This window comes from Pseudomonas sp. EB271-G4-1 (assembly GCF_058791355.1).
Genome location: NZ_JBYTEO010000004.1, coordinates 113,545 through 169,864, shown reverse-complemented (window position 1 = coordinate 169,864; position 56,320 = coordinate 113,545). Strand labels below are relative to the sequence as shown.

The 56,320-nt window shown below is 58.5% G+C and carries 54 protein-coding genes and 1 tRNA gene (1 of these 55 cut by a window edge); 36 read left to right on the top strand and 19 right to left on the bottom strand.

The window, feature by feature from the left end; translation table 11 throughout:
- The 6 genes in view from bcsA to bcsE are tightly spaced (at most 56 nt apart) and all read right to left on the bottom strand, a layout consistent with a single transcriptional unit that may run on beyond the window.
- A protein-coding gene (gene bcsA, locus AC3WWR_RS03780; protein WP_492598469.1) for a UDP-forming cellulose synthase catalytic subunit crosses the window boundary here: on the bottom strand, window positions 1–186 show its 5' portion. Its footprint begins 2,409 nt before the window's first position; 186 of the gene's 2,595 nt are visible here — the first part of the coding sequence; it begins with the start codon at window positions 184–186; its stop codon lies off the left edge, out of view.
- Window positions 183–902, bottom strand: a complete 720-nt coding sequence (gene bcsQ / locus AC3WWR_RS03775) for a cellulose biosynthesis protein BcsQ (RefSeq protein WP_083349967.1) — start codon at window positions 900–902, stop codon at window positions 183–185. Before bcsQ ends, bcsA begins: the two co-directional genes overlap by 4 nt.
- Window positions 899–1,162: a cellulose biosynthesis protein BcsR gene (gene bcsR, locus AC3WWR_RS03770; RefSeq protein ID WP_083349968.1), complete on the bottom strand. Its 264-nt coding sequence runs from the start codon at window positions 1,160–1,162 to the stop codon at window positions 899–901. Before bcsR ends, bcsQ begins: the two co-directional genes overlap by 4 nt.
- Window positions 1,132–2,775: a cellulose biosynthesis protein BcsG gene (gene bcsG / locus AC3WWR_RS03765; protein WP_083349969.1), complete on the bottom strand. Its 1,644-nt coding sequence runs from the start codon at window positions 2,773–2,775 to the stop codon at window positions 1,132–1,134. Before bcsG ends, bcsR begins: the two co-directional genes overlap by 31 nt.
- Window positions 2,762–2,902 carry a hypothetical protein gene (locus AC3WWR_RS03760; RefSeq protein ID WP_231989932.1) on the bottom strand — a complete coding sequence of 47 codons (141 nt, stop codon included), beginning with the start codon at window positions 2,900–2,902 and terminating at the stop codon, window positions 2,762–2,764. The genes bcsG and AC3WWR_RS03760 overlap by 14 nt, the downstream gene beginning before the upstream one ends.
- 56 nt (window positions 2,903–2,958) lie before the next feature.
- Window positions 2,959–4,503: a cellulose biosynthesis protein BcsE gene (gene bcsE / locus AC3WWR_RS03755; protein ID WP_492598468.1), complete on the bottom strand. Its 1,545-nt coding sequence runs from the start codon at window positions 4,501–4,503 to the stop codon at window positions 2,959–2,961.
- 672 nt (window positions 4,504–5,175) lie between these two features.
- On the opposite strand from bcsE, the gene AC3WWR_RS03750 reads away from it, so the two are divergent.
- From AC3WWR_RS03750 to AC3WWR_RS03715, 8 genes are all read left to right on the top strand, one after another.
- Window positions 5,176–6,063: a TauD/TfdA dioxygenase family protein gene (locus AC3WWR_RS03750; protein WP_492598467.1), complete on the top strand. Its 888-nt coding sequence runs from the start codon at window positions 5,176–5,178 to the stop codon at window positions 6,061–6,063.
- A gap of 18 nt (window positions 6,064–6,081) precedes the next feature.
- The gene (locus tag AC3WWR_RS03745) at window positions 6,082–7,107 is read left to right on the top strand and encodes an ABC transporter substrate-binding protein (protein WP_033042433.1); all 1,026 of its coding nucleotides are present in this window, start codon (window positions 6,082–6,084) and stop codon (window positions 7,105–7,107) included.
- A gap of 5 nt (window positions 7,108–7,112) precedes the next feature.
- Window positions 7,113–7,973 carry an ABC transporter ATP-binding protein gene (locus tag AC3WWR_RS03740; protein WP_020795872.1) on the top strand — a complete coding sequence of 287 codons (861 nt, stop codon included), beginning with the start codon at window positions 7,113–7,115 and terminating at the stop codon, window positions 7,971–7,973.
- Between the two features lie 22 nt (window positions 7,974–7,995).
- Window positions 7,996–8,862 (top strand): ABC transporter permease, encoded by an 867-nt coding sequence (locus tag AC3WWR_RS03735; protein ID WP_492598466.1) that lies wholly within the window; start codon window positions 7,996–7,998, stop codon window positions 8,860–8,862.
- Between the two features lie 74 nt (window positions 8,863–8,936).
- Window positions 8,937–9,863 carry a LysR family transcriptional regulator gene (locus AC3WWR_RS03730; RefSeq protein ID WP_020795870.1) on the top strand — a complete coding sequence of 309 codons (927 nt, stop codon included), beginning with the start codon at window positions 8,937–8,939 and terminating at the stop codon, window positions 9,861–9,863.
- 211 nt (window positions 9,864–10,074) lie between these two features.
- Entirely contained in the window at window positions 10,075–11,610 is a 1,536-nt protein-coding gene (locus tag AC3WWR_RS03725; RefSeq protein WP_033042430.1) for an MFS transporter, read from the top strand.
- 26 nt (window positions 11,611–11,636) lie between these two features.
- Complete coding sequence (locus tag AC3WWR_RS03720) at window positions 11,637–12,701, top strand: HlyD family secretion protein (protein ID WP_033042428.1); 1,065 nt, start codon at window positions 11,637–11,639, stop codon at window positions 12,699–12,701.
- Window positions 12,698–14,197: an efflux transporter outer membrane subunit gene (locus tag AC3WWR_RS03715; protein WP_492598465.1), complete on the top strand. Its 1,500-nt coding sequence runs from the start codon at window positions 12,698–12,700 to the stop codon at window positions 14,195–14,197. The genes AC3WWR_RS03720 and AC3WWR_RS03715 overlap by 4 nt, the downstream gene beginning before the upstream one ends.
- Window position 14,198: 1 nt before the next feature.
- Here AC3WWR_RS03715 and AC3WWR_RS03710 read toward each other — a convergent pair whose 3' ends face one another.
- Window positions 14,199–14,957 (bottom strand): slipin family protein, encoded by a 759-nt coding sequence (locus AC3WWR_RS03710; protein WP_033042424.1) that lies wholly within the window; start codon window positions 14,955–14,957, stop codon window positions 14,199–14,201.
- Window positions 14,958–14,959: 2 nt separating this feature from the next.
- Window positions 14,960–15,493 (bottom strand): NfeD family protein, encoded by a 534-nt coding sequence (locus tag AC3WWR_RS03705; RefSeq protein ID WP_033042423.1) that lies wholly within the window; start codon window positions 15,491–15,493, stop codon window positions 14,960–14,962.
- 196 nt (window positions 15,494–15,689) lie between these two features.
- Between AC3WWR_RS03705 and AC3WWR_RS03700 the strand changes: the two genes are divergently transcribed.
- The 9 genes from AC3WWR_RS03700 to AC3WWR_RS03660 all read left to right on the top strand — a co-directional run bounded on the left by AC3WWR_RS03700 (window position 15,690) and on the right by AC3WWR_RS03660 (window position 24,150).
- Window positions 15,690–16,151 (top strand): aminoacyl-tRNA deacylase, encoded by a 462-nt coding sequence (locus AC3WWR_RS03700; RefSeq protein WP_033042421.1) that lies wholly within the window; start codon window positions 15,690–15,692, stop codon window positions 16,149–16,151.
- Between the two features lie 132 nt (window positions 16,152–16,283).
- The gene (locus tag AC3WWR_RS03695) at window positions 16,284–16,529 is read left to right on the top strand and encodes a DUF2789 domain-containing protein (RefSeq protein WP_020795863.1); all 246 of its coding nucleotides are present in this window, start codon (window positions 16,284–16,286) and stop codon (window positions 16,527–16,529) included.
- A gap of 114 nt (window positions 16,530–16,643) precedes the next feature.
- A complete protein-coding gene (locus AC3WWR_RS03690) occupies window positions 16,644–17,072 on the top strand; it encodes a MarR family winged helix-turn-helix transcriptional regulator (protein ID WP_020795862.1) in 429 nt (142 codons plus the stop codon).
- Window positions 17,069–19,141 carry an FUSC family protein gene (locus tag AC3WWR_RS03685; protein WP_168757051.1) on the top strand — a complete coding sequence of 691 codons (2,073 nt, stop codon included), beginning with the start codon at window positions 17,069–17,071 and terminating at the stop codon, window positions 19,139–19,141. The genes AC3WWR_RS03690 and AC3WWR_RS03685 overlap by 4 nt, the downstream gene beginning before the upstream one ends.
- A complete protein-coding gene (locus tag AC3WWR_RS03680; RefSeq protein ID WP_008059581.1) occupies window positions 19,138–19,347 on the top strand; it encodes a DUF1656 domain-containing protein in 210 nt (69 codons plus the stop codon). The genes AC3WWR_RS03685 and AC3WWR_RS03680 overlap by 4 nt, the downstream gene beginning before the upstream one ends.
- Entirely contained in the window at window positions 19,344–20,231 is an 888-nt protein-coding gene (locus tag AC3WWR_RS03675) for an efflux RND transporter periplasmic adaptor subunit (protein WP_083349976.1), read from the top strand. The genes AC3WWR_RS03680 and AC3WWR_RS03675 overlap by 4 nt, the downstream gene beginning before the upstream one ends.
- Complete coding sequence (locus tag AC3WWR_RS03670; protein WP_033042760.1) at window positions 20,228–21,676, top strand: efflux transporter outer membrane subunit; 1,449 nt, start codon at window positions 20,228–20,230, stop codon at window positions 21,674–21,676. The genes AC3WWR_RS03675 and AC3WWR_RS03670 overlap by 4 nt, the downstream gene beginning before the upstream one ends.
- Window positions 21,677–21,769: 93 nt before the next feature.
- Window positions 21,770–22,405, top strand: coding sequence for a hypothetical protein (locus AC3WWR_RS03665; RefSeq protein WP_020795858.1), 636 nt, complete (start codon window positions 21,770–21,772; stop codon window positions 22,403–22,405).
- 233 nt (window positions 22,406–22,638) lie between these two features.
- Window positions 22,639–24,150 carry a YdgA family protein gene (locus AC3WWR_RS03660; RefSeq protein WP_020795857.1) on the top strand — a complete coding sequence of 504 codons (1,512 nt, stop codon included), beginning with the start codon at window positions 22,639–22,641 and terminating at the stop codon, window positions 24,148–24,150.
- A gap of 108 nt (window positions 24,151–24,258) precedes the next feature.
- Here the strand turns inward: AC3WWR_RS03660 and AC3WWR_RS03655 are convergent, their stop codons facing one another.
- Window positions 24,259–25,782 carry an FAD-dependent oxidoreductase gene (locus AC3WWR_RS03655; RefSeq protein WP_168757054.1) on the bottom strand — a complete coding sequence of 508 codons (1,524 nt, stop codon included), beginning with the start codon at window positions 25,780–25,782 and terminating at the stop codon, window positions 24,259–24,261.
- A gap of 140 nt (window positions 25,783–25,922) precedes the next feature.
- Between AC3WWR_RS03655 and AC3WWR_RS03650 the strand changes: the two genes are divergently transcribed.
- The 5 genes from AC3WWR_RS03650 to AC3WWR_RS03630 all read left to right on the top strand — a co-directional run bounded on the left by AC3WWR_RS03650 (window position 25,923) and on the right by AC3WWR_RS03630 (window position 29,808).
- Window positions 25,923–26,483: a YbhB/YbcL family Raf kinase inhibitor-like protein gene (locus AC3WWR_RS03650; RefSeq protein ID WP_168757055.1), complete on the top strand. Its 561-nt coding sequence runs from the start codon at window positions 25,923–25,925 to the stop codon at window positions 26,481–26,483.
- 88 nt (window positions 26,484–26,571) lie between these two features.
- Window positions 26,572–28,281 (top strand): vWA domain-containing protein, encoded by a 1,710-nt coding sequence (locus AC3WWR_RS03645; RefSeq protein ID WP_492598464.1) that lies wholly within the window; start codon window positions 26,572–26,574, stop codon window positions 28,279–28,281.
- Between the two features lie 29 nt (window positions 28,282–28,310).
- Window positions 28,311–28,892, top strand: coding sequence for an RNA polymerase sigma factor (locus AC3WWR_RS03640; protein ID WP_223194248.1), 582 nt, complete (start codon window positions 28,311–28,313; stop codon window positions 28,890–28,892).
- Window positions 28,889–29,518: a hypothetical protein gene (locus AC3WWR_RS03635; RefSeq protein ID WP_168757057.1), complete on the top strand. Its 630-nt coding sequence runs from the start codon at window positions 28,889–28,891 to the stop codon at window positions 29,516–29,518. The genes AC3WWR_RS03640 and AC3WWR_RS03635 overlap by 4 nt, the downstream gene beginning before the upstream one ends.
- A 20-nt stretch (window positions 29,519–29,538) precedes the next feature.
- Window positions 29,539–29,808 carry a hypothetical protein gene (locus tag AC3WWR_RS03630; protein ID WP_177325064.1) on the top strand — a complete coding sequence of 90 codons (270 nt, stop codon included), beginning with the start codon at window positions 29,539–29,541 and terminating at the stop codon, window positions 29,806–29,808.
- 228 nt (window positions 29,809–30,036) lie between these two features.
- On the opposite strand, the gene AC3WWR_RS03625 is transcribed toward AC3WWR_RS03630, so the two are convergent.
- From AC3WWR_RS03625 to AC3WWR_RS03600, 6 genes are all read right to left on the bottom strand, one after another.
- Entirely contained in the window at window positions 30,037–32,238 is a 2,202-nt protein-coding gene (locus AC3WWR_RS03625; RefSeq protein ID WP_454865596.1) for a S8 family peptidase, read from the bottom strand.
- A complete protein-coding gene (locus tag AC3WWR_RS03620) occupies window positions 32,231–33,322 on the bottom strand; it encodes an AAA family ATPase (protein WP_454865597.1) in 1,092 nt (363 codons plus the stop codon). Before AC3WWR_RS03620 ends, AC3WWR_RS03625 begins: the two co-directional genes overlap by 8 nt.
- Before the next feature lie 352 nt (window positions 33,323–33,674).
- Window positions 33,675–33,935, bottom strand: a complete 261-nt coding sequence (locus tag AC3WWR_RS03615) for a helix-turn-helix transcriptional regulator (RefSeq protein ID WP_492598463.1) — start codon at window positions 33,933–33,935, stop codon at window positions 33,675–33,677.
- Between the two features lie 563 nt (window positions 33,936–34,498).
- Window positions 34,499–34,774: a DUF3077 domain-containing protein gene (locus AC3WWR_RS03610; protein ID WP_188265211.1), complete on the bottom strand. Its 276-nt coding sequence runs from the start codon at window positions 34,772–34,774 to the stop codon at window positions 34,499–34,501.
- Between the two features lie 417 nt (window positions 34,775–35,191).
- Window positions 35,192–36,187, bottom strand: coding sequence for a restriction endonuclease (locus AC3WWR_RS03605; protein ID WP_454866384.1), 996 nt, complete (start codon window positions 36,185–36,187; stop codon window positions 35,192–35,194).
- Between the two features lie 179 nt (window positions 36,188–36,366).
- Window positions 36,367–36,443: transfer RNA gene (locus tag AC3WWR_RS03600), tRNA-Arg, on the bottom strand.
- Between the two features lie 347 nt (window positions 36,444–36,790).
- On the opposite strand from AC3WWR_RS03600, the gene gabD reads away from it, so the two are divergent.
- The 3 genes from gabD to AC3WWR_RS03585 all read left to right on the top strand — a co-directional run bounded on the left by gabD (window position 36,791) and on the right by AC3WWR_RS03585 (window position 41,048).
- The gene (gabD, locus tag AC3WWR_RS03595; protein ID WP_020795840.1) at window positions 36,791–38,233 is read left to right on the top strand and encodes an NADP-dependent succinate-semialdehyde dehydrogenase; all 1,443 of its coding nucleotides are present in this window, start codon (window positions 36,791–36,793) and stop codon (window positions 38,231–38,233) included.
- A gap of 185 nt (window positions 38,234–38,418) precedes the next feature.
- On the top strand, window positions 38,419–39,696 hold the full coding sequence (gabT, locus tag AC3WWR_RS03590) for a 4-aminobutyrate--2-oxoglutarate transaminase (RefSeq protein ID WP_020795839.1): 1,278 nt from the start codon (window positions 38,419–38,421) through the stop codon (window positions 39,694–39,696).
- Window positions 39,697–39,833: 137 nt separating this feature from the next.
- Window positions 39,834–41,048, top strand: a complete 1,215-nt coding sequence (locus AC3WWR_RS03585; protein ID WP_020795838.1) for an HDOD domain-containing protein — start codon at window positions 39,834–39,836, stop codon at window positions 41,046–41,048.
- Window positions 41,049–41,164: 116 nt separating this feature from the next.
- Here AC3WWR_RS03585 and AC3WWR_RS03580 read toward each other — a convergent pair whose 3' ends face one another.
- The gene (locus tag AC3WWR_RS03580; protein ID WP_168757060.1) at window positions 41,165–42,151 is read right to left on the bottom strand and encodes a GGDEF domain-containing protein; all 987 of its coding nucleotides are present in this window, start codon (window positions 42,149–42,151) and stop codon (window positions 41,165–41,167) included.
- Window positions 42,152–42,299: 148 nt separating this feature from the next.
- Window positions 42,300–43,484 (bottom strand): delta-9 fatty acid desaturase DesA, encoded by a 1,185-nt coding sequence (gene desA, locus AC3WWR_RS03575; RefSeq protein ID WP_033039302.1) that lies wholly within the window; start codon window positions 43,482–43,484, stop codon window positions 42,300–42,302.
- Between the two features lie 147 nt (window positions 43,485–43,631).
- On the opposite strand from desA, the gene dibA reads away from it, so the two are divergent.
- From dibA to AC3WWR_RS03545, 6 genes are all read left to right on the top strand, one after another.
- Window positions 43,632–45,551 carry a phosphodiesterase DibA gene (gene dibA / locus AC3WWR_RS03570; protein ID WP_168757061.1) on the top strand — a complete coding sequence of 640 codons (1,920 nt, stop codon included), beginning with the start codon at window positions 43,632–43,634 and terminating at the stop codon, window positions 45,549–45,551.
- Window positions 45,552–45,762: 211 nt separating this feature from the next.
- Window positions 45,763–45,945, top strand: a complete 183-nt coding sequence (oscA, locus tag AC3WWR_RS03565) for a sulfur starvation response protein OscA (RefSeq protein ID WP_007975618.1) — start codon at window positions 45,763–45,765, stop codon at window positions 45,943–45,945.
- 153 nt (window positions 45,946–46,098) lie between these two features.
- Window positions 46,099–47,112: a sulfate ABC transporter substrate-binding protein gene (locus AC3WWR_RS03560; protein WP_168757062.1), complete on the top strand. Its 1,014-nt coding sequence runs from the start codon at window positions 46,099–46,101 to the stop codon at window positions 47,110–47,112.
- A 69-nt stretch (window positions 47,113–47,181) separates the two neighbouring features.
- A complete protein-coding gene (gene cysT, locus AC3WWR_RS03555) occupies window positions 47,182–48,000 on the top strand; it encodes a sulfate ABC transporter permease subunit CysT (protein ID WP_008055402.1) in 819 nt (272 codons plus the stop codon).
- Window positions 48,001–48,013: 13 nt separating this feature from the next.
- Window positions 48,014–48,886 (top strand): sulfate ABC transporter permease subunit CysW, encoded by an 873-nt coding sequence (gene cysW, locus AC3WWR_RS03550; protein ID WP_008055400.1) that lies wholly within the window; start codon window positions 48,014–48,016, stop codon window positions 48,884–48,886.
- Between the two features lie 4 nt (window positions 48,887–48,890).
- Window positions 48,891–49,880 (top strand): sulfate/molybdate ABC transporter ATP-binding protein, encoded by a 990-nt coding sequence (locus AC3WWR_RS03545; RefSeq protein ID WP_020795833.1) that lies wholly within the window; start codon window positions 48,891–48,893, stop codon window positions 49,878–49,880.
- Window positions 49,881–49,984: 104 nt separating this feature from the next.
- On the opposite strand, the gene AC3WWR_RS03540 is transcribed toward AC3WWR_RS03545, so the two are convergent.
- On the bottom strand, window positions 49,985–50,506 hold the full coding sequence (locus tag AC3WWR_RS03540) for an Mpo1 family 2-hydroxy fatty acid dioxygenase (protein ID WP_083349983.1): 522 nt from the start codon (window positions 50,504–50,506) through the stop codon (window positions 49,985–49,987).
- A gap of 84 nt (window positions 50,507–50,590) precedes the next feature.
- Between AC3WWR_RS03540 and AC3WWR_RS03535 the strand changes: the two genes are divergently transcribed.
- Window positions 50,591–51,277: a Crp/Fnr family transcriptional regulator gene (locus AC3WWR_RS03535; protein ID WP_020795831.1), complete on the top strand. Its 687-nt coding sequence runs from the start codon at window positions 50,591–50,593 to the stop codon at window positions 51,275–51,277.
- A gap of 57 nt (window positions 51,278–51,334) precedes the next feature.
- On the top strand, window positions 51,335–51,700 hold the full coding sequence (locus AC3WWR_RS03530) for a response regulator (RefSeq protein WP_020795830.1): 366 nt from the start codon (window positions 51,335–51,337) through the stop codon (window positions 51,698–51,700).
- 144 nt (window positions 51,701–51,844) lie between these two features.
- On the opposite strand, the gene AC3WWR_RS03525 is transcribed toward AC3WWR_RS03530, so the two are convergent.
- Window positions 51,845–52,849: an AraC family transcriptional regulator gene (locus AC3WWR_RS03525; RefSeq protein ID WP_020795829.1), complete on the bottom strand. Its 1,005-nt coding sequence runs from the start codon at window positions 52,847–52,849 to the stop codon at window positions 51,845–51,847.
- Between the two features lie 100 nt (window positions 52,850–52,949).
- Here AC3WWR_RS03525 and AC3WWR_RS03520 point away from each other — a divergent pair, with 100 nt between their 5' ends.
- The 3 genes from AC3WWR_RS03520 to AC3WWR_RS03510 all read left to right on the top strand — a co-directional run bounded on the left by AC3WWR_RS03520 (window position 52,950) and on the right by AC3WWR_RS03510 (window position 56,188).
- Window positions 52,950–54,023, top strand: coding sequence for a fatty acid desaturase (locus tag AC3WWR_RS03520; protein WP_020795828.1), 1,074 nt, complete (start codon window positions 52,950–52,952; stop codon window positions 54,021–54,023).
- 603 nt (window positions 54,024–54,626) lie between these two features.
- Entirely contained in the window at window positions 54,627–55,208 is a 582-nt protein-coding gene (locus tag AC3WWR_RS03515) for an alpha/beta hydrolase (RefSeq protein ID WP_007972928.1), read from the top strand.
- Between the two features lie 56 nt (window positions 55,209–55,264).
- Window positions 55,265–56,188, top strand: coding sequence for a sigma 54-interacting transcriptional regulator (locus AC3WWR_RS03510; RefSeq protein WP_168757066.1), 924 nt, complete (start codon window positions 55,265–55,267; stop codon window positions 56,186–56,188).
- Window positions 56,189–56,320 lie beyond the last annotated feature (132 nt).

Sequence of the window (56,320 nt, the reverse complement as noted above, 5' to 3'; positions counted from 1 at the left end):
TGGCACCTTGCCGGCCAAATGCGGATACCATCGTTGGCGTTGCGCGATGAGGCGCTGCCAGACCGGCGACTCCAGTCGCAAGAACAACCAGGCCATGGCGGTGAATGAGGCTAGCCATAAAGCTGTCAGTGGGTGGCAGTCGTAACGACGATGCAGTTGCAGGTAAGGAAACCAGTGCTCGATCATGCCATCTCTCGGCGTCGTGCCAGGCACCATGTCGCCAGGCTCAATGCATCTTGCGCCGCAAGGCTTTCCGGCGCGTATTGTCCTACTGGCTGCTTGAATGCAAATGCTTCGCGCATAGCCTCATCGGCGTGCACCGTCAGCGGTAAGAGACGAGTTGCATAGTATTGTCGCCAGATGAGCAACAAATCGCGCTGTAACTGGCTGCCCGGATCGAAGCGGTTTACCAGCACTGGATTGCTGCCCGCCTGCTGCAACAGCAGCACATGACAAGCCGCATCTGCCTCGGCCACCTGGATCGGGAGCAAGCAAGGACCAATGGTCCCGTGCCCCGGCAAGCGTTGTGGTACATCAAACAGCAGCCAGTCATAGTTGGCCGCCAGACTCGCCTGACGCCGTACCCACATCTGGGAGTCATGGATCAGTTGCTGCTCGATGCTCATGGACTCCTGTGTACTCAGGCGACCATAAGGCAGTATGTGGAGCGTCGGCGTCAGGCCCCACGCCTGCTTGTACCAGTCCTGGCCATCGAGCATCGCTCGCGCCCAGCCCGATTTCCCGCAATCCTGCAGATTGAAATGAAGGGACAGTAGATTTTCCGGGGACATGTCGATCAGCAATACGCGCTCACCGAGGCTTTCCAGGGCATAGCCGAGCGCCGCTATCAACGAAGTGGTGCCGACTCCCCCACGAACCCCGCGCATACTCAGCGATGTCACTTAAGCGCTCCGAACTTACCTTGTTGCACTGGCTGGACCACTGGCAAAGGCACCTGGTCACCCTGCTCGTCAGTGATAGGGAAATCAGCCAGCAACGGCCAGCGCTTGAGCGCCCTGCTTAATTCAAGCTGTGCCGAAACATCGACGTATTCCAGGCTCGGCAGGCGCAGTTCGACTTTAAGCCGTGCAATATCATCGGTCCGTTCGTTGCGCGAAGGCGCTGGGTGCTTCAGTTGAATTTTTGCGGGTAAGGAAGCCATGCTCCATTCTCCTTGATCCGAACATAAGGCTTGCCGGCGTAGTCGAGGACAACAGTTCCAGCGTTTTCCGAGACCGCCGGGGTTTGGGGCAGATTGGTCAGCAGTGCCTGCCAGTCCGGGCCCAACCCTTCACCTTGCGCAGGCGCGGTGTACAAGCGAGAAATGATTTCCGACAGGGCCAGATAACTACTTGGCTCTTTGACGAGGATCGGCTCCGATCGCGGGTTCCTGCCCATACCCACTAACTTGATGCCGACCGGCACATGGGTAATCGACGGACTCGGGATTTCCCGCATTCCGGAAATCTGCATGCGGTCACCGTGCAAGGCCGCGCCATGCTCGGGCACGATCACCACCGCCACCCGACGTCCGCTCTTCGCCAGTGCTTTGAGGAACGCGTCCAAATCATCTATCAAGGTTTGAGCGCGCACTTTGTAATCGGCGCTCTTCGTGCCGCCATCGAGAGTCAGGGCGCGGTTGCCGTCATGCAGCGTCGTGGTGTTGTAGAACAGCGCCACCCTCGAATCGCTCTGCCCCTCGCGATGCTGCCACCATTTGTCCAGAACCTCACGATCACGCCAGATCGAGGAACCGTCGAAAGCTACCAGGGTGCGCGGCAGATTGGTGATATTGACCTGCGGCCCCGGCAACGATCCCTGGGCACGAACTTCGTCGATAAATCCTTCGAACTGACCCGTATGGTTGAGCATGACTTCACTGCTGAAGCCCAATTTGCGCAGATCATCCATGAGCAGGCATTGTTCGGGTGCCACGTCGTAAAGCTTGCTATGAGATTGCTGACCGCAGCTGGCGCGCAGCAACCTGATAGCAGCTGGCCCGCTGTAAGATGTAGCCGAATTGAAGTTCTCGAACACCACATCCATCTGCTGCAACAAGCTGTTGTCATGTAAACCAACTGCATCCAGATCGTCCCATGCCATTGAACAGATATTGATGAGCAGCAGGTCAAACGGTTGAGCAGCCGATTGCGACGGTTGGAATGCCACTTGCCGACCGGCCTCGGTGTTGTAGAAATTTTGCAGATAAGCATCGAGCGTCGGGCTATCCGGCTCTGCGCTGACGATCGGCGTACCTGCGGAGACGGGCGCCTGCGCGGTGCTTTGTGGGACAGGGGCATGCATTGCCATAAGCCCTGCTCCGCCTAGCCAGGCGAAACCGGCCAGCGTCAAGGTTGTCAGGCGCAACCACTGGTGCACGAAGAAATACGCCACCACCAACAATAGCAATGCGCCGCAAAGGTTTGGATCAATGAAACGACCGGCCAGATCAAGCAGATAATCCCCAGTGAAATTCAGCACGCCAGGCTGGTCCAGCAACCGGCTAAAAGGTGGCAGCCAAGTGTCTTGATAGAACAACGCCACACTCAACGGTATAGCGATCAACGTGCGTAGCAGCGACACGTAACGATTGTGCAGCGGCACCAATAATACGGCGGCAAACACCAGGTTCGGCAGGAGCTGCAAGTTCAGGTGACCGCTCCAAAGAAGCGCCAGCTTGATGAGGAAATAAAGGTTCCACAGTCCCAGGCCTGGCCAGGTCCACGCGGTTTTCATTGATGTCGGCTTTACCTCGAATCGCTCAGGGCTGTTCATGTACATCACTCGCAACGGGTGCTACAGGCTTGCGCCGACGCACACCCCTCGTCTGCAGGTAGCGGGGTGATAAATATCGTTGAAGTTCGCGATTGATACGCTTTGAGAGACTGCGCAGCACAAGCATTAACGCTACGGTCATGAGGCAACTTCCCGCGATGACCTGTAGCAATTGGGTGTAATTCATGGGCAAGGCTCCGACAGCGGCAACGTAATGCGTTGCGGTGCGTAGCCGCTTTGGCTGATGGCGCGCGTCAAATCAGCGGTGACTTGACCGGTGGCCATACGTGAAACCTCAAGATTGTGGGGGGCATCGATGAAATCCCGACGCGGCAGGACGTCCGCACTGGAAAGCACCTCGCAATCGCTGAAAATATCCCGCCACGGCAAACGGCAGATGTTTCCCAGCGCAGGCTCCAGTCCGTCGGCACGGCATGCGAACAGGAAGAGATAAAACACACCATCAAGAACGCAGGCGACATCGCCAAAGCGGCGCAAGGTGATCTGGCTCAAGTATTGGTCGATGTTCAGGTCGCCCCGCGGGCGTAGTCGCAATAATTGATGGGCCAGCTCGCCTGAAGCACCGCTGTAGACCTCATCAAGCAGGTCGATAAAGTCACTTGGCGGCAATATCCCGCGCCGCGCTGGAGGACGCAGTCGTGCAAACAGCGACTGGATGTCAGGAGTCTGACGATGGCGCCAGATCTGGCCTTGGGCGCTTTCTACCATGCTGAGAAAGTTCGCCAGCGTGGTTTTGGCAGGCACGATCAAGTTGGCTCCGCACGTCAGTAACAGACGCTCGTCGCGATAGCGCAGGCAGGCTTCTATTTCCCGCACAATAATCTTCAAGGCGGCACCGCATTGCTCGCGCAACTTGTGTAATTGCCGAGCCAGGGGTTCTACATCCTGGTTACTTTCCAACGTGACGATCACGCAAGCGGCACGCGCGTGGGAAGCCTGCTGCAGTAGATCGACGCGGTGTTCGAAAACGCGCCATTGCTCTGATAACGGTGCCGTCCCCTCCAGAGCTGAACGCTCGGTCAAGTAAATGCGTTGGTCGTCGGTACGGGTTTGTGAGGGACCGGAAAGCTGCGAATCACTCAGGGAAAAACCGCTGTCGCTCGCTTGCAGGTCAAATGCCTGAGCGGCGCAAACACCCAATTGGCTGTGCCAGAAGTTCAGTTGGTAATGAATAGCGCCATCTTGGCGATACAGTTGTGCCAAACCGGAAAGTTGCTCGTTGAGACTGGACAGGCGTTGATGTAAAAGGGGCGCTTGACCGCTGCACAGTACTAGCAGCGTGCAATCAATGCTCAACAGCCATTGACGGGTACTTTCGCACCAGCGTTGTAACTGATTAGTGCTGAGTGCTTCCAGATGGACCGAGTTCAACATCAATACGAGATGGCTGCCGCGCGCGATTTTGGTTCGCTGTAAATCCAAGGCCAGGGACGTAAAGGCAAGACGAGCAGGCGCATCGTGAGGCATGCAAAACAGGCGCAACTCCGATGGGCCGCAATCCTCAGCCATGGAGTCGACGACAGTTTGAGGTTCGATGCCGCTGCATACCAACGCGGCAATATGTTCTTGCGACAGGCCCGATAAAAATTGACGAGCCAAAATTTCTGCATCAGTTGCAAGGTCCAGGGTGACCCAATATAACCGCCCCTGGCGCAGCAACATTTGCTCATCCTGCAGATGCCGGATGGCTAACGTGACATGACCCAACGCCTTCTACTCCAACTGTCCGAATGCACCAAAACTCAGCCAGAACGGTTAGGTATCGGCAAAATTTGAAGGCCGCTCACTAAGAGACAAAGGTACCTGGCGCTGCATTCGCCTAGACACCGGTCTCATTAAGATGATGAAAATCACTCTCGGGCGAGTAACCCGGAAAGAGCTGTCATGGGGCCAGTCAAAATATGGGCCATTTGCAGCGCGCAGATGATGGGATATCAAGCTGTCTGTGTCAATATTTTGTAACTAACAACATGTGTAGCGAATGGCCAGTAAAAATATGACATGTTTTTGGCGTATTAGGCCCTTGTCCTGATCAGCGCTCCTAGATGATTGAATCCTGTGTCAGCCAATTGGCGAACTGGGAAGGATGATGCTAAATCTGGTCATAAATGGACTGTGAAAGCAAAAAAGCACTCAAGTAGACCTACGTCTATCTGACAGAAGGAGTTTCCAACGATCAAAGGGCTGAAGAAGCAGACAATAAAAGCCATATATATATTCTATAAAGATATTTAAATTTACTTTCTTATATCTATAAAGTCACATCCATGCGTACCTGCCGACCAATCGGCGCGCCGCACGACACGAACCAACACGGGACCTCCGTGAGTTTCTGATCGACGCGCGCGCCTTTGAGCGTGCCGTGCGTGGGAGTGATTTATGTCTGCAGCTTCACCATCGCCAAGCATCGCGCCACAATCTTTCGACATCCGCCCGTTCAGCGGTGCGGTGGGCGCCGAAATCATCGGCCTCGATTTGTCCCGCCCGGTCAATGACCAGGACTTCGCGCGCATTCACCGCGCGCACCTGGATCATCACGTGGTGGTGTTCCGCGACCAACGCATTACCCCCGAGCAGCAAATCGATTTCAGCCGCCGTTTCGGTGTGCTGCAGATCCATGTGCTCAAGCAATTCCTGCTGGCCGGGCACCCGGAAATCCTCATCGTTTCCAACATCATCGAAAACGGCCAATCCATCGGCCTGGGTGACGCCGGCAAGTTCTGGCACTCCGACCTTTCCTATAAGGAACTGCCAAGCCTGGGCTCAATGCTGCATGCCCAGGAACTGCCGTCCGAAGGCGGCGACACGCTATTTGCCGACATGCACAAAGCCTGGGACAGCCTGCCCGAGGCATTACGCAAAGCCGTTGAAGGTCGCTCGGCGGCGCACTCCTATACGGCGCGCTACAGCGAGACAAAATTCGAAGGCAATTGGCGCCCGACCCTGACCCCGGAACAACTGGCCCAGGTTGCCGAAGTCATTCACCCGGTGGTGCGTACCCACCCGGAAAACGGCCGCAAGGCGCTGTTCGTCAGCGAGGGTTTTACTACCCGTATCGTTGGCTTGCCGGAAGACGAGAGCAAGCAATTGCTCGACGAGCTCTACGCCCACAGCGTGTTGCCGCAAAACATCTACCGCCACCCGTGGCAGCCCCATGACCTGGTGTTCTGGGACAACCGATCGCTGATCCACCTCGCCGCCGGATGCCCCAGCCATCTGCGCCGCAAGCTGTATCGCACCACCATCCAGGGCGACGCGCCTTTCTGATTTGTCGGAGATTTGACCATGTCCAAACGTCTACCCTTTGCACCGCTGGCCGCGGCAATCGGCCTGGGGTTCAGCCTGATCGCCGGCAGCCTGGTCGCACCGACCGTGGCCCAGGCCGAAGGTGAAATACGCATCGCCGAACAGTTCGGCATCGTTTACCTGCTGCTCAACGTGGTGCGCGATCAGAACCTGATCGAGAAGTACGGCAAGCAGGAAGGCATCGACATCAAGGTCGACTGGACGCAGCTCTCCGGTGGTGCCGCGGTCAACGATGCGCTGCTCTCCGGCTCCATCGATATCGCGGGTGCCGGCGTCGGCCCGCTGCTGACCATCTGGGACCGCACCCACGGCAAGCAGAACGTCAAGGCCGTGGCCTCCCTGGGCAACTTCCCGTACTACCTGGTCAGCAACAATCCCAAGGTCAAGACCATTGCCGACTTCACCGAAAAGGACCGTATCGCGGTACCGGCGGTGGGCGTGTCGGTGCAGTCGCGCTTCCTGCAATATGCCGCCGCCAAGCAGTGGGGCGACAAGGAATTCAATCGCCTCGACAAATACACCATCGCCGTGCCGCACCCGGATGCCACGGCAGCGTTGATCGCCGGCGGTACCGAGCTGAGCGGGCACTTCTCCAACCCGCCATTCCAGGATCAGGCGCTGGCCAATCCAAACGTGCATGTGGTGCTCAACACCTATGATTTGCTGGGCCCGAACTCGCCGACTGTGTTGTTCGCCACCGAAAAATTCCGCAATGAAAACCCGAAAACCTACAAAGCCTTCATCGACGCGCTGACTGAAGCGGCGACCTTTGCCCAGAACGATAAGGGCGCGGCAGCGGACACCTACATTCGCGTCACCAAGGCCAAGATCGACCGCGCCGAGCTGCTGAAAATCATCGACAACCCGCAGTTCGAATTCAGCGTCACGCCGAAAAATACCTACCCCCTGGCCGAGTTCCTCTACCGCGTGGGCGCGATCAAAAACAAACCGGATTCGTGGAAGGACTACTTCTTCCAGGACGCCAAACCGCTGCAAGGGAGCTGACCGACATGAACGCCCCTTTGCAAGGCCACACGGTCAGCAAACCGAACGCCTGCGCCCAAGCGCTGCTGTCGGTCGATAACGTCAGCCTGGAATACCGCACGCCCCAGCGGGTGGTGCGTGCCACGCACCAGGTCAGCTTCGAGGTCGACCCTGCGGATCGCTTTGTGCTTCTTGGGCCGTCCGGGTGCGGCAAGTCGACATTGCTCAAGGCTGCCGCGGGATTCATCCAGCCAGTCGAAGGCGAGATCCGTCTGCAAGGCCAGCGCGTCCATGCGCCAGGGCCTGACCGGATCGTGGTGTTCCAGGAATTCGATCAACTACCACCGTGGAAAACCGTCAAGCAGAACGTGATGTTCCCGCTGCTGGCTTCTAAAACCCTCAAGCGCAATGAGGCCGAAGAACGGGCGTTGCACTACCTGGACAAGGTCGGTCTGGCGGCGTTTGCCGATGCCTATCCGCACACCCTGTCAGGCGGCATGAAGGCGCGGGTTGCCATCGCCCGGGCCTTGGCGATGCAGCCGAAAATCCTCTTGATGGACGAACCCTTCGCCGCGCTCGACGCCCTGACCCGACGCAAAATGCAGGAAGAATTGCTGCTGCTCTGGGAGGAGGTGCGCTTCACACTGCTGTTCGTCACGCACTCCATCGAGGAGGCGTTGGTGGTGGGCAATCGCATCCTGCTGCTGTCGCCGCATCCGGGGCGCGTGCGTGCCGAAGTCCACAGCCATCAGTACGACTTGCACAGCCTGGGCGGCGTGGCATTCCAGGAGTCGGCGCGGCGCATCCATCGCTTGTTATTCGATGAAGGCCAGTCGCCGGGAACCGAGCGCGAGCTGGATTTCGCCGACATCCGCATTGCTTATTGAGCCAGTTTGAGAGGAGGGCCCGATGAGCCATTTATCATCCCCGCGTGAAGAGTTCGAAACGGTTTTGCAGCCACTCACCAGCGTACCGCTGGAACGCGAACTGCCGCTTGGCCAACGCCTGTGGCAACAGGGTTGGCTGCGCAAAAGCCTGATCCTGATTTTGCTCGCCGTACTCTGGGAAGCCGTTGCCCGTTATCAGAACAACGATCTGCTGCTGCCAAGTTTTGTGCAGACCACGCATGCGCTGTACGACGGCCTGCTCAGCGGCGAATTGCTGGGTAAAGTGTGGATTTCCCTGGTGGTGCTGCTCAAGGGCTACCTGATCGGCATCGTCCTGGCCTTCGCCCTGACCACCTTGGCGGTGTCGACGCAATTGGGCCGCGACCTGCTCAGCACCCTGACCTCGATGTTCAACCCGTTGCCGGCGATTGCCCTGCTGCCGTTGGCGTTGCTGTGGTTCGGACTGGGGCAGAACAGCCTGATCTCCGTACTGGTGCATTCGGTGCTCTGGGCCCTGGCGCTCAATACCTACGCAGGCTTTCTCGGCGTCTCGGAAACCCTGCGCATGGCCGGGCGCAACTACGGCCTCAAGGGCCTGCGCCTGGTGCTGTTCATCCTGATCCCGGCGGCGCTGCCATCGATCCTCGCCGGCTTGAAAATCGGCTGGGCCTTTGCCTGGCGCACGTTGATCGCTGCCGAACTGGTGTTTGGCGCGACCAGTGGCAAGGGTGGGTTGGGTTGGTACATCTTCCAGAACCGTAATGAGCTGTACACGGACAAGGTGTTTGCCGGGTTGGCGGTGGTGATTCTGATTGGGTTGCTGGTTGAGAATCTGGTGTTTGATACGTTGGAGCGGGTGACGGTGAAGCGGTGGGGGATGCAGCGCTGATCCGTTGAGTCTGCCTGTCAATGATTTGCTAGCATTGCGCCTGAATCAATCCTGATAAGGCATACGTGCTCTCCATGCAACTACCAGATATGAACCTGTTGGTCGCCCTCGACGCCTTGCTCGACGAGGGCAGTGTGGTGGGCGCCGCGCGGCGAATGAATCTCAGCCCGGCGGCCATGAGCCGCACCCTGACGCGTATCCGCGAAGCCATCGGTGATCCGATCCTGGTGCGAGCCGGCCGTGGTCTGGTGCCGACGCCAAAGGCACTTGAATTACGCGAGCAGGTACGCGACGTAGTAGAGCAGGCCGCGCACTTGTTCCACTCGGCCAGGGTTGTGGACCTGGGCAGCCTGCGTCGGCGCTTCAGTATCCGGGCCAATGATTTTTTCATCGGTATCTATGGCGGCAAGCTGTTCGACACCATGGAGCGTCAGGCCCCGCACTGCGAATTACGTTTTGCGCCAGAGGGCGATGGCGATGATGAGGCCTTGCGTGAGGGTCGCATCGATCTGAGCGTCAGCAACAACCGGCCGCTGATGCCTGAAGTGAAGGTGCAGAATCTGTTTTCCACACAGTTTGTCGGCCTGGTGCGCGAGGATCACCCCTTGCTCGATCAAGAAATCACCGCAGAGCGTTTTGCTGGCTATTCCCATATCAGCATGTCCCGTCGCGGGATCGCTCGCGGGCCGATCGATGCGGCGCTCAACGCCCTGGGCCTGGAGCGGCGAGTGGCGGTGATTGCGCCAAGTTTCCACGCGGCGATGTTTGCCTTGCCCGATTCCGACCTGATTCTGCCGGTGCCCAGGGAGACGCTGTTGAGCGTGCGTCGACTGGGGCTGAAATTACGCTCGTTCACCTTGCCCATTCCATTGCCGACCATCGTGCTTAACCAGGCCTGGCACCCGCGCTTCGACAATGACCCCGCTCACCGCTGGCTGCGTGAAACGCTGAAAGCTTGCTGTGACGAGACGTGGTTGGCAGCGCAACCGGTGGTGAGTTGAACGAATGAACCTGTGGGAGCGAGCCTGCTCGCGATAGCGGGGTGTCAGTCAACGGTGATGGTGAATGTTACAACCCTTTCGCGAGCAGGCTCGCTCCCACAGGTTCTGCAGCATTGCGTGTAACGCACTTATAACCTGTCGATAAGTCAGTTTTCGTCAGGTCACACGCTTCATAGAATGTTTCGGACTTCAAATCCCGGAGCTCGCAACAATGACTTCCCTCACGGTCACGGCAACTCTCGCCGCGACCATCCCGACGGCCGCCACACCACCGGTTTTCGGCCCGCGGATCATCATCGGCCTGGTTGGCGTGTTGCTGGCAGTGCTGGTGTCGGGCCTGAACGAGATGGTGACCAAGGTTGCCCTGGCCGATATCCGTGGCGGGTTGGCCATCGGTTACGACGAAGGCACCTGGCTGGTCGCTTGCTATGCCGCGACCTCGGTGGCTGCCATGGCGTTTGCGCCTTGGTGTGCCGTCACGTTCTCGCTGCGGCGCTTCACCCTTTACGCCATCAGTGCCTTCACGCTGTTGGGGGTTTTGTGCCCGCTGGCGCCGAACTACGAAAGCCTGCTGGTCCTGCGCACGTTGCAGGGGCTGGCCGGTGGCGCGCTGCCGCCGATGCTGATGACCGTTGCCCTGCGTTTTCTGCCAGCCAACGTAAAGCTCTACGGATTGGCTGGTTATGCCCTGACGGCCACTTTCGGCCCGGGCCTGGGCACGCCACTGGCAGGCCTCTGGACCGAGTATGTGGGCTGGCAGTGGACCTTCTGGCAAGTGGTCGTACCCTGCTTGATTGCCCTGGTCGCGGTTGCCTACGGCATACCCCAGGACCCGCTGCGGCTGGAGCGTTTCAAACAGTTCAACTGGCGTGGTTTGCTGTTGGGTTTTCCGGCGATCTGCATGCTGGTGATTGGCATCTTGCAGGGCAATCGGCTGGATTGGTTCGAGTCGAGCCTGATTGTTGGATTGCTGGTGGGCGGTACGCTGTTGCTGGTGCTGTTTTTGATCAACGAGTGGTCGCAGCCGATTCCGTTTTTCAAGATGCAGATGCTCGGCATCCGCAATCTGTCGTTCGCGCTGGTCACCCTGGCCGGCGTGCTGGTGGTGTTGCTGGCGGTGGTAGTAATTCCTTCCAGCTATCTGGCGCAGGTTCAGGGGTATCGCCCGGTACAAACTGCACCCATCACCCTGCTGGCGGCGCTCCCGCAATTGATAGCGCTGCCGTTGGTGGCAGCGCTGTGCAACCTGCGCTGGGTCGATTGCCGCTGGGTATTGGGGATCGGCCTGAGCATGCTGGTGTTGTCCTGCATCGGCGGTTCGCAGTTGACCTCGGCGTGGATTCGCGACGAGTTCTATGTCCTGCAACTGCTGCAGATCTTCGGTCAACCCATGGCGGTCCTGCCGCTGCTGATGCTCTCGACTGGCAGCATCAACCCCATGGACGGGCCGTTTGCGTCGTCCTGGTTCAACACCGTGAAAGGCCTGGCAGCAGTGGTCGCCACCGGCGTGCTGGAAACCCTGACCACGCAGCGCCTGCATTTTCACTCGACCATGCTGGTGGACCGTCTCGGAAACTCTCCCCTGGTCGACAGCGACGCCCCGGGCCTTGCCCACCGGCTGCATGAGCAGGCCGTGGTGCTGGCCGCCTCAGACCTTTACCTGTGCATGGCCGGCGTCGCATTGGCGCTGATCCTGCTGATTTTCTGGCTGCCGACGCGGATCTATCCGCCCCGTGCGCCGACTTGAACGCATCACTGAAACAGAAGGTTTTCATGACGACTCAATCCAAGCAAAAAGTAGCTGTTGGCGTCGCCGTCGTGATCGCGACGGGCGTACTGATTTATCTGCTGGCGCCCGGCCTGTTTGGCCAGCGCACAGAGCAGAGCACCAATGATGCCTATGTCTCGGCTGACTACACACTGGTGGTGCCGCGCGTTGCCGGGTTCATCAAGCAAGTGCTGGTGGAAGACAACCAGCAGGTCAAGGCCGGGCAACTGCTGGCGCTGATCGATGATCGCGACCTGCGCGCCGCCGCCGAAGCGGCCGCCGCCGAAGCCGTGGTGGCTCAGGCGCAACTGCAAAATGCCCGGGCGACGCTTGAGCGTCAGGCCTCGGTGATCGCCCAGGCACAGGCACAGGTAGTGTCCGCCAAGGCTGAAATAGCCTTCGCTCAACATGAACTGAACCGATACGACCACCTGGCCGGGGTCGGTGCCGGCACGGTGCAGAATGCTCAGCAAGCGCGCACGCGCATCGATCAGGCTACTGCCAGGTTGGCCAATGTCACGGCGGTGCTGGCGGCGGAGCGCAAGCAGGTGGATATCCTTACGGCCCAGCGTGACGGAGCAGAAGGTGGGTTGAAACGGGCGCAGGCAAAGCTGGAAATCGCCAGTTACGAACTGTCTTACACACGTATTACCGCGCCGCAGGATGGCATGGTCGGTGAGCGCGCGTTGCGTGTCGGGGCCTATGTCACGCCGGGCAGCAAACTGCTCGCCGTGGTACCGCTGGCGCAAGCCTATGTGGTGGCCAACTTCCAGGAAACCCAACTGACGAATGTGCAACCAGGGCAGGGCGTGCAGGTGCGTGTCGACACCTTTGGCGGCGCAGCGCTGAACGGCCGGGTCGAGAGCATCGCACCGGCCACCGGCGTGACCTTTGCGTCAATCAAGCCGGATAACGCGACGGGCAACTTCACCAAGGTGGTGCAGCGGATTCCGGTGAAGATCGTGCTGGAACCGGGTCAGCCGTTAGCCGAACGGTTGCGGGTGGGGATGTCGGTGGAGGCGAGTATCGATACGGCTGGTGCGAAGGCCAATGAGGTTGCGCAGCGATGAGTATCTTCGTTGATTGCGATCCCCTGTGGGAGCGAGCCTGCTCGCGAAGAGGCCATCCGTCTCGACTCACCCTTTGTGCCTTGCTCGTGATGAGCCTGTCAGCCTGCACCGTAGGCCCGGACTTCCAAAAACCTCAGGCACAGCAAGTCACCGAGTGGGCGAAACCATCCAAGGCCGCCGCCAGCCAGGCCAGTGAGGAGACGATGAACGAACGCTGGTGGCAAGTGTTCAACGATCCGCAACTCTCGGCCCTCACTCAACGTGCCCTGAGCGACAACCTTGACCTGAAACTCGCCAGCAGCCGCTTGCAACAAAGCCGTGCTTTACGCCAGGTGATCACCGCCGACCGCTATCCGAATACCGCCGCCACGGGTAGTTACGCCCGTAAACGCAACAGCGGCGAAGGCCTGAGCGATCCATCGGGGCACAACGGCAATTCTGCATTCAGTCTCTGGGATGCCGGCTTCTCCGCCTCTTGGGAGCTGGATTTCTGGGGTCGCGTGCGCCGCGAAACCGAGGCCGCCAATGCCACCGTGGAAGTCGCCGAAAACGACCGTCGCGGTGTGCTGTTGTCGGTGCTGGCGGAAACCGCTCAGGACTACATTCAACTGCGCGGAGTGCAGAACACCCGTGCCGTTACCGAACAGAACCTCGAGGTCGCTCGGCACAGCCTGAAACTTTCGCAGCTGCGCCTGGCTGATGGTGTCGCAACGGACCTTGATGTCGCCGAAGCCGCCGCCCAGGTCGCGGCCATCGAGTCGCGCCTGCCAGCACTGGAGCAGCGCCAGGCCCAACTGATCAACGCCTTGAGCCTGTTGATGGGGGAACCTCCCCAGGCGCTGGCGGCCGAGTTATCCACTGACGCGCCGGTGCCGCAAACGCCGCGCCAGGTTGCCATCGGCCTGCCTTCGCAACTGGCCGAGCGCCGCCCGGACATTCGCCAGGCCGAAGCCCACCTGCATGCCGCGACCGCGAGCATCGGCGTGGCCAAGGGGGATTTTTATCCACGGATTACCCTGTCAGGCAGCGTCGGTTCGCAAGCCATGCAACTGAGCGATTTCGGTTCCTGGGGTTCACGCACGTTCGGCATCGGCCCGCAATTCAGCCTGCCGCTGTTCGACGGCGGCCGCCTGCGCGGCGTGCTGAACCTGCGCGAAGCCCAGCAACAGGAAGCGGCCATCGCCTATCAGCAAACCGTCTTGCGCGCCTGGCATGAAATCGACGACCAATTGAGCGCTTACAACGCCAGCCAACTGCGCCGCGACAGCCTCGCCGAAGCGGTACGCCAGAACCGTATCGCCCTGCAAACCGCGCAACAGCAATATGTCGAGGGCGTGGTGGACTTCGTCAACGTCCTTACCGTGCAAGGCGCATTGCTGGCGACCCAGGAGCAATGGGTGGAGAGTTCCACCGGCGTGTCGCTGGCAGCAGTCGGGTTGTACAAGGCACTGGGTGGCGGATGGGAGTCGGTTTATCCGCTGGCGGCGCAACGCTGACTCAAGGTTTAGCCGACAGATCCGCCATGCCCTTGAGCAATTCGATCGGCAACGGGAAGACAATGGTCGAACTCTTGTCTCCGGCGATCGAGCTCAGTGTCTGCATATAACGCAGCTGCATGGCGCCGGGTTGGCGGCCGAGCATTTCGGCGGCTTGCATGAGTTTTTCCGACGCCTGCAATTCGCCTTCCGCGTGGATCACCTTGGCCCGGCGTTCGCGTTCCGCTTCTGCTTGTCTGGCGATGGCGCGGATCATCGATTCGTTGAGGTCCACGTGTTTGATTTCGACATTGGCAACCTTGATGCCCCAGGCGTCGGTCTGGGCGTCGAGTACTTGCTGGATGTCGATGTTCAGCCGTTCTCGCTCAGCCAACAGTTCATCAAGTTCGTGTTTACCGAGCACCGCACGCAAGGTGGTTTGCGCCAGCTGGCTGGTGGCCATGAGAAAATCTTCGACCTGAATGATTGCCTTCTGTGGATCAAGTACTCGGAAGTACAGGACTGCATTGACTTTGACCGAGACGTTATCGCGGGTGATCACATCTTGCGGCGGGACGTCGAGGACGATGGTGCGCAAGTCGACCCGGACCATTTGCTGGATCACCGGAATCAGCAGGATCAGGCCGGGGCCCTTGACCTGCCAGAAGCGTCCGAGCTGGAACACCACCCCACGCTCGTACTCGCGCAGGATGCGGAACGTCGCCCCCGCCAGTGCGATCAGCAGTAGCAGCAGCGCGACAAAACCGATTTGCAGACCCATGGCTAACCTCCAACCGTTACCGCGTCAGCCGCGGCCACTTCCAGCAACAATCCCTTGCGTGCCACCACCCGGACCTTTTGCCCGACCTGCAATGGCTGGGCGCTCGATACCTGCCAGCGTTCGCCCTGTAGATGCACCCAGCCCAGACACGCATCGCCGGCCTGCAAAGACAGCACCGGGGTCACGCTGCCCAACAGGCCGGCGTCACCGCTGACGGTGTGGCGCGGTCGGGTCTTGAGGGCGCGGATCAACAGGAATATCAAGAGCAGCGCGCTGAGCAGTCCCAGGCCGATCATCAACGGCACGGGCAGTTCGGCATTGGTCAGGATCACTGCGCCGATCACGAACATCACGATTCCGCCCAGACCGATCACGCCATAGTTGGGCAGCGCCGCCTCGGCGATTAAAAAAGCGATACCGAAAGTGATCAGCCAGATCCCCGCGGGATTGGAACCGGGCAGTTCGGCGGTGTCCGCAGCGATGGCGACTCCGCTCAATGCCAACAGCAACGCAAGCGCACAACAACGAGTGTTCACGTGACCCTCCAGGAGAGTCGCAGGTGGTTCTGTATACAGTCTAGTTGAGGCGCTGGTTGTATGAATTTTGCTCAGTTGTCGACCTGTCCGATGGGCGGAATTCCCGCTGGTTTGCCCCAGCGGGCCTAGACTTTTACTACGTACAAAAGTGTTAACCATCGTCCGCCAGGCGTTTCTGCGGACACCGAGGTGCATCATGCGTATGGCAAGAACCGTGCAGAAAAGCCTGGAGCAGGCTCAATGCGAATATGACATCGTCACCCATCCCCATTCGGCCAGCAGCCTCGAAACCGCACGGGTGGCGGGTATACCTGCAGAACGGGTGGCCAAGTCGGTCATTCTTGACGACCACCACGGGCATTACCTGATGGCCGTGCTTCCCGCCAGCCGTCACCTGGACTTGAGCAAAGTGCGCAGCACCGGTGAATGGCAGGTTTCCCGCGAGAGCAACCTTCCGCATCTGTTTGAAGACTGCGAACGCGGGGCCGTGCCGGCCCTGGGCGAAGCCTATGGACTTGACGTTGTCATCGACCCGCTGCTGACTCGACAGAAAGACATCTATCTGGAAGCCGGCAATCACATCAACCTGCTGCACATGGACATGCCGCAATTCCTGAAAATGGTGCCCCATGCAGAGGTGCGGGAGTTGAGTCATTGAGGATCGTTTCGTCAATGCTGTCGTCTTCACGAGCGGGCTCGCTCCCACAAGGTGAACGCCTTCCCTGTGGGAGCGAGCCTGCTCGCGATTGACCGCGCAGCGGTCCCTTTATCAGTTTTACTGGAGCCCGACATGGAAAACCCAACCCACAATCTTCCCTCCCTGTTCAAGCAACTCGGCCTGCCTGACGACGCCGAGAGCATCGACAAATTCATCACCACCCACTCACCGCTCAAACCGGACCTGCACCTGGCGGATGCTTTTTTCTGGAACCCGAGCCAGGCGGATCTGTTGCGCAATGAAATTCTGGAAGACGCCGATTGGGCCGAGGTGGTGGATCAGCTGGATGTGATGTTGAGGAAGGGGAGGGGAATGTAAAAAGCCGAAGATTTGTTTCAAAACTTGACTGAAAATCCCTTCCAATGCCATATTGATAGTTAGCAAACTAACAGTGTGTTTTCCCTCGTGCCGAATAACCTCGACGCTCTGCAAATGAACATCAGCAGCACCATGGTGGTGGCCGCCCGGCACTGGCGCAAAATCTGCCAGTCCACCCTGGCCAACTATGGAATTTCCGAAGCTTGTGCCGTCCCGTTACTGATGATCGGGCGTCTAGGCGAGGGCGTGCGGCAGGTGACGGTGGCGCAGGCGGCGGGGATGGAAAGCCCGTCCCTGGTACGTTTGCTCGATCAGTTGTGCCATGGCGGTTACGTCTGCCGCACCGCAGACGCCCAGGACAGGCGCGCCAAATGCCTGAGCCTGACCGCTACCGGTCGGACCCTGGTGCAAGCCGTCGAGGTTGAGTTGGTGCGTTTGCGTCATGAAGTCCTCGAAGGCATCGATCCGGCAGATCTTGAAGCGACGCTGCGCGTATTGAAGGCCTTCGAGTCGGCCAGTCATTTGCCGGTAACCAGCCCTTGAACGGTTTCTTTTCCGGTATGCCCCCGGCCCGGGACTGGTTCTACGGAGTACGCACCTTCGCGGCCTCGATGATCGCGCTGTATATCGCCTTGCTCATGCAAATGCCGCGTCCTTATTGGGCGATGGCCACGGTGTATATCGTTTCCAGCCCGTTTGTCGGCCCCACCAGTTCCAAGGCGTTGTACCGCGCAGTCGGCACTTTTCTGGGCGCCGCTGCGGCGGTCCTGTTCGTGCCGATGTTCGTGCAGAGTCCTTATGTGCTGGTGCTGGTCATCGCACTGTGGACCGGGATTTTGTTGTTCCTGTCCATGCATTTGCGCACCGCGAACAATTACGCCCTGATGCTGGCCGGCTACACCTTGCCTTTGATCGCCCTGCCGGTAGTGAATAACCCGTTGGCAGTGTGGGACGTGGCCGAAGCGCGCACAGAAGAAATTTTCCTCGGCATCGCCGTCGCTGCGGTGGTCGGTGCGATGTTCTGGCCGCGACGGCTGGCGCCGGTGTTCAACGATTCGGTGAGCAAGTGGTTTGCCGACGCGTCGAATTACAGCACGCGCTTTCTCGCCCGCAACGTGCAGCCCGAGGAGGTCAGCGCCTTGCGCGCCTCAATGGTCGCCACGTTCAATACCCTGGAACTGATGATCGGTCAGTTGCCCCACGAAGGCGCGCGTCCGCAAACAGTGCGCAACACCAAGGAGTTGCGCGGACGGATGATTCACCTGTTGCCAGTGATCGATGCCCTCGACGATGCGCTCTACGCGCTGGAAAGGCGCACCCCTGAGCTGGTGGACAAGTTCGCGCCATTGCTGGCCGCTGCCACTGAATGGCTCGATCACAAGAATGCTGATCCCGAGCGTTGGCAAGCGCTCAAAGACCAACTCGAAGCGCTGCAGCCCAGCACCGCAGTGCTGGATGATCGCAAGCAACTGCTGTTCTCCAACGCCATTTATCGCCTCGGCGAGTGGGTCGATTTGTGGCAGGACTGTCGCAGCCTGCAACACGCGATCCAGTGCGAAAGCCAGGACAGTTGGCGTGCGGTCTATCGGCATTGGCGCCTGGGGCGCCTGACCCCCTTTCTGGATCGTGGGCTGATGCTCTATTCCGCCGCTTCCACCGTCGCGGCGATCATTGTCGCCTCGGTGCTGTGGATTCTGCTGGGCTGGACCGATGGCGGCAGTGCAGTGATCCTGGCGGCCGTGGCGTGCAGCTTCTTTGCCTCGATGGATGACCCGGCACCGCAGATCTACCGATTCTTTTTCTGGACGGCGATGTCGGTGGTATTCGCCAGCCTTTACCTGTTTCTCGTCCTGCCCAATCTGCATGATTTCCCGATGCTGGTGCTGGCCTTCGCCGTACCGTTCATCTGCATCGGCACACTGACGGTCAAGCCGCAGTTTTACCTGGGCATGTTGCTGACGCTGGTCAATACCTCGTCGTTCATCAGTATTCAGGGCGCCTACGACGCGGACTTCCTCAGTTTCGCCAACTCCAACCTGGCTGGACCGGTGGGCTTGCTGTTCGCGTTCGTCTGGACCCTGATCGCCCGGCCGTTCGGTGCGGAGCTTGCGGCCAAACGCCTGACCCGTTTCGCCTGGCGCGACATTGTCAGCCTCACCGAGCCGGCCACGCTGGCCGACCATCGACGCCTGGGCGTGCAGGTCCTGGATCGACTGATGCAGCATTTGCCGCGGCTGGCCGTGACCGGCCAGGACACCGGCATCGCCTTGCGTGAAGTTCGTGTGGCGCTGAACCTGCTTGACCTGCTGGCTTATACGCCGCGGGTTCACGGCGTTCCGCAGGCATTGCTGCGTCAGGTAGTGGCCGAGGTCGGCGAATACTTCAAGGCCTGCCTCAAGGCCGGCGAACGCCTGCCGGCGCCGAGTCCGTTGCTGATGACCCTCGACCGCACGCGCCGAGCGTTGGGCGGCGCGGGTGATGAAGAAACCCGCTTGCACCTGCTGCACGCCTTGAGCGGCTTGCGCCTGGCGTTGTTGCCCGGCGTCGAATTCGTCGGATCTGCCGAGCCCGAAGAACCGCTTCCCCATGGCATCGATGGAGCGCCTTTATGATCGGTGATCTGGATATCAGCGGGGTGTTTTTGCCTACGCTGCTGGTGCTGATGGGCATTACCTATGTGTTGTACCTGTTGGTGCACGGGGTGCTGACGCGCCTGCACTTTTACCGTCTGGTCTGGCACCGGGCATTGTTTAACGTGGCTCTCTACGCCTTGCTGCTTGGCGCCGTGGATTCACTCAGTCGATACCTGATGACATGAAAAAGCCGTTTCTAACCCTTGGTCGCGTGGTCCTGACCCTGTTGATCGTAACTTTCGCCGTGGTCGTGGTCTGGCGCATGGTGATGTACTACATGTTCGCGCCCTGGACCCGTGACGGGCACATCCGGGCCGACATCGTGCAGATCGCGCCGGACGTATCCGGGCTGATCCAGCAAGTGCAAGTGCGCGACAACCAGTTGGTAAAGCGCGGCCAAGTACTGTTCAGCATCGACCAGGACCGTTTCAAACTGGCCTTGCGCCAGGCGAAAGCGGCGGTCGCAGACCGCGAGGAAACCTTGGCCCAGGCCCAGCGTGAAGCCAAGCGTAACAAGGGTCTTGGCAATCTGGTGCCGGGCGAACAGCTGGAAGAAAGCCAGTCCCGGGTGGCCCGCGCACAAGTGGCGTTGATGGAAGCCCAGGTGGCGGTAGACAGCGCGCAACTGAACCTCGATCGCTCGGTTGTCCGCAGCCCGGTGGACGGCTACGTCAACGACCGCGCGCCGCGAACCCAGGAGTTCGTCAGTGCCGGGCGGCCAGTGTTGTCTGTCGTAGACAGCAATTCTTTCCATATCGACGGCTATTTCGAAGAAACCAAACTCAACGGCATCCACATCGGCCAAAGCGTCGACATCCGGGTCATTGGCGACAATGCGCGCCTGCGCGGCCATGTGGAAAGCATCGTGGCCGGTATCGAAGACCGCGACCGCACCAGTGGCAACAACTTGCTGCCCAACGTCAATCCGGCCTTCAGCTGGGTGCGGTTGGCCCAGCGGATTCCCGTGCGTATCGCGTTCGATGAGGTCCCTGAGGATTTCCGCATGATCGCCGGGCGCACCGCCACGGTATCGATCATCGACGACCAGAACCGGGAGCCCGTGCAATGAGCAAGGCCTCGGGTTTGGCGATCGCCGGATTAGGCTTGCTGCTGTCGGCGTGTCAGATGGTCGGTCCGGATTATCACCTGCCGGACGAAGCCGCGATCCACCGTGAAGACCTGCAGGGCGAACTGGCGGTGGACGGCAAGCCGGTGGTTTCGGCACCGGTGCCTGCCGATTGGTGGCGCTTGTATCAGGACCCGCGGCTCGACCAACTGGTGCAGCAGGCCATGGCGTCCAACACTGATTTGCGTGTAGCGGCCGCCAGCCTGCTGCGCGCTCGCGCTCAGGTGGACGAGGCCGAGGCGGCGGGCGGCTGGAGCGGTGGGGTGAAGATGGGCGCCCAGCGCTTGCAGGAATCCGGTGAAGCGTTCTTGCTGCCGGAAAAGGTGCCGGTGGCCAACATCGGCGATATCGGCATCAGCGCGTCCTACCAATTTGACCTGTTCGGCACCTTGCAGCGCGGCATCGAAGCGGCCAAGGCCAATGCCGATGCGACCCAGGCTGCCGCCGATACGGCGCGCATCACTCTGGTGGCCGATGTGGTCCGGGCTTACACCCAGGTGTGCGCAGCCAACGAGGAACGGGAAATCGCCCAGCATTCCCTCGACCTGCAAGCCCAGAGCACCACGCTGATCCAGCGTTTGCGCGATGCCGGGCGTGGCGACGAAACCCAGGTCACCCGTTCGCAAACCCAATTCAAATCCTTGCGCGCCGACATGCCGCGCTATGAGGCGGCACGTCAGGCCGGGCTTTTCCGCTTGTCGATGCTGCTGGCCAAGCCTGTGGATCAACTACCGGCCGGCACCGCCAGCTGCGACGAACTGCCAAAAATCACGCAATTGGTACCGGTGGGCGACGGTGCATCGCTGCTTAAGCGCCGCCCCGACATCCGCCAGGCCGAACGTCGACTGGCGGCCGCGACCGCGGGTATCGGCATTGCTACCGGTGAGCTTTACCCGGACATTCGCATCGGCGCGACCATCGGCACGGTCGGTCTCCTGGAAAACCTCGGCGAACCCTCTGCCAACCGTTGGGGCTTTGGCCCATCGCTGACCTGGAATGTGCCGACCAACGGCGCCAGGGCACGAATTCGCGAAGCTGAAGCGGTGACCCAGGCGACGCTGGCGCATTTCGATGGAGTGGTACTCAACGCTATTCGTGAAACCCAGACCGGCCTGGCCCAGTACTCCGCCTTGCTGCAACGCCGTGAGGCGCTGGCGGACGCCGAGCAGTCGGCGAAGCTGGCCGCCGACCAGACCCATCGTTTCTTCCAGGCCGGTCGTGCATCGTTCCTGGCGGACTTGCAGGCGACCCGCACCTACATCGACGTCACCGCGCAACTGGCCGCTGCCAACACCCAGGTTGCCATCAGCCAGATCGATTTGTTCCTCGCCTTGGGCGGTGGTTGGGAAAGCGGACGAACGCAAGCATCGAACTCCGGCAAACCCTGAGGCCGTTGCTATGCTTTGAAGTGTTGAAAGGGCGTTCGTGCAAAAGCGCCCTGGATTCGTACAAGGCATGCGCAGGTCATGGGGAAACCAATAATGAAAAACCCTTATGCTCTCGGCTTCTGGTGCGCCGTTGTGGCGCTGGTGCTGCTCACAGGCACCTATTTCTACGGCATCATGCTGGCTAACCAGATCGACAAAGCGCTGACGTTCCTCGACAGCGCCGCCCTCTTGATTGCCGTGATGTCCATTGCGGTGGTGGCCTGGGCGTCGGTCCAAGGGCAACGAATCAAAAAAAGACAGCTTGAACAAGGCAAGACCCTGGTGATGATCTGGAACACCAAGGTGGCGCTACGGCGTGTCGAATCGGTCTTCGACCGGTATTTCTGGGGCAGCTACTGGCAGCCGGGCAGGACCTTCCAGGAAGTCATGGGCGAGCTCACGGGCACACCCCTGGAAAAAAGCCTCGAAACCTTGAAAAAACAATGCCTTGAGTTGGACAAACAAGTGGCCGACGACGGTCGGCACTGGCTCAACAATGCTCGCGAGCTGGCTGACGTCGCCACCGCCATGGCCCGGGAGCGCTATCAGCTCGACTACTGCGACCCGCGCAGTGAAGTGACGGGCGGGGCGGTGATCAACCGGGATTTCGAAGTGTTGATCTACACCTGGACGGCGCGGCTGAAAACCTTTGATCACCAGCTCGATGAGATTGAAGTGCAGTATTCCTGATTGCTAAAAGATGCAGCCTGCGGCAGCTCCTACAGGAGATTCGTATCACCCTGTCGGAGCTGCCGCAGGCTGCGATCTTTTTTCAGGCGACACTTTTTCACCGTTAACCATTGGGCTGCCTTGCACGCCTGATGCTAACCTGCACCCCACTTTCAGCGCAGTCGTGACCGCAACCCCTCATGGGTTCAGGGAAGACGACCACACCTCAACAACGGACATTGAACGGGTCATTCATGAATAAATCAGCAGGCGTGCTCCTGGGAATCGTTGTCGCCATTGGTGCAATCAGCGCCGGCGGAGCCTGGTTCACCGGCACCAAAATCGAAGGTGTGCTCAACAGCTCCCTGGCGGATGCCAACAAGCAATTGCAGGCTGCAATGGTCGGTTACAAAGGCACGGCCTCGCTGGAACTGGTGTCCTTGGAACGTCATGTATTCAGTAGCACTGCGCATTACCGCCTCAAGGGTGAAGGCGAAATGTTCGGCGAGGTACCGGTCGAATTGCTGTTTACCGACCACATCGAGCACGGCCCGCTTCCGTTCTCGCGCCTGGTATCGCTGAAATGGTTGCCGGTCATGGCCACCAGTCACTATGAACTGGAAAAGACCCCGCTCACGGAAAAATGGTTCGCCGCCACCAAGGACGCGTCGCCGCTCAAGGGCGTGGTCAACATCGGCTACGACAATTCCACCAACGGCACGCTTGAATTGCTGCCGCTGGAAACTGCACTGGATGACAAGTCCAGCCTGAAATTTTCCGGTCTGAAGGTTGATGTCGCGGCCAGCGCCCAGGCGCAGAAGGTCAAGGCCGATGGCTACATGGACAGCCTCAAGCTGACCACTGTTTCCGAAGACCAGGCACCCGTGCTGGTCGAGTTGAGTGGTCTTACCCTGGCCAGCAACCTGACCAAAAGCACCTACGGTTATTACACCGGCGATAACACCGTCGAATTGAGCAACAGTAAAACCACCTTTGGCCCCAAGCAGTCGGTGCTGGGCTTGAAGAGTTTCGAAATGAAGAACCACACCGAGGAGTCAGGCACCAACGCTTCCGGGCATGCCGACTACAAGATCGGTGAAGTGTCCCTGAACGGCAAGGCTGTGGGTTCTGCCCAGCTTGCCATGAGCCTGAAGAACCTCGACATCCCGGCGACGTTGTCGCTGATGCAGATCTACCAGACTAAATTGCAGCCTTATGAGCAGGCCGCCGCCGAGGCTGCCGAGGCCGGTCAACCGGTCCCCGAGCTGAACTTGACCCCTGCAGAAGAAGCGCAGCTTAAAACCGGCCTGGAAAAATTGCTGGCGGCCGGCCCGCAGGTGGCTCTGGAGAACCTGTCGTTCAACACCGCCAATGGTGAAAGCCGCGCCAACCTGGTGCTTAACCTGACCAAGCCGCAATCGATCGACCTGCCGGCTGACCAGTTGATCCGCCAGATGATCGCGTTACTGGACGTCAACCTGAAAGTGTCGAAGCCGATGCTCGTCGACATACTCAGCGTGCAGTCGCAAATCGACGGCCAGACCGACGCCAAGCTCATCGCCGACCAGGCGACTGCCACCACCGATATGTTCAGCAGCATGGCGGTCGGCTCGCAGTTGGCGAAACTGGATGGCAGCAACGTCGTCACCCAACTGCACTTCGCCAATAACCAGGTGGAATTCAACGGCCAGAAAATGACCGTCGAGGAGTTTGTCGGTTTCCTTATGAGCAAGTTCAGCGCTCCTGCCGTCGTCCAGGAGCCGTAACCCCCAGCAGGCTGGCTGGCGAACTTCGGTGTCCGGTTTGCCTGTAGGAGCCAGGCTTGCCGGCGAAGAACGATAACGCGGTGTAAAAGGTACACCGCAGCGTCCCTTTCAACCGCGGATCAGCCGCCATGCCTCATCCACAGACAACGGCTGCTTCATCCGTTCGGCAAGCATCGCCATCGTGCGCTCTTCATCACAGGCGACCGCCGCCGTCACCACGCCATTTTTGCCAAACAGCCCGATAAAAGGCGGGTTGCCAGGATCACCCTTGAACTCGACTTCGTCCCAGGCTTGCGCGCAACCAAGGTAGTCGTAGTTTTTGCCAAAGTGCCAAGTCCAGAAGTACGGCACGTCGAGGTAATGTTCATCGCCACCGAGCATGTTCGCCGCCGCGATCCGCGCCTGTTGTTGCGCCAGGCGCCAATGTTCGATGCGCTGGGGCTGGCCGTTAAGTGTGAACGTCGCGATATCGCCAGCCGCCCAGAGCCCATCGGCTACGCGCATCCCGCCGTCGACCAGCAGCGACTGGTCATTTTCCTTCGGCAGATCGGTAAAAGGCGCAGTGGCGGGGGTGACGCCAATCCCGACCAGCACCAGGTCCGCTGGCAGACGCTGGCCATTATCCAGTTGCACCGCTTCGACTCGCGTCGCTCCTTCAATCTGCGCTGCCTGCCCCTCGGTTCGGTACACCACGCCGTTGGCCTGATGCAGCGCCAGAATCGCCTTGCCGACGCTGTCACCGAACTGTTTGGCGAAAGGCACCGGATGGCGGGCCAGCACCGTGACCTCCAGGCCGTATTGGCGCAGGGAGGAAGCGGATTCCATGGCGATGAAACTGTCGCCGATGATCACCGCCCGCTGACCGGCCTTGGCGCTGTGCAGAATCTGTTGCGCATCCGCCTTGGAGCGCAAGACGAACACTTGCGGCAGGTCCGCGCCGGGCAATTGCGGTCGAACGGGGATACCGCCTGTCGCCAGCAAGGCGGCGTCGTACTTCAGCGATTGGCCGTTGACCAGTTGTAGCGTTTTGTTGGCGGCATCCAGGCTCGCCACTTCAGCGTTCATTCGCTCGATTCTTTGCTCCCGGTAGAAGTCTTCGTCGCGCAGGGGCGGGATTTCTTCCAGTGGTGTCTGTCCGGCAATCACGAATTTGCTCAGTACCGTGCGGTCGTACCCGGCGTTGGCTTCGCGGTCGATCAGTAGCACCCGACCGCCAAAGCCTTTTTCGCGCAGGGCCGAAGCCGCCGCCGTGCCCGCGGCTCCCGCACCGACTATTACAAAAGTGCGCTCGTCATCGGCCGGTGGCGTGTGAGCGTCTTGCAGTGGCTGATCGTCGACCCAGATTTCGTCCCCGCGCACTTCAAGCGGGTAGCGCTTGAGGCTGTCCAGGGCTGGCGGTTCACACAATCCGCCGTCCTCGATCCGAAACTGTCCCTTGTGCCATGGGCACGTCAGCCGCCCATGGCAGAGCGCGCCTTCGACTAGAGGCGCTCCGGCATGCGGGCATTCGCCTTGATAGGCGCGCACGTGATCGCCGACTTTAAGCAGGAGGATCTTGCTGTCCTGGACGCTGACTTCCAGGCCACGGTCTTCGGGTATATCGGCGAGATGGGCAACGCGATGCAGGGTCATGATCGCTCTCCGGACAGGCGTTTAAATTAAGAGTCTGGCGCTTAACTCGAGGTTCATCCAATTGCCACTGCCACCGCGCAAACGGTCCAGTTATAGTTTGCTCGCCGACCTCGGCCCCACCCGCACCAGGTACTCCCGGTATGACCCGATTGACCTCTCTGACCCCTTGGCTAGCGGCTGTCACAGTCGCCCTTTGCGTGCAATTTCCGGCGCAGGCCCAGGAGCGTTTTACCCTGAACATCCCAGGCGTCTCGGATGATCGACTGTTCACGTCGGCTGCCGCCAGCGACGCCCCGGGTTGCAGCGGACACAACGTTTCGCCAGCGCTGAACTGGAACGCCGGCCCTGCAGGCACGCTCAGCTACGCCATCGTCATGCACGACCCGGATGGCCAGAAAGGCCAGGGCATCGATCATTGGGTGCATTACGGCATCAAGGCCGGCACTCACCAGATCCCGGCGGGCGTCGGCGCAAAATCCGCGCTCGAGGGCGTCGGCGGTACCAACAGCAAAGGCACTACGGGGTACGTCGGGCCTTGCCCACCGGTTGGCGACAGCGCACATCACTACATCATCCAGCTCTTTGCCCTGGACCTGGCCCCGGATGCCCTGCCAGCCGGCCTGACGCGCACCCAGCTGCTGGAAAAAATCAAAGGTCATGTGCTGAAAAACAGTAGTGTGGTGCGGCGCTACCACCGCTGAAGATTTTTTTAGCACGGGTTAACCCGAACCGTCCGGGCTGTCCGTCTCACGGGATGAATGGATCAATTTCCTCCTGAGGTCAGCCCCCATGTCTCTCCCTCTGCATGTTCTACGTCCGGTCGCCCAGGGTTTTACCGCCGGGCTGTTGCTGGCGATTGCCGGTTGCGGTGTTTCTTCGAAACCTGAGTCCGCAGCGGTACCGCCACCGGCTCAGGCGGAGCTGAAAACCGAAGCGGTGCAGCATGAAACTGTCATGGCTGATGCAGCGGTGGCCAAACGCAGCGTAGGCGCGGCGCCCATGACCCGTTTCGCGCCGATGCCGGGCGCAGAAACTTATCCACAGGGCTATCGCGATGAACAGCGAGAGCAATACCAGGCCTTGGCAGACAACCCGATCCACAGTGTCGCCGAAACACCGGTATCGACCTTCAGTGCCGACGTCGACACCGGCGCTTACGCCAACGTCCGCCGCTTGCTCAATCAGGGACGACTGCCACCGCAAGGGGCGGTGCGGCTGGAAGAGATGGTCAATTACTTTCCTTACGACTACGCCTTGCCCACCGACGGCTCGCCCTTCGGCGTGACCACGGAACTGGCAGCTTCACCCTGGAACCCGCATACGCGTTTGTTGCGCATCGGCATCAAGGCCTCGGACCGCACGGTCTCGGACCTGGCCCCGGCGAACCTGGTGTTCCTGGTGGACGTGTCCGGCTCGATGGATCGCCGCGAGGGCCTGCCGCTGGTCAAAAGCACCCTGAAATTGCTGGTCGATCAACTACGCGACCAGGATCGGGTGTCGTTGGTGGCCTACGCCGGGGAATCGCGCGTGGTGCTGGAGCCCACTTCCGGACGGGAAAAAACCAGGATCCGCACAGCCATCGACCAATTGACCGCAGGGGGTTCCACTGCCGGAGCCTCGGGTATCGAGCTGGCTTATCAACAGGCGCAACAGGCATTTATCCCCAAGGGCATCAACCGCGTTCTACTGGCCACCGACGGTGACTTCAACGTCGGCGTCAGCGACTTCGACAGCCTCAAGCAAATGGCTGTGGATAAACGCAAGACAGGCGTATCCCTGACCACCCTGGGTTTCGGTGTGGATAACTACAATGAACACCTGATGGAACAACTGGCCGATGCCGGCGACGGCAATTACGCCTACATCGACAACCTGCGTGAAGCGCGCAAGGTGCTGGTGGATCAACTCGGCTCGACCCTTGCCGTCGTGGCAAAAAACGTCAAGCTGCAAGTGGAGTTCAACCCCGCGCAAGTCAGCGAATATCGCCTGCTGGGTTATGAAAACCGTGGATTGAAACGTGAGGATTTCAGCAATGACAAGGTCGATGCCGGTGAAATCGGTGCAGGACACACGGTGACGGCGTTGTACGAAATTGTCCCCACGGGCGAGAAGGGCTGGTTGGAGCCGCTGCGCTACGCTCGAACGGCCGCCGCTGCTTCCGAAAAGAATGGCGAATTGGCGATGCTGCGTGTGCGTTATCAGTTACCGGAAGGCGGGAACAGTCGCTTGATCGAACGCCCGATCGCTAACGAACCGGCCGGCAAGCCCAGCGATGACTTGCGTTTTGCAGCGGCGGTGGCGGCGTTTTCCCAACAGCTCAAGGACGGACGCTACACCGGCGAGTTCAGCCTCAAGGACACCGAAGCGCTGGCCCGTGGCGCCCGGGGCGATGACCGCTTCGGCCTGCGCAGTGAGTTCGTACAATTAGTGGAACTGGCGCAGAGCTTGCGCACCACCACGGCGTCCAATCCAACTGCCACTGAACGACGGATTGAATAGTGAGCCGATTGAAGGGGTTCATCAGCCAGTTGTTTGCACCCGCAAGCAGCCTGGATGCCAGCAGTGACGAAGCGCTGCTGGCCCGTTATCGCGAGGGCGATGGAGCGGCGTTCGAGATTCTGTACGCGCGCCATCGCCAGGGCTTGTACCGGTTTCTGCTGGGGTTGAGCGGCAGGGCTGAACTCGCCGAGGAGGTCTATCAGGAAACCTGGTTGAGCCTGATCCGCAGCGGCAGCCAGCCACAAGGTCGGGCGACTTTTCGTACCTGGCTCTACCAGATTGCCCGCAACCGCTTGATCGATCACTGGCGCAAGCACGGCGTTCATCAACCGCTGCACGACAGCTACGACGAGCAGGCCCATGCGCTGGCCGATGAGACGGCTGATCCTGAGCAGTTGCTGAGCCTGAGCCGCGACAGCCAGCGCCTTGACGCCGCCCTGCAAGCCTTGCCCGCCGACCAGCGCGAAGTGTTCCTGCTGCGCGCCTACAGCGATCTCGATTTGCCACAGATCGCCACCCTCACCGAAACACCGCTGGAAACCGTCAAGAGCCGCTTGCGTTACGCCCAGCAAAAACTGCGTCGGCTGCTGGCCGAGGAGGTACTGACATGACTGACGCCAAGCACACCACGGATCACCAGGCGCTCGAACATTACCGCGAGCAGGCCACTGGCGAACCCCCGGCGCATCTCGACGCGTTGATCCTGGCCGCCGCGCGCAACGCCGTGCCCGCGCCAAAGCCAGGCCTGTGGCAGCGCTGGATTCGCGCCTGCCAGCAACCCCGTTGGCAAGTGGCATTCGCCAGCCTCGTCGGCATCGCGCTGATGCTCTCGCTGGTGCAGCGCACGCCTGAGCAAGTGCCTGGTTACGACTTCGCGCCTGCACCCAAAGCCTCGGCACCGGTTGCCAAACAGGAAAGCGAAGCAGCGCCGCCAGCTCTGGCCCGTTCCCTGAAGGCCCCGGTTGGTGCGCTCTCCGCACCTGCACCCGCCGCACCCATGGCGGAATCGGCAGCCCCGGCGCAAGAAGAATCCTTCAGTGCCGGCATGGCAGACGAAGCCAAAACCAGCAAACGCACCGCAGCCCCGGTTAAATCCCTGGATGAGCAACTTCGCGAAGTGCTTCGCTTGCAAAAAGCCGGGCACAAGCAAGCCGCCGATAAACTGCTAGCCGATTTGCACGCACGCTTCCCCGACGAAAACCTCAGCGCCCGACTCAAGGATCTGCAGAAAAACTGACCGGCACAGCGCTCGTCGATTTGGCATCAAGGCCCGAAAGCGCGCACTATCGGGCCATAGTCGATGCGTTGGAGGATGCCGTGACAAAAAAAATCGACCGCATCGCCCAAATGCTCAACTGCCCGGAAAAGGGCGAGGAATTACGACGGGCAATTACCGAGAGTCGTAAGGATTTTCTGCTGAACCAGCAAGAAGAGGGTGATGCTGAGGAAGAAGACGTTCTTGAAGAGGAAGAATTCGAGGACGATGAGGATGATGAGTACGACGAGTTTGATTGGACGACAGAATGAAAAAACCGCTTCGGCGGTTTTTTTGATGACCCACAAAAAAGCCCCAGACCCAACGGACTGAGGCTTTCTCGTTTTCTACGTACGATGCCCAGGCGAGCTTAAAACCATTTTCCTAAGCATTTGTTTTGAAGGGAAAATATTTTTAGCTGTGCTTATAGGGATACATGCGGGGATACATGGAGGCTGATCGACTGAGTCGCCAGCCCCCATGGTTCTGCAGGTGCCTTTTTAAGTCGTAATCGTGGTCTCAATACTGATATCGACTGGTTGGAGAATTGTGTACTTCTGTCGAATCAAGTTATAGATGTCGGGAATGTCGTCGGCTTGAACACTTACGATTAACGCGTAATTCACATCCGGCGCAGAACTTGGTGAAACGCCCCTGCTACTTTCTCTGGCGTGATATTCGATATCGAATACCGGGCCTACCAATGAGTCTTCGCCATCAAAGTTTCTTATGCGGTGAAGGCACGTTTCCCACTTGTGTGCGTCGTCTCTAAATTGGCGCTCTGTCATTTTGTACTGTGAGTTTCTACCGAAAAAGTCTTTACTAGACTCTATTCCTGCCCCAACTTTTGGGCGAAACACCACGCCCATTCCTGATCGAGTATAATTAATGGCGTGCTCTGGATCGGTATGCGCTTGGATGCAAAAAGTTGCCGTTATGCGAGCTTTTCCAGTAATAGGAATGTCTGGGAAAGGAATAGGGCACCGTAAATACTGACCCTTCTCCAATTGCCCTTGAAATATGATAGTGGCTACCCCATTCTCGCACTCAAGCATTGCAAACGCGTCTTCTTGGAAGCGGCCCCAGCCAATTTCGTCGCGACTAATCTTGCTCTTGTATTCCGCGTGGTGTACCAGCAAAGCTTTTAGTGCAATTGCCGTCATTTCGTAAGACGTAGAGCATGCGACTCCTGCAGCCGTCCTTAGAGTTAGCGGGGCAGCATAACTAGTGCCCTGTACACCTACTGTGTTGCCCAATAGTGGGTTGTAAACTTTAAACGGCTCTGTATCACTCCCGCCAAATGCTACACCGTCTGGTTTCACATATCCCGGACTTCTGCCTGGACCAATGCAGCTATAGTCCGCCCTTTTCCATTTGGGTGAGCTTAAATCCGCCGCACCGATTGCTAGGGCGTTTACCATATCCCCAGGAGGCTGAATTCTATTCGCACCCTCAACGTCTCCGTCATTACCAACGGCAACTGTGGCTAGTATGCCGTATCTAGAGCAGAGTTGATCAAGCGTTGCCGTCCATGCGTGTACCTCTTCGTCATTAATCGGCATTCTAGGCCCAAGACTTAGATTCGCAAATTTGTACTCGCCGGACTCTAAGGCATCCTTGATTTTTAGCAATACATCAAAAAGATCTGGGTCTTTTCCGGATACGGGCGATAGTACTCTGTAATGGTGAACATTCATGTACGGTCGTTTCAAATTGTCGTCTTCAGAATTTAATCTGCCGAAGAGGAATGTTGAAGTGACTTCGTTGCCATGCATTAATAGCTGGCCATTAGTTTCGTTTGTGTCTTCATAGTAGTATTCCGTTGCCCAAGGGCTAAGGTCGGAAGTGCCGAGACCACCATCAAAAATTGCCGCATATCTTTCAGGCATATATGCACCTTGGCTAGGTAAGCTGGTTGCATAGGTGCTCATGGTCGTACGTGCCATCGTGGGATGCGCAATACGTAGTTCTGGCATTGGCCTCGCAACCCTCAGAAATGAGTGGCTTGCGATTTCTATCATTGCTGCGGAGGTTGCGTAGACTGGTATAAATGTTAATCCGCCTACCTTGATCTTCCTTTTGAGGTCAGCTTTTCCTGAATGGTTTCGCACAAATTCAGCAAATGAGGCAACCACATCCTCTTCATCAGCTCCAGCATGCAATGCTACTTCAAAGGAGTGCTGCTCATTATCGTCTGGCAGTTCACCTCTTATTTTGTTCTCATTGTCAATCCAGCGGATTGATTCAATTTCTTTGAGCTCCTTCTCAATTTGCTTGGGGTGAGTTGTAGCGTTCAGGATGCCTCTTAACGCCGCTACGGCACTCTCATTTCCTGCGATAAACAGAGTTGCAGTCGCTTGGACTTTTCCTGCGTCACGTGCGTCGGTTACATGTCGGGGGACGATAGAAGTCTCTTTACTGCCGACATCGCGCAAGCCGCTTTTTTTGAGAATGCTTTTTGGGAAGTACGATCGTCCAAGAAATGCTGGGTGTAGTGTGAGCTCAAATACGCCCTCACCCCTCGGCTTAGCTCCCTTCGGAAGATTTGATAAAGACTGTTGTACGTGCTCTAGCGAAGAAGAAATGGAGTCTCTTACCTCATCTAGCGTATAAGGGAATTTTTTGGGGCCTGAGTTTCTTTTGATTTCTCTGGCAGTTGTTAAGGCTTCACCTTTGCCAAGTAATAAGTTACGGTCAGCCATTAATATTCTCCTTGAATTCCTTTATGATCTTTCCGACTGTAGGGTGAGATACATTGAGCTCGGTTGCGATTTTCCGTTGTGACAATCCTTGTAGTGATAGCTGTATTATTCTTATATCTCTTGTGGTTTGGGCCGATGCGTCAAGATTTAAAATTCCCAAACTTGATTCTATTATCGTTTCGTTAAAATCTTTTCGATTGAGTACAGCTCTCTTTTTTGCGGCTGTTATGATTCTATTAATGTCGGCAAAAGAGTTCCCTGTTAAGCAAGCGGACAGCTCTTTTGCGACTTTTGCAGAAGTATCAGCATCTAGTAATAGCTTTTCAATTAGTGGTGCTGGGGGGTTGTTGAAGTTAATTATGACTTCAAAACGGCGCCATACTGCAGGGTCAAGCATATCTGGGTGATTTGTGGCGGCGATTAGAATAGAAGAAGATGGCCACTCGTCTATTGCCTGCAATAAAACGTTCACTAGCCGCTTTAATTCGCCTACATCTTTATCATCATCACGCCGCTTGGCAATTGCATCAAACTCATCAAGGAGAAGTATGCACGGAATGCTCTTTGCGTGATCTATTACGGCTTTAATATTTGTACCTGTCTTCCCCAAGAGGCTTGACATAACGGAAGCAAGATCAAGAGTGAACATCGGAAGATCTAACTTGCTGGCGAGCCAGCCAGCCGCGAGGGTTTTACCCACGCCAGGGGGGCCAGTAAATATCATCGATCTAACTGGTTCAAGGCCCGCAGTAATTAGCTCTTGATAGCTTTTCCGCTCCAAGATGATTTCAAGGAGTTGATTCTCGATGGAGCTTTCCCACTTCGGCTCCGAATCAAAAAATATGGGAGGACCCTCTCGTAACAGACTTCGACGACTGTCCGCATCGACTGGTGTCGCCATTCGAGGCGCACCACGCATGCCTGCGTCGGATGCCAGTAGCTCCGCTAGTTTTGTCGCGAGCTCGGGCTGCGTCTTTTTGAGCTTACTAGCTATCTGACGGCCTATCAGAGCAAAGCCAGCGGCGTTGCCGCGTACTCCCTGCTGGTAAAGATTTTCAAGGTCTTTCTCGGCTATGGTTACCATTTTAGTCGTGTAATCCCTTGTGTTCTGTCTATGTGGTAAATGATTTGATCGAAAATTACCATGCAATTACCAATTTTTCCATAGTGGCACACGATGTTTGTCTAGGTTTGCAAGGCACTGAGAGTCGGTGCGTCATTGGCAAGTCCAATGAAGCTTGGCGAAGCTTTCCGAAGACCTGTTAAAAGTCGTTCCTCATCGTAGCGTTGGGAAATTGCTTCTATCAGGGGGGGGCGCTAGTTGTTTGTGCCTAGTTGGCGTAGGGATTCGCAGGGAAATTTTGTAGGTACAGGAGCCAACGCAGGCCCGATTCGCTTGGGACGGTGCTAGGTGCAGGGGGTGCAGAAAAAATAACCTATTTAGACCGCAGGTGTGGCGGGGGGACGACTGCGCGCGCCAGGATGAAATGAATCCCGGCGAGCGCGGGGTTTTTCCAATGTTCGGGGTCTTCTTGCCATGTCGCCGGCTCTGATGTTCGCCAAGCCTTTCGACTAGCACTTATGTGGACTGACTTCGGGAAACGCCCGGCTTTCATTTCTCGCCAAAGGGTCGTTCGCGAAAATGAGGTAAACAGCAGCACCTCAGATACTCGTATGAATCGATCCAGCTCATTCATGATAGGTACTCCTCGGCAACAAAAAAGCCGCGCAAACGGCGGCTTGAAGGAGGTATTCAGTGCGCATGGCTCTCGCCCGGGACAGAGCAGGGAAGTCGGCACGTCTGATGGACGAACTCGATATTCTCGACCAGGGCTACCAGACCATAGTCCTTTATCACGTAGGCTTCATTCAGCGACTTCTAGTCGCCGACCTGGTTGATCATCGGCTCATCCTTGATGAAGCGTCGCAGTGTGGCCTTCTGGACCCTCTCCCCATCTGATGATCCTTGCACTGCTGGTGACGCAGGTGGTGGGGGGTGCCTGTCTGGCGATGGTTCCGAGATAGATCGCACTGCGCGTGACGTGGCTTCAGGCAGGACGCAGGCAAGGTAAATTGCTGGCAGCAGAACCGCCCCCCCCATCGAAAGTACGCTTTCCCTGCGTGCTTTGATTTCTCGTACCGCTCATGGCCATGAGCATTGGGGGAGGTTCCGCGCACTTCTCGACCAGCACTGTTCTGGGGGCCCCGAAAATTCGAGGCCCATTTCATGGGTGAGCCGCTACTGTTTTGCAGCTTGTTGCTAACGCGTCTGTGTCGGTCGCGTCAGCACTTTCACCACATCATCAATAACAGCCTTGCTCATCGCAGTCAGATAGTGCGCCGCCCATGCGTGGCGGTCAGTGTCTTTTGTGTAGGCCGCATCCTCGGCGAACGACTTGGCCAGGAACAGCAGGTCGGATGCCTGTGCGAGTGCTTTGCTAATAGGCACACCACCGCTGACATGGAACAGCGGTTCATCTGGGCAATAGATGCAGGGAGTCAAACCGATGGTCTTTGCTTCTTGTTGTTCAGTCATTTGCCACCTCCATTGACGGAGATGCATAGAGGGCGCGAGTTGAAGACGCATTGAGGCAAAAACGGAGTTTCGTACGGATTTGTATTGCGCATGGTCTAGCTCCTTGACGTGGAACTGCCACTTTTCGTTACCAAGCGAATGGGTGGCAGCTGTGCGCAGGTTGGTAAACCGGGAGTCAAGGAATCCGGCACGCCCGAAGACGTCCCACGCACAGCCGCCATAACTCAAAATTGCGGGCGAAAAAAAACGCCTGCGATTCTAAAGGGGGCGCTGTTGCGCTTAACTCGACGGGTTACCAAGCCCGGTCGCTGAATTGGCAGCGACGGCGGAAGGGTATCGTGCAGGTTGATCTCCTGCAACCTCGAATATTGGGACGAAATGCGGCGATTGTAAGAAGCCTCAGCTACTACCTGTCAGCTAAAGAGGCAAGTACATAAGCTTTAACGGTACCAGTCGTTTGGTTTCTGAATCCGTCTGCCCATAGTGCTCAATCAACGCACGAACGAGGTTATCCAAGGTCCAGAGCGTTAGAGGGACGCTGGCCCGTTCTGCCTCGTAGTAGGCGTCTTTGCTGAAACCGCCAGTACTGACGTAAAGCCCGCGATCATCCTTGTGGCGTCCTCCCAGAAAACTACGGATTTGTTGACTGCCCATCTGGTCTTTGCGGTGTTTGACCTCAACGATGATTCGCGGATTCTCAAAGCCGAAACCGTCCGGTGAAGCGATGATGTCTTTTCCACGATCAGGGCCCGCCGGCGAGACCTGAGTCTTGTAACCCATCGCGCGCAGGATGCCTGCGACCAAATCCTGCATATCATCCCAAGGGAGAGCGTTGATCAGGTCCTTGATGCGTTCAAGGGCCAGGCTTTCCATTCCAGCGAGTAGATCGCTATCGGGATATTCCTCTTCAGCTGGCGGTAATGTGGGTGGTTTGTCGCCGGCCACCATCGCCTTTAGCTCCTGGAGTGCGAAGTCGGGGACGACAAAGACTGTGAGTGTCGATCCCAGGCTGTTCTTGCTGGCAGTACTCAGGCTATCGCGATCAACTTCCTGAGCTTGCCATTGAACCGCGCGGGTCAATGACATCCCAAGGTCTGCCAGTTCAGGATTGTGTTTGAAGTTGCCAGTGATTTTTCCCACTAAGTAGGTACGGTTAGCGGGTGAGTAGGTCACAACCCAGTCACCGGGCTGAATTTCATTTATGAAGCGCCACACTTGCGAGGCGCCTGAAATCGCCGTGCCTGGTTTGATATTGGGTTCAATATCTTGGTAGAGGCTAGTGATTTCCTTGCGTGTCATACCTGGTTTGGCCAGCGGTGCGAGTTGTGACCAGCCAATTGCGACGACCCCGCGCTCACGGAAATCGTCGTATAGACGACCAGACTCGCCACGAATCATCCACATTTTGTCCATTTCACATCCTTGGTTGTTGTAGGTCGCACCGAATACATTCGCTATCTGGCGTTGTTCGACAAATTGAATGTATTGAAGAAAATGCAGGGTAGGTCTTTCAGGAATCGACAGCAATTGCCGAATCCAAGACACAAAAAAGCCCCAGACCCTAAGATCTGAGGCTTTCTCGTTTCTACGTATGGTGCACCAGGCGGGATTCGAACCCACGACCCCTGCCTTCGGAGGGCAGTACTCTATCCAGCTGAGCTACTGGTGCAGCGGGCGCCATGATACTCATATGCAATGCGGGCGTCCATGCTGCTGAATCGCATGCGTTTTTTCAAAGCGTAACCTGCGGTTGCTACGTTGATCAGAAAATAGCAGCAAATGCGCCGTTTTCGTTCTTTTTTTCGAACAGGCTATTGTCCTTTACCCCCTTTGATCCTAGGATTCGTTTGAGATTTCAAACGCTCTTGTCTGGGTGCTGAACCGCACGATCTGAATCAGTGCGCTATTTATGTGCTTCAGCCCGGTGAATGATTTCCCTGACGGCAGCCTACTGAGGCGCCTTTCTACAATCATAATTTGCTCCGCGCGTGCGCGGTGCTGTTAAGGAAAGCCGACATGCAGCTTAAAGACACCCAGTTGTTCCGCCAGCAAGCCTTCATCGATGGCGCTTGGGTAGACGCGGACAATGGTCAGACGATCAAGGTCAACAACCCGGCAACGGGCGAAATTCTGGGCACCGTGCCGAAAATGGGCGCTGCCGAAACCCGCCGTGCCATCGAAGCCGCTGACAAAGCGCTGCCGGCCTGGCGTGCACTGACCGCCAAAGAACGTGCGAACAAACTGCGTCGCTGGTTCGAGCTGATCATCGAGAACCAGGACGACCTGGCTCGCCTGATGACCCTGGAACAAGGCAAGCCACTGGCCGAAGCCAAGGGTGAAATCGTTTATGCCGCTTCCTTCATCGAGTGGTTCGCCGAAGAAGCCAAGCGCATCTACGGTGACGTGATTCCGGGCCACCAGCCAGACAAGCGCCTGATCGTGATCAAGCAGCCAATCGGCGTGACCGCGGCCATTACCCCGTGGAACTTCCCGGCAGCCATGATCACCCGTAAAGCCGGCCCGGCCCTGGCCGCCGGTTGCACCATGGTGCTCAAGCCTGCTTCGCAAACTCCGTTCTCCGCCTTCGCCCTGGCTGAATTGGCCCAGCGTGCCGGTATCCCTAACGGTGTGTTCAGCGTTGTTTCCGGCAGCGCCGGCGACATCGGCAGCGAGCTGACCAGCAACCCGATCGTGCGCAAACTGTCCTTCACCGGTTCGACCGAAATCGGTCGTCAACTGATGTCGGAATGCGCCAAGGACATCAAGAAAGTGTCCCTGGAACTGGGCGGCAACGCGCCGTTCATCGTGTTCGACGATGCTGACCTGGATAAGGCTGTCGAAGGCGCGATCATTTCCAAATACCGCAACAACGGCCAGACCTGCGTCTGTGCCAACCGCCTGTACATTCAAGACGGTGTCTACGACGCCTTCGCCGAGAAGCTGAAAGTGGCCGTGGCCAAGCTGAAGATCGGTAACGGTCTGGAAGCAGGCACCACCACTGGCCCGCTGATCGACGAAAAAGCCGTGGCCAAGGTGCAAGAGCACATCGCCGACGCACTGAGCAAAGGCGCGACCGTACTGGCCGGTGGCAAGCCGATGGAAGGCAACTTCTTCGAGCCAACCATCCTGACCAACGTTCCGAACAACGCTGCAGTGGCCAAGGAAGAAACCTTCGGTCCGTTGGCTCCGCTGTTCCGCTTCAAAGACGAAGCCGACGTGATCGCGATGTCCAACGACACCGAGTTCGGATTGGCCTCGTACTTCTATGCTCGCGACTTGGGTCGTGTGTTCCGTGTGGCTGAAGCCCTGGAGTACGGCATGGTCGGCGTCAACACCGGTCTGATCTCTAACGAAGTCGCGCCGTTCGGCGGCATCAAGGCTTCCGGCCTGGGCCGTGAAGGCTCCAAGTACGGCATCGAAGATTACCTGGAAATCAAATACCTCTGCCTGGGCATCTAATCCCGGGAACAGGCATCGCTTCAAACGCAAAGGGCACGAGAGCGCTGCCCCTTTGCGTGCAATAAACGGAATTTTCTCGGTGGCCGGGAACGCTGTGGCAGTCGATCATCGCATGCTGCCGCCGTTGTTCCCCGCCGCTTAATCCTTGAACCACGCCGACCGATGAGCGGCGAATGAGGAATGTAATGAGCAAGACTAACGCTGATTTGATGGCCCGCCGTACCAATGCAGTTCCACGTGGTGTTGGCCAGATTCACCCGATCTTCGCCGAGTCCGCGAAGAACGCGACCGTGACCGACGTTGAAGGTCGCGAGTTCATCGACTTCGCTGGTGGTATCGCGGTGCTGAACACCGGCCACGTGCACCCGAAAATCATCGCCGCCGTGACCGAACAGCTGAACAAGCTGACCCACACCTGCTTCCAGGTACTGGCCTACGAGCCGTACGTAGAAGTGTGCGAAAAAATCAACGCCAAGGTGCCAGGTGATTTCGCCAAGAAAACCCTGCTGGTGACCACCGGTTCCGAAGCCGTTGAAAACTCCATCAAGATCGCCCGTGCCGCCACTGGCCGTGCCGGCGTGATCGCGTTCACCGGCGCTTACCACGGTCGCACCATGATGACCCTGGGCCTGACCGGTAAAGTCGTGCCTTACTCGGCCGGCATGGGCCTGATGCCAGGCGGCATCTTCCGCGCGCTGTACCCGAACGAACTGCACGGCGTGAGCATCGACGATTCGATCGCTTCCATCGAGCGCATTTTCAAGAACGACGCTGAGCCGCGTGACATCGCAGCCATCATCATCGAGCCGGTTCAGGGCGAAGGTGGTTTCTACGTCGCTCCTAAAGAGTTCATGAAGCGTCTGCGTGCCTTGTGCGACCAGCACGGCATCCTGCTGATCGCTGACGAAGTACAAACCGGCGCAGGCCGTACCGGTACTTTCTTCGCCATGGAACAGATGGGCGTTGCTGCCGACCTGACCACCTTCGCCAAATCCATCGCTGGCGGCTTCCCGTTGGCCGGTGTGTGTGGCAAGGCCGAATACATGGACGCCATCGCTCCAGGCGGCCTGGGCGGCACCTACGCCGGTAGCCCGATCGCTTGCGCCGCGGCCCTGGCCGTGATGGAAGTCTTCGAAGAAGAGCACCTGCTGGATCGTTGCAAGGCTGTTGGCGAACGTCTGGTGACTGGCCTGAAAGCTATCCAGGCCAAGTATCCGGTGATCGGCGAAGTTCGTGCCCTGGGCGCAATGATCGCGGTCGAACTGTTCGAAGGTGGCGACAGCCACAAGCCGAACCCGACCGCCGTGGCAGCTGTTGTGGCCAAGGCTCGCGACAAGGGTCTGATCCTGCTGTCCTGCGGCACCTACGGTAACGTTCTGCGCGTCCTGGTACCGCTGACTTCGCCGGACGAGCAACTGGACAAAGGCCTGGCGATCATCGAAGAGTGCTTCTCCGAGCTCTGATCTGCGAGTGTGACCTGTTTCACAAAAAACCCGCTTCGGCGGGTTTTTTCATGACCTCTAAACCGCAAAACCGCGTATTAGCGCTGTAACCGATGACCGGCTTTGGCTAAGGTTCACGCATTGCCAGGGAGAGCTGTATGACAGTTGTCATTTTACCCGCGATTCCGAGAGTATTGATTGCCGAGGCCGACCCGTGGGCCCGCGATCTGCTCAAGGAAGTATTGTTGAACGTTCGCTGCGATGCGCGACTGGATTTATGTGCCGATGGTCAGCAGGCGTTGGAGTTGCTGGCGTCAAACCCATACGACCTGGTCATCGCCGACTGGGAGTTGCCAGGCGTCGATGGTCTGAATGTGTTGCGCAGCGTGCGTCAGCGCAAGCGCAACCCACCGTTGCCCTTCATTCTCATGAGCAGCCGTAACGACAGTGCGAGCGTACGTGAGGCCCTGCCGCTGGCCCCCGCCGCCTACCTGACCAAGCCCCTGAACATGGCAAGCCTGACCCAGCGCCTGCAGGCTTTGCTGCTGAACGCTGGGGAAGAGATATCGTGCGAGGTGCCAGCGCTGGCGCCGGGCATGACGCTGTCCGTGTTTCTTGAGCGCCGTCGCGAACTGGCGGAAGGCGCGCCGCTGATGACTGACGTGCAAGTGGCGGTCAAGCGAAGCCTCAATCCTGATGGTCTGGATTTGGCGGTGCTGGAAGGTGAGATCCGCACCGATCCACAGGTCACCGCCGTGCTGATTGCCGCCGCCAACAGCGCCGCCCAGCACCATGGCACCGCCGTGCAGACGCTGTCCCAGGCATTGCACCGATTGGGCACCGGACAGAGCATGAACCTGATCCTGGGCCTGACACTCAAGCGCAGTGCGCGGCTCAGCGATCCGCAGCTGGCGGACTATGCCGAGCGTTACTGGGATTTGTCGCTACACACGGCCGAGTACGCGCGAACGTTGGCGCGCTTGCTGGATCTGGATCAGGCCCGTTGTTACTGCGCCGGCATGCTGCATCGCCTGGGCGACCTGGCGTTGCTGCGTTGTCTGCAGGAATGGAAACAGGCCGGTGGCGAACTGGACGAGCAGGAGCAAGTGGGCGAGGCGTTGGCCGAGTTCGGTGCCGCCTATGGTTCGGCGTTGCGCACCCGCTGGCGTTTGCCACTGGAGCTGCGGCAGCTGATTGCGGCGGCTTACCAGCTTGGTGGCGGGGTTTACTCCCGTGAGGCGCTGGTGATGAATATGGCGGCGCAACTGGCGCGCCTGAACGAGCATGAGGGCATTGAGGTGTTGGCCAATAGTCGAGCGGCGCGATTACTGAAGATCGGCTTGCCGGAGTTGGTGCGGATCCGCAAGAAATAAGGCTGTCGCAGATCCCTGTAGGAGCTGGCTTGCCAGCGATGGCGGTGTATCTGACCCACCGAGTCGTCTGGATTCGCCAGCAAGCCGGCTCCTACAGGAGTTATGTGTTGGACGGGTCAGGCCGTGATGATCCGGTTCTTGCCCTGGCGCTTGGCCTCGTACATCGCCGCATCCGCGCGGGCAAACAGGCTTTCCACGCTTTCATCCTCGGCAGTAAGGCTGGTCAGCCCCTGGCTGACGGTGATACCGAAAGTCTGGCCGTCGTGGTTGAAGGTCAAGGCCTGAATTTCCCGTTGCACGCGCTCGGCTACTTGCAGGGCCATGTCCGGCGTGCAGCCGGGGAAGACGGCGGCAAATTCCTCGCCACCAATGCGTCCGAACAGGTCACCGCGACGCAATGCGGCTCGGCCACAGTCGGCGATACGTTGCAGCACGTTATCGCCCTCCTGGTGGCCGTAGGTGTCGTTGATGGCCTTGAAATCATCGATATCCAGCATGAGAAACGATAGCGGCGTGCCCTGTTGTCGCGCCTGTTCGAATTCGTGCTCAGCGCCTTCGAAGAAATGCCGGCGGTTGCTGCTGCTGGTCAGGGCGTCGGTGGTCGCCAGTCGTTGCAGTTCGGACTCCAGTTGCTTTTTGTCGGTGATGTCTTCGGCGATGCCGACAATGATCACCGGCTGCCCAGGCTCGGCCTGCCGGTTGATGAAGCACTTGTCGCTGAGCCAGCGCAGTTGGCCGTCAGCGGTGATGATTCGGTACTCGCGGTCTTCAACGGCACCTTTGACCAGCACGTCTGCCAGGCTGCGCTCGGCGTACTCCAGATCGTCAGGGTAAATGCTGTCGCGCCACTGGTTGTAGTCGGCCAGCAGCAGGTCGGCGCTGCGGCCGAAAATCCGTTCATAGGCGGGGCTGACATACAGCACCTGGCGGGTTTCCCAATTGAATGCCCACAGCACCGCGTTGACGCTCACCAGCAAGGTGCTCAGCAGCTGTTCACGTTCGCTCAGGCGCGCCACCTCGCCTTGGGCGTGCATCAGCGCCATAAGGGTTTGCGCGGCCTCGGGCCATTGCGCAAGGGATGAGTCTTGTTGGTTATTGACCATCGTCACAAATCTCAAGGGGCGTGCACCGCTCAAGGTTCTAGGCGACCACAGCGAAGCCCGCCTGGATGGCGAAGTGTCTTTGAGATAAGGGATTTGCAGCGAAGTTCCGAAGGGTGCGCCCCGGCAATGGGCGCACCGATCAACGGCGTCAGGCAGCGCTTGGGCGCAGGGAGTAGGTTTTCAACTGATCGGCGAAGTCACGCAGCGATTGAATCCCGCTGGCTTCGGCTTCGTGTACCCAGTCCTTGATGGCAGCCAGCATGTCGTGACCATTTGAGCTGGTCTTGACCCAGATCTGCTGCAAGGCCAGGCGTTTCTCGTAGATTACCTTCAGCGCCTGGCTGTGTTCGAGCATGTTCTGGATGCGTACGTGGTGCTTGTCGTCGAGCAAGCTGGTTTCCCGCGAGAGCAGACGCTTGGCGCGGTGGAACTGGTGGCGGACCGAGTGATCGACCTTTTCCAGCTCTTGCTTGACCAGCGGCCCGATCACCAGCTTGCGGTACTGGGCCATGATCTGGAAGCGGTTGTTGAGGATCGCCATGGCGGTGTCCATGTCCAGGTTGCCCTTGCCTTCGACGCGGTGGGCAATGGGCGCGACCCGCTGGACCTTGGCCAGGCGCAGGAAGCTGAACACTTGAATCCAGGCCCAACCCAGATCGAACTCCCACTTCTTCACCGACAGTTTTGCCGAGTTAGGGTAGGTGTGATGGTTGTTATGCAGTTCTTCACCACCGATGAGAATGCCCCAAGGCACCAGGTTGGTCGCCGCATCGCGGCACTCGAAGTTGCGGTAACCAACGGCATGGCCAAGGCCATTGACCACGCCGGCGGCCCACACCGGGATCCACATCATCTGGACGGCCCAGATGGTGATGCCGATGGTGCCGAACAGCAGCAGGTCGATAACGGCCATGATCGCCACGCCCAACAGTGGGAAACGGGTGTAGACGTTACGTTCGATCCAGTCATCGGGGCAGTTCTTGCCATAGATGCGCAAGGTCTCGGGGTTTTCCGCTTCGGCGCGATACAGTTCGGCGCCTTTGCGCAGAACGGTGGAGAGGCCCTTGATCACCGGGCTGTGCGGGTCATCGACGGTTTCGCACTTGGCGTGATGCTTGCGATGGATAGCGGTCCACTCGCGGGTGTTCTGCGCCGTGGTCAACCACAGCCAGAAACGGAAGAAATGTTTCAGGCCAGCATTCAACTCAAGCGAGCGATGGGCCGAGTAGCGGTGCAGATAGACCGTGACGCCGATGATTGTGACATGGGTCATCAGCAGGGTGACTGCCACCAGTGACCAGGGCGACAAGCCGAGAAAACCTTCGTACCACATAGGCTATAGGGCCCTCGAAAAAGAAAAAAACAGCCGATGCATTATCACTAAGCGGACAGATAAAACCAGTCGCCCTTTCAGATATGAGTGGCAGGATGTGTCTTTAATCTATAATCCCGACTTTTCCGTAGGGACATGGACAGCCTTATGTCTGCCAGCTATCGCGATGCCGTGCGTGCAGCACTGCTCTACCTGCTGATTTCGGTGATCTGGATGCAGCTCAGTGGCTATTTATTGAGCAGCTTATTCGATAACTCGGCCGAGCGTCTTCGCTGGCAACTGATCAACGGTCACGTTTGGGTGGTGTTGAGCGCAGGCGTGATCTTCCTCGCCCGGTCGCGGCTGATGCGTTGCCTGGGCGGCGGCGCGACATGGCAGGGACGAAGCGAAGACCGCGAGCGCCTGCGCCAGGCGGCCGCCGTGTTCGATTGCACCCGAGAAGGCGTGTTGGTCACCGATCATCAAGGGCTGATCGTGCATGTGAACCGCGCCTTTATGGCTATCACCGGCTATCAGCGTGAAGAAGTGCTGGGGCGCCAGCCCAGTCTGTTCAAGTCGGGGCATCATCCCCCCGCGTTCTATCAGGCGATGTTCGCCACGCTCAACAGCGTCGGAGAATGGAGCGGGGAAATCTGGAACCGCCGCAAAAGCGGCGAAATCTATCCGCAATGGCAGACCATCCGCCTCATTCACGATGATCATGGGCGCTGCAGTCATTTCGTGGCGGTGTTTTCCGATATCAGCGCGATCAAGGACTCGGAACATGAGTTGAGGCACCTGGCTCATCACGATCCGCTCACCGGCCTGCCCAATCGCCTGCTGTTCACCGACCGCGCCACGCAAGCCCTGGCATCGGCGCAAATCCACAAACGTGGCTGTGCATTGCTGATGATCGACCTGGATCACTTCGTGATGATCAACGATAGCCTTGGGCACACGATGGGTGACCAATTGCTCAAGGCGGTGGCCAATCGCTTGAGTGCCATGTTCGACCCTGGAATCACGTTGGCGCGCCTGGGTGGCGATGAGTTCGCCGTGCTGGCCGAAAGCTGCCCGCAACTGATGCAGGCGGCAGCGCTGGCCGAGCGGATCATCGAGGGTCTCAAGGAGCCATTCGACATTCACGGGCATCGATTGTTCATCAACGTCAGCATCGGTATCAGCCTCTTCCCCAGCGACGCCTTGAGTGCCGAACAGTTGTTGCGCAATGCCGACTCGGCGCTGTTCAAGGCCAAGAGTGGCGGGCGAGATGGCTATGCCCTGTACACCGAAGAGTTGACCGCCCATGCCCAGCAGCGGGTCGAGACGGCCTCCGAGCTGCGCAGGGCCCTTGAGCAAAATGAACTGCGTGTGTATTACCAGCCTGTTCACGATCTCAAGACTTGTCGCCTGATCGGCGTCGAGGCACTGGTGCGCTGGGAGCATCCACAACGCGGCCTGGTGTCGCCTGCGCAATTCATTCCGATTGCCGAGCGCACCGGCCTGATCGCCCGGATCGACGCCTGGGTGATGCGCCAGGCTTGTGAGCAGATGTGCCAGTGGCTGCGGGCGGGCGTGGCGTTGTCGTTTGTCGCGGTGAATGTTTCATCGCGTCTGTTCGCCGGCCGTGAGTTGTACCAACAGGTTGCGCAGGTACTGCGCGAAACCGGCCTGGACCCGGCCTGCCTGGAGTTGGAAGTCACCGAGAGTGCGGTGATGGAAGATCCAGAAGTTGCGCTTGAGCAAATGCACCGCCTACGGGAATTGGGTGTGCAACTGGCCATCGATGATTTCGGCACCGGTTATTCGTCGCTGCTGCGGCTCAAGCGCCTGCCGGTGCAGAAACTCAAGATCGATCAGGGCTTTGTCGCCGGTTTGCCATGCGATGAAGATGACGCGGCCATTGTGCGGGTCATCATCGCCCTGGCGCAGAGCATGGGCATGCAGGTGCAAGCCGAAGGCATCGAGCAGGTCGAACAAGCGGCGTTCCTGTTGGAACACGGCAGTCATCTGGGGCAGGGGTACTGGTTTGGGCGGCCAGTGCCGGCCGGGCAATTGGATTGGACTCGAATCCCAGTCATTCGTTGATCGTTAAAGATCGTCCGATCGCGGCCCGAGCCTTCGGACGATCTTTTGATCTTCAGCGCTGCAAACCGTTGTCCCGTCGAATAATCTCTTCTGGTTATATAAACATTCTTAAATAGTCTTTTTAAGAATATCAGCGCCTCTCTACTATTGGTCTCACGCCGTAAGCAGTGCCGCCACTGCCAGGCAACCTCTCAGTCGAAGGAGCAGCACCATGAGCGCATCTCTACGTAGCGTTGACGGCCAGGACGAAGCAACCATCCTGCGCGAAATCCAGAGCGCCCTGCGCGACCTGCGGTTTGGTGCGGTGGAAATCACCGTGCACAACGCCCAGGTGGTCCAGATCGAACGCAAGGAAAAATTCCGCTTGCAGCAACCGGGCAATAAACCGGGCTGAAGCGAAAGATCAAAAGATCGCAGCCTGCGGCAGCTCCTACAGGGGCACGCAATTCCCTGTAGGAGCTGCCGAAGGCTGCGATCTTTGAGCAGGCAACCCGATTCCAGATCATAAGAAAAGCCAACACATTTAAGAATTCCAGGAGCTTTCACCATGTCGTCGATTCGCCATTTCGCCTTGGCCGCCCTGGCCAGCGCCTTGTTTGCCGGTTCCGCCGTTGCCAAGGATTACGAACTGCTTAACGTGTCATACGACCCGACCCGTGAGCTGTACCAGGATTACAACGCTGAATTCGTCAGCTTCTGGAAGAAAAGTAATCCCGGTGACAGCGTTAAAATCCAGCAGTCTCACGGTGGCTCGGGCAAGCAGGGCCGGGCGGTGATCGACGGCCTGCGCGCTGATGTGGTGACCTTGGCCCTGGCCGGTGACATCGACGAAATCGCCAAGCTCGGCAAGACCCTGCCGGTTGACTGGCAGAAGCGTCTGCCGGAAGCCAGCACGCCGTACACTTCGACCATCGTGTTCCTGGTGCGCAAGGGCAACCCTAAAGGCATCAAGGACTGGGGCGACCTGGTCAAGAACGACGTCTCGGTGATCACCCCGAACCCGAAAACCTCCGGTGGAGCACGCTGGAACTTCCTCGCTGCCTGGGCCTATGGCCTGAAAGCCAACGGCGGTGACGAAGCCAAGGCCAAGGAATATGTGCAAACCCTGTTCAAACACGTGCCGGTGCTGGACACCGGTGCTCGCGGTTCGACCATTACCTTCGTCAACAACGGTCAGGGTGACGTGTTGCTGGCCTGGGAAAACGAAGCCTTCCTGGCCTTGAAAGAAGATGGCGGCGCCGACAAGTTCGAGATCGTCGTGCCTTCGCTATCGATCCTTGCCGAGCCGCCAGTGGCCGTGATCGACAAGAACGCCGAGAAAAAGGGCAACGAGCAGATCGCCGAAGCCTACCTCAAGCATCTGTACAGCCCTGCCGGCCAGGAAATTGCCGCGAAAAACTTCTATCGTCCACGTGACAAGGATGTGGCCGCCAAATACGTCCAGCAGTTCCCGAAACTGGACCTGGTGACCATCGACAAAGACTTCGGCGGCTGGAAAACCGCGCAGCCGAAATTCTTCAACGACGGCGGCGTATTCGACCAGATTTACCAGGCGCAGTAATCTTAAATAGCCATCAAGGAGCCTCGAATCGCGATTCGAGGCTTTGTGCATTCTCAACCAAGGACTCTTATGTCGCGTCGTATCTCCCCCGTCATACCCGGCTTCGGGCTGACGCTGGGCTACACCTTGGTGTACCTCAGCCTGATTGTGCTCATACCACTGGCGGCGATGTTCGTGCACGCCGCTCAACTCACCTGGGATCAGTTCTGGGCAATTATCTCGGCGCCACGGGTATTGGCGGCGTTGAAACTGAGTTTCGGCACCGCCCTTTATGCCGCCATCATCAACGGCATCATTGGCACACTGCTGGCCTGGGTGCTGGTGCGCTATACCTTCCCTGGGCGCAAAGTCATCGATGCAATGATCGACTTGCCTTTCGCATTGCCTACCGCCGTGGCCGGTATTGCACTGACCGCGCTGTACACCCCCACCGGTCTGGTAGGTCAATTTGCAGCGGATCTGGGTTTCAAGATTGCCTACACCCCCCTGGGCATCACCCTGGCCCTCACTTTTGTGACACTTCCATTCGTAGTACGTACGGTACAGCCGGTGTTGGCCGATATTCCCCGCGAAGTGGAAGAAGCGGCGGCGTGCCTGGGTGCCAAACCCTGGCAGGTTGCCCGTCATATCCTGCTGCCCGCATTGCTGCCGGCCTGGCTAACCGGTTTCGCCTTGGCCTTTGCCCGTGGGGTTGGCGAGTACGGTTCGGTGATTTTCATCGCCGGCAACATGCCGATGAAAACCGAGATCCTGCCGCTGCTGATCATGGTCAAGCTCGACCAATACGATTACACCGGCGCTACCTCCATTGGTGTACTGATGTTGGTGGTTTCCTTCATTCTGTTGCTGCTGATCAACTTGCTGCAGCGGCGTATCGAAACCCCATAAGGAGGCGCGAACAATGTCCCAATCGTCTATTGCTGCCGCCTCTTCGGCCAACGCTGCCCGCCGTGGCAGTGCAACGTCGCGGCGAATCCTGATCGGCCTTGGCTGGCTGATTTTTGCGCTGTTCCTGTTACTGCCGCTGTTTATCGTGGTGTCCCAGGGTTTGAAAAATGGCCTGGGTGCGTTCTTCACCGCGATCTTCGAACCCGACGCACTGTCGGCGCTGAAACTCACGGTGATTGCCGTATTGATATCGGTGCCGTTGAACCTGGTGTTCGGCGTCAGCGCCGCATGGTGCGTGAGCAAGTACTCGTTCCGCGGCAAAAGCATGCTGGTGACCCTGATCGACCTGCCATTCTCGGTATCGCCCGTTATCGCCGGTCTGGTCTATGTGCTGATGTTCGGCGCCCAGGGGCTATTCGGCCCGTGGCTGCAGGATCACGACATCCAGATCGTCTTCGCCTTGCCGGGCATCGTGCTGGCGACGATTTTCGTCACAGTGCCGTTCGTGGCCCGTGAGCTGATCCCGCTGATGCAGGAACAAGGCACTCAGGAAGAGGAGGCCGCGCGTTTGCTCGGGGCCAATGGCTGGCAGATGTTCTGGCACGTCACCGTGCCCAACATCAAATGGGGCCTGATCTACGGCGTGGTGCTCTGTACCGCGCGGGCCATGGGTGAATTCGGTGCGGTGTCGGTGGTTTCCGGGCACATTCGCGGGGTGACCAACACCTTGCCGCTGCACGTCGAGATCCTCTACAACGAATACAACCACGTGGCCGCGTTCGCCGTGGCGAGCCTGTTGCTGATCCTGGCGCTCTTCATCCTGCTGCTCAAGCAGTGGAGCGAAAACCGTATTAACCGCCTGCGCGCCAGCGCCGCGGAGGAATGATTTCATGTCGATCGAAGTGCGTAATGTCAGCAAGAATTTCAATGCGTTCAAGGCGCTGAATGACATCAGCCTGGACATCCAGAGCGGTGAGCTGGTGGCGTTGCTTGGCCCGTCCGGCTGCGGCAAGACCACGTTGCTGCGGATCATCGCCGGCCTGGAAACCCCGGACCAGGGCAATATCGTGTTCCACGGCGAAGACGTCTCCGGCCACGACGTGCGTGATCGCAACGTCGGTTTCGTGTTCCAGCACTACGCCTTGTTCCGCCACATGACGGTGTTCGACAACGTCGCGTTTGGCCTGCGCATGAAGCCGAAAAACCAGCGCCCGAGCGAAAGCCAGATCGCAACCAAGGTTCACGAACTGCTGAACATGGTGCAGTTGGATTGGTTGGCTGATCGCTACCCGGAACAACTCTCCGGTGGTCAGCGTCAGCGTATCGCCCTGGCCCGCGCCTTGGCGGTGGAGCCGAAAGTGCTGCTGCTCGACGAACCCTTCGGCGCTCTCGACGCCAAGGTCCGCAAGGAGCTGCGGCGTTGGTTGGCGCGCCTGCATGAAGACATCAACCTGACGTCCGTTTTCGTGACCCACGACCAGGAAGAGGCGATGGAAGTCGCTGATCGCATCGTAGTGATGAACAAGGGCGTGATCGAACAGATCGGCTCGCCGGGTGATGTCTACGAAAATCCGGCCAGCGATTTCGTCTATCACTTCCTCGGCGATTCGAACCGCCTGCATCTGGGAGAAGACAATCACGTGCTGTTCCGTCCGCACGAAGTGTCGCTGTCGCGGCATGAACTGGAAGATCACCATGCGGCCGAAGTGCGGGATATCCGTCCGCTGGGCGCGACCACTCGCGTGACGCTGAAGGTCGAAGGGCAGAGTGATTTGATCGAGGCCGAAGTGGTGAAGGATCACGACAGCCTGATCGGCCTGGCGAAGGGCGAGACGCTGTTCTTCAAGCCGAAGGTCTGGCAGAAAGTCGCCAACCTCTAAAAGCTTCGCGAGCAGGCTCGCTCCCACATTTTGATCATCAGTGAACACAAAATCTGTGAACAACCGAGATCCACTGTGGGAGCGAGCCTGCTCGCGATTGCGATCTAGATAGCAGCACGCTTTGGATTAACCCGCACACCCCCCGCCCGCGCCTCGATCTGCTCTTTGAGTTCATGGCGCATCCCCAGCAAAAACGCCAGTTCAACCACCACAAACAACGGCCCGACAATCAACCCCGTCACATCATCGACAAACGCCGGCTTGCGACCTTCGTAGTGATGCCCGACAAACTGAATCGCCCAGCCAATCACGAACATCCCGATGCCGCTCGCCAGCCAGACCAGCGTGCTTTGCTGCGCGAGTGCCTGGCCGGCCCAAACGCACAGCCCCAGCAACACCGTCATCAGCACGCCGAGGCGCAACTCCAGGCGCAGGTAGAACCACGCCGACGCCAGTGACACCAGCACCGCAGGCGAAAGCCAGCCCCCGGCCCATTGCGGACGGGACAACAAGACCGCCACTGCCACGACGATCAATGGAATGCCGACGAAGTGGGTGGCGATGTTGCGCGGGTCGCGGTGGTAGGCGGCGTATTGACTGAGATGGTCAACGAGGCTTTTTTTCATTGTTATTCCTCCTGTAGGGTGACTGATCATGCCTTGGGGCCATTTCGCGCTCTGTCAGCCAGACGACAATCTCTAGGAGTTTTGATGGATAAGCAGGTCTGGCGTGCGCGCCTGATGCGTGGTCAGTGGTTCAGCCATCTGCCTGTGTCCCTACAGGATAGTCTGCTGGGTGCTGCGCGGGTACGGCACCTGTCAGCGGGTCAGCGCCTGTTCCAGCGTGGCGATCCGCCCTGTGGGCTGTACGCGGTGCTTGAAGGTGCGGTTCGCGTCGGCGCCGTCAACGAGCAGGGCAAGGAGGCATTGCTGGGCCTGGTGGAATCGCCTAACTGGTTCGGCGAGATCTGCCTGTTCGACGGTCAGCCACGTACCCATGATGCGTTCGGCGTGGGGCAGAGCACGCTGCTGCACCTCCCGCAAACCGTGCTGCTCAAGATGCTCGACGAACAGCCAGGGCATTGGCGGCAACTGGCATTGCTGATGAGCCAGAAACTGCGCATGACCTTCATCAATCTCGAACAGTTGAGCCTGTTGCCGGCCCCGGCCCGGCTGGCGCATCGCTTGCTGATGATCGCCGAAGGCTACGGCCAGCTCGACGAACCGCGTCGCGTCCTGCAACTGCCGCAAGAACAGCTTGCTGCCATGTTGTCGCTGTCACGCCAGACCACCAACCAGATCCTCAAGGATCTGCAGGGGCAGGGGATATTGCGTCTCGGGTATGGCGAGATCGAAATCCTCGATGTGCAACGGTTGCGGGCGTTGGTTGTTGTTTAATGGTGGGCTTTATCCGTGAACGCGCTTAGCCTGTCAGAACGACAGTCGAGGTGTGCCATGCGTGTACTGCTAGTAGAAGACAAACCAGGACTCGCCAAACTTCTGGCCAATGGCTTGAGTGAGGCAAGCTTTGTGGTGGATGTAGCGGTCAATGGCATGGACGGCCGGCGCTTTATCGAGAATGGCGAATATGAGCTGATTATCCTCGACGTCATGCTGCCAGGGCTCAACGGTTGGCAGTTGCTGCAACAGATCCGCAAGCTCGGCGAAACCCCTGTGCTGTTCCTCACCACCAAGGACGGCATCGAGGATCGCCTGCGTGGGTTGGAGTTGCACGAGGATGATTACCTGATCAAGCCGTTTGCCGTGAGTGAGCTGGTGGCGCGGGTGCGCAAGTTGTTGCGGCGGGATCGGGGGCGCTGAGTGGTTTCTGTGGTGCCTGTCCGGGCCTCTTCGCGAGCAGGCTCGCTCCCACATTAGACCGGGTCAGTCTGAACAACTCGTTCAACTGTGGGAGCGAGCCCGCTCGCGAAGAGGCCAGACGAGACAACCAACCTCCTGGATCAATCACCGCAACCCATCCCGAAACTGCCCCGGTGTCATCCCCGTCCAGCGCTTGAACGCACGGCTGAAGCTGCTGGTATCGGCAAACCCCAGCAAATAGCTGATCTCACTCAATGAGCATTGCGGATCACGCAGGTGCAGCAACGCCAGGTTTTCGCGGCTTTCGTTGAGCAGCGTATCGAACCGGCAACCCTCATCCGCCAGGTGCCGTTGCAGGCTGCGCAGACTCAGGTGCAGAGCCTTGGCGATGTGTTCGGCGCTGGGTTCGCCTTCCGGCAATTGCTCTTCAATGGCGTCGCGGACCTTGCGTTCCCACGTCAGCGGTTTGAGCTGCGCCAGGGTACGGTTGAGCACGGTTTCGTTGTGTTCGGCCAGTTCCGGGTTGGCATCGTCCAGGTGACTGTCGAAATCAGACAGCGCGAATTCCAGCCGATCCTCGCCGGTGGCGAAATACACTGGCGAGCGAAACACCTTGTGCCATTGGTGCGGGTCCGCCGGTTCAGGGCGACGCAAGTACACCGCCAGCGGTGCATAGTCGCGGCCCAGGCGATTGCGGCAAGTGCGCACATAAATCGCCACGAAGGCGTCGATGGCTTCGAAGGCCGGGGCTGGATTGCCTGGCGGGATTTTCAGATGGAAACAGTAGCGGTCATCGCAGCGGGTCAGCTCCAGTTCCAGGGCGTCGCTGACCACCTGGTGATAGCGCACGATGCGCTCGAAGACTTCGCGCAAGCTGCCGCTGGCCACCAGTGCATAACCTAGCGCGTGGAAGGTCGTGGGGCTGACGAAGCGCGAGACGCGCAGGCCAATCGCCGGGTCGCCGCTGACCTGTACCGCGATTTCCCACAGGCGCGTGGTGCCGGACAACGGATAGCGCGCATTCGGGTCGTCCATCAGTTGCGGGTCGAGCCCGGCCTGCTGGCACAGGGCGGTGCTGTCGAGGCCCAGGGCGTCGAGTTGCTTGCGCAGGGCGCGGGTCCAGCTGGCGAGGGAGGTCGGTTCAGTCATGCTGATTGGCGCTTCCGGTCAACAGGTTGGCGTTCTCGGCTACCGCTCCAGGTGTGTGAAGCGGGCAGGATGCGAACATCAATAACCAGAGGATGGAAGCATGCAAGGTACTTCTGCAAGTCCCCAGCGATTGAATGCAGCTGCGCGATCGGCACATATTCGTGAAGTGGTGCTGGCCAAGGGCGTAGAACTGCGCCAGCGCTACCCGATTCTCAAGCACCAGGACGCCTTGGGCGCGGGCATCCTGGCCTTCGCGCTGGCCGGGATGATCGGCTCGGCGGCGCTCTACATCCAGGGTCACATGGCTTGGTGGGTGTGCATGCTGCTCAATGCTTTTTTTGCGTCCCTGACCCACGAACTCGAGCACGACCTGATTCACAGCATGTACTTTCGCAAACAGCGGGTGCCGCACAACGTGATGATGGGCCTGGTCTGGCTGGCGCGTCCGAGCACGATCAATCCGTGGATTCGTCGTCACCTGCACCTCAATCACCACAAGGTATCCGGCTCTGAAACCGACATGGAAGAGCGTGCCATCACCAACGGCGAGCCTTGGGGTTTCGCGCGGTTGTTGATGATTGGCGACAACATCATGTCGTCGTTCATCCGCATGCTGCGGGCCAAGACCTGGGCGATGAAGCTCAGCATCATCCAGCGCACCCTGAAGGTCTATGCACCGCTGGCGCTAATACATTGGGGCGCGTGGTATGTGTTTCTCGGTTTCCACACCGCGAATGGCATCGCCTACCTGATGGGCACGCCGATCGAGTGGTCGGCGACCACGGTGTCGGTGATGAGCGTGATTGATATCGCCACGGTGGTGATCATCGGCCCGAATGTGCTGCGCACCTTTTGCCTGCACTTCATCAGTTCGAACATGCACTACTACGGTGACATCGAGCCAGGTAACGTCATGCAGCAGTGCCAGGTGTTGAATGCCTGGTGGCTATGGCCGTTGCAGGCGTTCTGCTTCAACTTCGGCAGCAGCCACGGGATTCATCACTTTGTGGTGAAGGAACCGTTCTACATCCGCCAGATGACCGTGCCGGTGGCGCATAAAGTGATGCGTGAGATGGGGGTGCGGTTCAATGATTTCGGGACGTTTGCGCGGGCGAACCGGTTTGTGCGCAAGGACGAAGCTCAGGGTGAAACCGTAGAGGGCGTGCGCGTCTGATGGCCTCATCGCTGACTTGCCAGCGATAGCGATTTTTCAGACAACCTCAATCCGGCTGAAATGGCGGCTCACTCAATGTCTGGTCTCTGCAGCCCTTACAGAGCAAAGCCGCAGTAAATCACACATTGTTAATATTCTTTTTTGGTCTATCTATAACGTTAAAAATTACTTTAAGAGATAAGCGTCTGGCTTGATGATTAAGCCATCGGGTAGCAATTTGCTCGACCTCGGGCATCCCCATCGACTTCAAGATTCATTAAACCGACACCTATTTAGCGCGAAACGTTTATAGGAGGAATTCACCATGACGTTATTGATCAAGTTGTCGGTGATCACTGCGCGCTGACAATTTTTCAAGTTTCCTGGGGCCGTCTCCTTGGCAGGGTGCGGCCCCTTTTTTTACCTGTAGGAGCTGGCTTCCCAGCGTAAGCGGTTTGTCAGGCGGTAGCTCTTTGACTGGAAGGACGCCTTCGCTGGCAAGCCAGCTCCCACAATTCTTATATTCGATTCAGGACTTAATAAATAGCTTCTTATTCCTTAACGAATATAAATCCCATCCCTATACTCGATCAGGAACAGACACGCAGCAGGAGAGCTTGCCCCATGCGCAACGAATCAATTCGCTACCTGATTGTGCCGGGCTGGCAAGGATCGCCAGAAGATCATTGGCAAAGCCACTGGCAAAACAGTTTGCCGAACAGCGCACGGGTGGAGCAGGCGGACTGGCTGACGCCGCGTCGTGAAGACTGGGTGGCGGCGCTGGCCGAGGCGATTGCAGCCGACAGCACTCCCGTCATCCTGATCGCCCACAGCCTTGGCTGCATCACCGTCGCGCACTGGGCGGCTACGGCGCCAGTGCAGTTTCTGCGTCAGGTACGTGGTGCCTTGCTGGTCGCGCCAGCGGACGTCGAACGCCCGGCTTGCGCGCCGGCGCTGCGCAATTTTGCACCGATTCCAACCGATCTTTTGCCGTTTCCCAGCCAGGTTGTCAGCTCTGACAACGACAGCGCCGTCAGCGCGCCGCGGGCTCTGGAGCTGGCGCGTAACTGGGGCGCGGAGGCGGGGATCCTGGCGGGTGCCGGGCACATCAATGTGAAGTCGGGTCATCAGCGTTGGGAGCAGGGTTTTGCCTATCTCTATCGTCTGCAAAACCGCATGGAACACCACGCCCTGCGCCGCGCCTGAACCTTTTGTTTTTTTCAACGCCCCCGTCCCCTGGCGGTTTTGGGCGGGAGTCTGCCATGAGCTTTGAAACCTTTGGTCAGCCACTGCTGACCTTTCCCGATGCTGAAAAAAGTCCCCTGAGCATCCGCGCCAAGGCGCTGGTATTCGTCGACCCGCGCTCGCGGCAATTACGCCAGGAGCTGGAACAGCTGGCACCGCGCTCGATCTCGGTACTGATTCGTGGTGAAACCGGCAGCGGCAAGGAACTGCTGGCCCGGCACATCCACCGCGCCAGTGATCGCGGCGGTTTGTTCGTCTCGGTCAATTGCGGAGCAATCAGCCCAACCTATGCCGACGCCGAATTGTTCGGCTATGCCGCCGGCAGCTACAGCGGTTCTGCCAGCAGCCGCGCCGGTTGGTTCGGTTCGGCCAACGGTGGCACGTTGTACCTGGATGAAATCGGCGACCTGCCGCTGCCGATACAAATCAAATTGCTCGCCGCCCTGGAAAACCACGAAGTGACCCGCGTCGGTGCGCATCAACCGAGCCCGGTGGACGTGCGCCTGGTCGCCGCTACCAGTATCGACCTGGCCCAGGCTGTCGCCGCCGGGAAATTCCACGAGCGGCTCTACCATTACCTCAGCGAAGGTCAACTCGAACTACCAGCACTGCGCGAACGTGTGGGCGACATCCTGTCGTTGGCCGAATACTTCCTCGGCATCTACAGCCAGCGCCTGGACCTGCCAGTGCCGTTGATCAGCGAGGCCGCGCAAGCGGTGCTGGAGCGACATAGCTGGCCGGGCAATACCCGTGAGCTGGAAAACGTCATTCACTTTGCGCTGTTGGTGAGTACCGGCGACGAGATTTTGCCGGAGCATTTGAATTTGCCTGATGAAGGGCTGAAGCAGATCGAACAGCAGCTCAAGCGGATACTCGGAAGCGGCTCCACCACTGAGAAAGAAGCCTTGAGACGCCTTCTACAAAACGCCGGCCTCCTGTAGGAGCTGCCGCAGGCTGCGATCTTTTGATTTTCAGCTGCCTTGAGGTCACAAAGGAGCAAAATCAAAAGATCGCAGCCTGCGGCAGCTCCTACATGGGTTGTGGCGATGTATGAACAAAATGGAATATGAAAG

Bases quoted from the DNA above. Each gene is read 5' to 3' on its own strand.
- bcsR (WP_083349968.1), bottom strand. From the start codon at position 1,162: ATGGCTTCCTTACCCGCAAAAATTCAACTGAAGCACCCAGCGCCTTCG.
- bcsG (WP_083349969.1), bottom strand. From the start codon at position 2,775: ATGAACAGCCCTGAGCGATTCGAGGTAAAGCCGACATCAATGAAAACC.
- AC3WWR_RS03760 (WP_231989932.1), bottom strand. From the start codon at position 2,902: ATGCTTGTGCTGCGCAGTCTCTCAAAGCGTATCAATCGCGAACTTCAA.
- AC3WWR_RS03750 (WP_492598467.1), top strand. From the start codon at position 5,176: ATGTCTGCAGCTTCACCATCGCCAAGCATCGCGCCACAATCTTTCGAC.
- AC3WWR_RS03745 (WP_033042433.1), top strand. From the start codon at position 6,082: ATGTCCAAACGTCTACCCTTTGCACCGCTGGCCGCGGCAATCGGCCTG.
- AC3WWR_RS03740 (WP_020795872.1), top strand. From the start codon at position 7,113: ATGAACGCCCCTTTGCAAGGCCACACGGTCAGCAAACCGAACGCCTGC.
- AC3WWR_RS03735 (WP_492598466.1), top strand. From the start codon at position 7,996: ATGAGCCATTTATCATCCCCGCGTGAAGAGTTCGAAACGGTTTTGCAG.
- AC3WWR_RS03730 (WP_020795870.1), top strand. From the start codon at position 8,937: ATGCAACTACCAGATATGAACCTGTTGGTCGCCCTCGACGCCTTGCTC.
- AC3WWR_RS03725 (WP_033042430.1), top strand. From the start codon at position 10,075: ATGACTTCCCTCACGGTCACGGCAACTCTCGCCGCGACCATCCCGACG.
- AC3WWR_RS03720 (WP_033042428.1), top strand. From the start codon at position 11,637: ATGACGACTCAATCCAAGCAAAAAGTAGCTGTTGGCGTCGCCGTCGTG.
- AC3WWR_RS03715 (WP_492598465.1), top strand. From the start codon at position 12,698: ATGAGTATCTTCGTTGATTGCGATCCCCTGTGGGAGCGAGCCTGCTCG.
- AC3WWR_RS03710 (WP_033042424.1), bottom strand. From the start codon at position 14,957: ATGGGTCTGCAAATCGGTTTTGTCGCGCTGCTGCTACTGCTGATCGCA.
- AC3WWR_RS03700 (WP_033042421.1), top strand. From the start codon at position 15,690: ATGCGTATGGCAAGAACCGTGCAGAAAAGCCTGGAGCAGGCTCAATGC.
- AC3WWR_RS03695 (WP_020795863.1), top strand. From the start codon at position 16,284: ATGGAAAACCCAACCCACAATCTTCCCTCCCTGTTCAAGCAACTCGGC.
- AC3WWR_RS03690 (WP_020795862.1), top strand. From the start codon at position 16,644: ATGAACATCAGCAGCACCATGGTGGTGGCCGCCCGGCACTGGCGCAAA.
- AC3WWR_RS03680 (WP_008059581.1), top strand. From the start codon at position 19,138: ATGATCGGTGATCTGGATATCAGCGGGGTGTTTTTGCCTACGCTGCTG.
- AC3WWR_RS03675 (WP_083349976.1), top strand. From the start codon at position 19,344: ATGAAAAAGCCGTTTCTAACCCTTGGTCGCGTGGTCCTGACCCTGTTG.
- AC3WWR_RS03670 (WP_033042760.1), top strand. From the start codon at position 20,228: ATGAGCAAGGCCTCGGGTTTGGCGATCGCCGGATTAGGCTTGCTGCTG.
- AC3WWR_RS03665 (WP_020795858.1), top strand. From the start codon at position 21,770: ATGAAAAACCCTTATGCTCTCGGCTTCTGGTGCGCCGTTGTGGCGCTG.
- AC3WWR_RS03660 (WP_020795857.1), top strand. From the start codon at position 22,639: ATGAATAAATCAGCAGGCGTGCTCCTGGGAATCGTTGTCGCCATTGGT.
- AC3WWR_RS03655 (WP_168757054.1), bottom strand. From the start codon at position 25,782: ATGACCCTGCATCGCGTTGCCCATCTCGCCGATATACCCGAAGACCGT.
- AC3WWR_RS03650 (WP_168757055.1), top strand. From the start codon at position 25,923: ATGACCCGATTGACCTCTCTGACCCCTTGGCTAGCGGCTGTCACAGTC.
- AC3WWR_RS03645 (WP_492598464.1), top strand. From the start codon at position 26,572: ATGTCTCTCCCTCTGCATGTTCTACGTCCGGTCGCCCAGGGTTTTACC.
- AC3WWR_RS03635 (WP_168757057.1), top strand. From the start codon at position 28,889: ATGACTGACGCCAAGCACACCACGGATCACCAGGCGCTCGAACATTAC.
- AC3WWR_RS03625 (WP_454865596.1), bottom strand. From the start codon at position 32,238: ATGGCTGACCGTAACTTATTACTTGGCAAAGGTGAAGCCTTAACAACT.
- AC3WWR_RS03620 (WP_454865597.1), bottom strand. From the start codon at position 33,322: ATGGTAACCATAGCCGAGAAAGACCTTGAAAATCTTTACCAGCAGGGA.
- AC3WWR_RS03615 (WP_492598463.1), bottom strand. From the start codon at position 33,935: ATGAATGAGCTGGATCGATTCATACGAGTATCTGAGGTGCTGCTGTTT.
- AC3WWR_RS03610 (WP_188265211.1), bottom strand. From the start codon at position 34,774: ATGACTGAACAACAAGAAGCAAAGACCATCGGTTTGACTCCCTGCATC.
- AC3WWR_RS03605 (WP_454866384.1), bottom strand. From the start codon at position 36,187: ATGGACAAAATGTGGATGATTCGTGGCGAGTCTGGTCGTCTATACGAC.
- gabD (WP_020795840.1), top strand. From the start codon at position 36,791: ATGCAGCTTAAAGACACCCAGTTGTTCCGCCAGCAAGCCTTCATCGAT.
- gabT (WP_020795839.1), top strand. From the start codon at position 38,419: ATGAGCAAGACTAACGCTGATTTGATGGCCCGCCGTACCAATGCAGTT.
- AC3WWR_RS03585 (WP_020795838.1), top strand. From the start codon at position 39,834: ATGACAGTTGTCATTTTACCCGCGATTCCGAGAGTATTGATTGCCGAG.
- AC3WWR_RS03580 (WP_168757060.1), bottom strand. From the start codon at position 42,151: ATGGTCAATAACCAACAAGACTCATCCCTTGCGCAATGGCCCGAGGCC.
- desA (WP_033039302.1), bottom strand. From the start codon at position 43,484: ATGTGGTACGAAGGTTTTCTCGGCTTGTCGCCCTGGTCACTGGTGGCA.
- dibA (WP_168757061.1), top strand. From the start codon at position 43,632: ATGTCTGCCAGCTATCGCGATGCCGTGCGTGCAGCACTGCTCTACCTG.
- oscA (WP_007975618.1), top strand. From the start codon at position 45,763: ATGAGCGCATCTCTACGTAGCGTTGACGGCCAGGACGAAGCAACCATC.
- AC3WWR_RS03560 (WP_168757062.1), top strand. From the start codon at position 46,099: ATGTCGTCGATTCGCCATTTCGCCTTGGCCGCCCTGGCCAGCGCCTTG.
- cysT (WP_008055402.1), top strand. From the start codon at position 47,182: ATGTCGCGTCGTATCTCCCCCGTCATACCCGGCTTCGGGCTGACGCTG.
- cysW (WP_008055400.1), top strand. From the start codon at position 48,014: ATGTCCCAATCGTCTATTGCTGCCGCCTCTTCGGCCAACGCTGCCCGC.
- AC3WWR_RS03545 (WP_020795833.1), top strand. From the start codon at position 48,891: ATGTCGATCGAAGTGCGTAATGTCAGCAAGAATTTCAATGCGTTCAAG.
- AC3WWR_RS03540 (WP_083349983.1), bottom strand. From the start codon at position 50,506: ATGAAAAAAAGCCTCGTTGACCATCTCAGTCAATACGCCGCCTACCAC.
- AC3WWR_RS03535 (WP_020795831.1), top strand. From the start codon at position 50,591: ATGGATAAGCAGGTCTGGCGTGCGCGCCTGATGCGTGGTCAGTGGTTC.
- AC3WWR_RS03530 (WP_020795830.1), top strand. From the start codon at position 51,335: ATGCGTGTACTGCTAGTAGAAGACAAACCAGGACTCGCCAAACTTCTG.
- AC3WWR_RS03525 (WP_020795829.1), bottom strand. From the start codon at position 52,849: ATGACTGAACCGACCTCCCTCGCCAGCTGGACCCGCGCCCTGCGCAAG.
- AC3WWR_RS03520 (WP_020795828.1), top strand. From the start codon at position 52,950: ATGCAAGGTACTTCTGCAAGTCCCCAGCGATTGAATGCAGCTGCGCGA.
- AC3WWR_RS03515 (WP_007972928.1), top strand. From the start codon at position 54,627: ATGCGCAACGAATCAATTCGCTACCTGATTGTGCCGGGCTGGCAAGGA.
- AC3WWR_RS03510 (WP_168757066.1), top strand. From the start codon at position 55,265: ATGAGCTTTGAAACCTTTGGTCAGCCACTGCTGACCTTTCCCGATGCT.